The following is a 54,801-nucleotide window of genomic DNA, read 5'->3' on the forward strand; positions in this document are numbered from 1 at the left end:
AACGACGACTTTGTTTAAGGAAATTCCAGTAGGTTGCTTCAAATTTAAGAAAGAAATCATCAATTACGCAAAATAATTCGGTACTATTAAACATCGGGACTAGAGTTTTAAGTTTTGTGTGGTAACTTAACTGATGGCTCTAGTCCTCTTATTTTTCAAGTCAATTTTTTATCCGCGATTCGGGTTATCAATATTCTTATTAACCACCTTATATAAGTTTTATCTTTTAATGGGTGATATTGAGTAAAACGAGTAATGATCATTAACTGAATTGAATCGCTACAAAATATGTAACGATTCTAGTTTAAAACCAAATAAAAAATATTTTAATAATAATTATTAAATTTAAAAACAATAATTTATGTCAGTAAAAGTATATATTTTACTTTAAAATCTTCTCAAATATCCCCCCTCTTTTCCTGCTTGCAATTAAAGCTTTTCAGTCACATGATTAAGTGATCAAGGCTGTATATCAAGTGAGTAAAATCATGACGCCTGAACAACGCTTCCAAGCCATTTTGGCCCAATCCAAGCAGCATGATGAAGAAAAATCCCAGCGCTCAAAGCTGGAAAATAACCTGATCGTGCTCAGTCATGAACTAAAGGAACTCGCAGAACGCATTGAGGAACAAGTCACTGATCTCATCTTCGCTGAAATGGATCATTTTCTAGAGTCCCAAGGCTGGAATTCAGAATTTATTAATACCAGAAATAAAAGATATACCCTGAATGAAAAAAATATTTATCTCAGCGCGCTTAAACCAGCGATTGGAAAATTTTTATTTGTGATCAAGCATGACCTATTTGAAAGTACTGAACATCAGGTGGAAGCCTGCTTTAAGGATAGTACGACCTTGAGTCATTTTAAAACTGCCATGCAAGGTGGAGATCTTAAAAATGATATTCCGATCAAGGCGCTTGAAGAATGGTTAAAAGGCTTGCAGTTGACATTGCAGAAATTAAAAGCTGAAAGTAACCACCTTCAGGCTGATGGTCTGACCTATGAAGTAATTAAGGTCGGTCAGATCCATCATAAAAGACTGCCTAACATTATCGAAGCCTTTTTATCCATTCTGGAGCATAGATAAGTCTGTTTAAAGTTAGGGTTAGTTTTTAAACTTTATTTACAGGCGCTGTAATTCATTGACCGCACTTCCCTGTTCTGCGAGCCATCTCGCGCGTCGCTGGAACAAGGCTGGAGCAGCCTGATTGACCTGATCAATTAAGATTTGTAGATCAGCACGTACCAGTTTTCGGTTTTCTACCACCATCTGACCGTTGACCATGGTCATATGTACATCCTGTCCTTGTACTGCATGTACCAGATTGGTATGTAAATTAAATAACGGGCCTTGATTAATCAAGGGTGTCATTCTTGGGGTCGCAATATCTACTGCAATAATATCGGCAAGTTTTCCAGCTTCTAACGAACCAATCTGATCCAGCATGCCTAAGGCTTTGGCACCTGTCCGAGTTGCCATCTGACAGACAGACCATGAATCCAGTGCTGCAGCATCCAAACCGGAAAACTTCGCCAATAATGAAGCAGTTTTCATTTCTTCAAACATGTCTAAATTATTATTTTCTTTCTCGCCATCAGTACCTAATCCTACAGCAATGCCATGTTTAAGCATTTCCGTAATGGGGGCGGCGCCAGATGCCAGTTTCATATTCGATATCGGGTTATGTGCGACACCAACATTATAGTGTTTTAAGATTTCGATCTCTGCTGAATCGGCCCAGACACAATGCGCTAACAGACATTGAGGCACATCCAGCATACCCATTTGCTCCAGCGTCTGGATCGGACGCACGCCATAACGTCGAAGATTTTCTTCGACATCAAACTTGCTTTCATTGCTATGGGTATGAAAACCCGTCTGATATTCATGACACATTTTCTGGATACGTGCCAAGGCTTTTTCTTCAGCATAAAACAGATGTTCCAAGCCAACCCAGACCTGAATTCGCCCATTTGCAGCTTGATGCCATTTTTGAATTAAAGCTTCATTGCTGTTGAGGTTTTCAAAATAGTTATGATCTGGATGTTCAGCTACATATGGCACCAGCACTGCACGTATACCTAATTGCTGTGCGGCCTCGGCACTACCTTCCATATAACGCCACATATCCACAATGGTAGTCGTACCGGATAGCAGCGCTTCGGCATAACAGAGATAAGAGGCAATTTTGGCATCTTCCGGAGTCACTACCCGATGCATCGGGTCAATAAACTGTTGCAACCAGTCCCAGACTGGCAGACCCTCAGCTGTACCGCGTAGCAGGCCTGAGTGGCAGTGGGTATTAATCAAACCCGGCATCAATAAACTTTTTGGATACTGGGTAACTGCAGCTTCAGGATATTGCTGAGTTAATTCCTGTAATGTTCCTACCTGTTTAATGAGAGCACCATCAATCAGGATGGCACCATCTTTAATACAGTCCAGGTTTGAGTTCATGGTCAGGACATAATCTGCGCTCATAATTTTCATAAAGTAATTCCTGAGATTTGTCCGATTAAGGGCTAAAGGCTTTGCCAAGTGACGCTGGTAAATTGAGTTTCAATAACTTCTTGTCGCGTGAAATGAGAACTAAGACGACAATGGTTGCGATATATGGCAATGCCGATAACAGTTCATTCGGTACTTCTAGACCTAGCGCTTGGGCATGAAACTGCAAAATCGTTACACCACCAAACAGATAGGCACCCAACATCAAACGCGTCGGTTTCCATGCAGCAAAAACCACTAATGCAATTGCAATCCAGCCACGTCCTGCAACCATATTTTCAATCCACATCGGCGTATAAACCGTAGATAAAAAAGCACCGCCAATACCTGCCATTGCACCGCCAAACATGACTGCACCATAGCGAATCGCCAGCACGTTATAGCCCATGGCATGTGCGCTTTCCGGAGACTCCCCAACAGCTTTCAGTAACAGGCCTAAACGGGTTTTACTCAGTACCCACCACACCAGCACAAAAGCAAGAATGGACAGATACACCACATAGTTTTGCTGGAACAGGACTGGCCCTATGAATGGAATATCAGCGAGTCCCGGAATTTTTAGATTTTCCAGACCCGGTAAGGCAGTACTGACATAATTCTGTCCAAGAAAGGCTGAAATCCCGATCCCAAAAATAGTGAGTGCCAGACCACAGGCGGATTGGTTGGTGCTTAAAGATAAGGTAAAAAATGCAAAAATCAGTGCCATCAATGTGCCTGCCAATCCGCCCATAAATAAGGCGCTGGCGACACTGGCATCATATTGGCTAGCAAAAGCAAATCCGGCAATGGCACCGACCAGCATCATGCCTTCTACCCCTAGATTGATGACACCGGTGCGTTCTGCTACCAGTTCACCCAGTCCGGCAAAGATTAAAGGCGTTGCCGCAGCGACAGTTCCGGCAACAATTGCGGTTAATTCAATACTCATGTTGTTATCCTTCTTCTGTCTGGATCAGGCTGCTTGCGCAGTGGTCATGGTTTTTTTGATTTTCTTTTTGGTAAAACGGTAGCGGTTTTCAATCAGGGCATCTGAAGCCAACAGGAAAAATAAAAGCAGGCCCTGGAAAATTCCGGTAATCGCGACTGGGAGTTGCAACTGCATTTGTGCCAGTTCGCCACCTAAATAGATCAGCGCCATCAGGAAACCTGAAAGTACGATTCCAATTGGATTTAGTCGGCCCAGATAAGCCACAATAATGGCTGCATAACCATAACCTGGTGAAATATTCGGATTGAGCTGGCCGATTGGACCTGCAACTTCACAGATTCCGGCAATCCCCGCCATCAGACCTGAAATTCCCAAACTTAACCAGATGGCTTTTTTTGCTGAAAATCCTGCATATTGAGCTGCCAAAGGTGCCTGACCACTGACTTCCAGTTTATAAGCCATCAGACTCTTACGGATAAAAACCCAGAACAGCACCACTGCGATGATCGTGATAAAAATTGAGGCGTTAATCCGTGTGCCTTCCATAATCAGCGGCAGGGTCGCGCTTTCCGAGAACATTAAGGATTGTGGAAAGTTCATGCCATCTGGATCACGCCATGGACCATTGACCAGATACATCAGCAGGAAAAATGCCACATAGTTCATCATTAAGGTGGTCAAGGTTTCTTGCGCATTAAAATGGGTTTTTAGCAGCGCTGGAATCAGGCCCCAAATTGCACCACCAATCGCACCCATAATCACCATCAAAGGTAAAATCCACCAGCCGATCTGCTCATGAAACAGGATGGCAATACCACCGCCAAAGATGGCCCCCATAGCCAACTGCCCCTCAGCACCAATATTAAACAGACGGGCACGAAACCCAACAGCCAGACCCAAGGCAATTAAAATCAGCGGACTGGCTTTAATTATCAGTTCACTCAGATTATAGACTGAAGTCAATGGCTCAATAAAAAAGATATATAAAGCCTGAGCAGGATTCACTCCAAGCATTAAAAACAATAGGCTACCTACCGCCAGCATGGCGAGTAATGCAAGCACAGGTGAGAGCCATTTCATTAATTGAGAAGGATGTTCTCTAGGTTCTAATAAATGCATATTTACACCTCTTCTCTACGCATGCGCTTCATGGACAGGCTCGGATTCAGCCAATATTGCTGGATCTGCCTGAATACCTGACATGAGCAGGCCAATCTGTTCTGCATTGGTATTTTTAGCCGGGACAGGTGCAGACAGCTTTCCACCAGCCAGAACACAAATCTGGTCACTAATTTCAAACAGTTCTTCCAGCTCTTCTGAAATCACTAAAATCGCAACGCCTTGGCGGGAAAGATCAATCAGGGTTTGACGGATAAACATCGATGCGCCGACATCAACGCCCCAGGTTGGCTGGGAAATAATTAATACTTTCGGCTGTTGCAGGATTTCACGCCCTACAATAAATTTTTGCAGATTCCCGCCCGAAAGGCTGCGCGCTTCCGCTTGTGGCCCTGCGGCTTTTACTCCGAATTTTTCGATACATTGCTGGGCAAAAGCGACAGTTTTCTCAAACTGGATAAAGCCCCATTTGTTTAAACCCTGACGAAAAGCAGTCAATAAAGTGTTTTGTGCCAATGTCATATTCGGCACAGCACCACGACCTAAACGCTCTTCCGGAACAAAGCCCAAGCCTAGATCACGTCGCTGACCTGCACTGAGTTCAGAAATGTCATGATCTAATAGAAAGACTTGACCTTTTTTCGCCGTTTGCTCACCGGAAAGCAGAGCCAGTAATTCAGATTGACCATTACCCGAAATACCAGCAATGCCCAGAATTTCACCGGAATTTAGGTTGAGTTGAATATTGGATAAGGACACACCAAACGGATCATCAGTTTCGTAATTCAGGTTTTTTACCTGAAACAGCGTGCGATGTTCGCCTGTATATTCAACATGCGCATACGTCGGCAATTCTCGGCCAATCATTAATTTGGCCAATTCACTGGTACTATTTTCAGAAGGCAATACATAGCCGGTGACTTTGCCATTACGCAGAATCGTTGCTTCATCACAGAGTTCTTTGATTTCATGCAATTTATGGCTGATATAAAGAATTGAGACACCTTGCGAAGCCACCAGTCGCAAAGTTTTAAATAACTGACGTACCGCTTGTGGAGTTAAGACTGAAGTTGGTTCATCTAAAATGAGTAAGGAAGGATTTTGGAGTAGACAGCGGATAATTTCGACCCGTTGTCGCTCACCAACCGATAAAGAAAAAACTTCACGCCGTGGATCTACCGGTAAGCCATATTGTTCTGATACTTCGGTGATTTTAGCCGCTAAGCTTTTCAGGTCTATTTTCTCATCCAGACCTAATAAAATGTTTTCAGCTACGGTCATGGTTTCAAATAGGGAGAAATGCTGGTACACCATGCCAATCCCCAGTTTCCTGGCCATCGATGGACTTTCTATCTGTACTTCTTTGCCATTCCAGACGATATGACCGCTATCTGCTTTGGTCGCGCCGTAGATGATTTTCATCAAGGTACTTTTACCAGCACCGTTTTCACCCAGGATGGCATGAATTTGCCCAGGTTGGACTTTTAAATTAATACTGTCATTTGCTTTCAATGAGTTATAGCTTTTGCTGATATTGATCAGCTCCAGTCGTGGAATTTGCTGCTCATTGAGCGATGACGTTTCGATGTCATTTGACATGTGAGGCAGATCGCTCATAACTCAGTCTCCACTCATTTTGGCCCAGTCCATAAAGTGATTCATGGACTGGGGGATGATTTTTCAGGATTTACTTTCTTTTATTTTTAAGTCATACACATAGTGAAAGGATTATTTAGGTAATGAACCTTCAACTCCTTTCACATAGAAGTTCATTTTTCCAAGCGCTTCATCTGTCATTTTGCCGCCTTTGGCAATCACCAAAGTTCCATCCTGTTTATAGATTGGGCCCTGGAATGGATGTAATGTGCCTTTATGAATCGCACTTTGTGCATTTAAAGCAGACTGTTTCACCTTGGCAGGAACAGCAGGTCCGAAGTTTTCAATTTTCACTGCATCCTGTTTTACGCCATACCAGAGAGCGGCAGGTTTCCAGGTTTTATTAGCCACTTGCTGCATTGCTGGCGTATAAATTTTTTCCCAGTGCAGTACTGAAGCAGCCAGATGCGCTTTAGGACCAAATTTGCTCATGTCTGAATCCCAACCAAAGGCATAAACGCCTTTTTGCTGGGCAGCTTGCACAACTGCTGGCGAATCTGTGTTTTGCATCAGCACATCAGCTTTTTGAGAAATCAGCGCCAAAGCCGCATCACGTTCTTTACCCGGGTTAAACCATGAGTTCACCCAGATCACTTTGGTTTTGACTTTAGGATTGACGCTTTGTGCACCTAATGTATAGGCATTAATATTACGAACCACTTCCGGGATCGGGAATGAGGCTACGACACCCAAGGTATTAGTTTTGGTGGTTTGCCCTGCCACTACACCCAGCATGTAAGCACCTTCATAGGTACGCACATCATAGATGCCTAAGTTTTTCCCTTGCTTATAACCGGTCGCGTGCATGAATACGGTATTTGGGAACTGTTTCGCGACTTTTTCCATCTGGTTCATATAACCAAAAGAGGTCGCAAAAATTACTTTATTGCCCTGCTGTGCCAGATTACGAATCACACGTTCAGCATCGGCCGTTTCAGGTACATTTTCGATATAAGTCGTTTTGAATTTTCCGCCCAGAGCTTTTTCAGCTTTAATACGCCCCTGATCATGAGAATACGTCCAGCCATGGTCACTGGTTGGTCCAATATAGACAAATGCAGCTTTATCGACTGCAAAGCTCTGACTACTGATCCCCAAACCCATAATTGCAGCCGCAATTACAGGCAGTGAAAATTTTTTCATTATCTTTTTATGTTTGGACATATTCAGCATAAATTGCCTCCGTGAATGCCATTTGAGTTTTATAAATAGCGGCTTTAAAAGATCTGAATCGAAATCAAAAATTTTACTGATTGCTATATTTCTATTAATTAGCAACTTCTATTCCAATTCAGTTCAAAAAATAGAACAGGCGGATTGCAAGACACTTATAATTTTTAGAATGATCTGTTCTTTTATTTATTTTTATTAATTACAGAGGTTTAGAGAAAATTATTGGTATAAAAAAGTTTAATAGTTAAGAAATTAAGCCGAAAAATATAGATATCAATCTAAGTCAATGAGCAAAGTTGCTAGAAAACCAGACTCAGCTCAAGATTGAGAAATTAATAAGATTAAATATTCAAGAATTCTTGTAATTTTCTTTTGTTCTGCGCTAGATAAGTGCGTTAGGTCTAAATCGTGTGCGCCAATAAATGGCTTATAGTTAGCAATGTACTGAATGGATAAAAATAGGTTTTTAAAAATAGAAAATTAAGGAAAGTATTTTTAGAAAATAGAGACTGGATTGCAGGGTTTTAAATTGAGCCTACAATCCGGAAAATCTGTTTTTATGGTCTTATAAATAATATAAATAAAATGAAGTAGAATTATAAAAAGAATAATTTCAAATCTTCACCGAGATGACCAGAAGTCTTTTTGCAATTGAACCGTTTCCTGTTCAAGTTCCATGATTGGTCCAATCAGCTCAATATTCTTCTGACCATGAGCAAAAACATACTCAGCAGAAACACTCATAGTCGGATTCTCATTGTGGTTTCCAGTACATTGCAATAATTTTTCTTCGGTCATGGCATAGACCACCCGCCCGATATTGGCCCAATAAATCGTTCCAGAACACATGCAGCAAGGTTCAACTGCCGTATATAAGGTGCATTCAGCCAGATAATCCGGCGTAAAATTGCTGGCTGCGATCCGGGCTAAAGTACTTTCTGCATGGTTGACCGTATCAATATTACATTGGGTCAGTAAAACCGTTTCATGATCAGGTGCAACCAGCACCGAACCAAAAGGATGATGGCCTAAAGACATTGCCCGCTTGGCAACCTTATTGGATAATCTTAAAAAAGATAGCATTTGCTCATGGCTAGGCTGTGGCATAAATTACTCTAAAATTAGTAGTTCAATGGTCATAGCTCCTCTAAAAAGAGGATTTTCGACATATATGGAATAAAAAAGCACCCCAACAGACCAGGGTGCATAAAGGAGGAAATTTAATTTAAACAATATAGCGTTTGCTTAGGCCCCATTCCCCCAGAATGCGGCGATAAGTTGTCGAAGAACGGTCAGCTTCAAAATGTGCTTCCATAGTGATATCCAAAGGTAATTCTTCTGGTTTCTGGCTTTCGACCATGTCCTGATCTTCAGCAAAAATCTGCGCATTAAAGTCATAAACCGCTTGCAGATCACCAGTCGTATCAAAATTACGGGTCAATGGCACAAATAAACGGGTTTGATTATGAGATACCGGACAGCAGGCATTCAGAATTTTCAGGATGCCATTTTCCGGAAAATGCACTGTTAAAATCGCTGAAAATGGTGGATAGACATCAAACACACGTTTCCACAAGAATCCTTCTGGGGCCAGATGCTGCAGGCCATGCGGATAATTGCTGACATCGCTGACATATTCCGTATGCAAGCCATAAGGGGTGCGTACAGTTGAATACTTTTGCACGATCGGGTTATCACGAGAAGCAAACGATTCATGATGCACCCAGGCAAAATGCGCCACATCAATAAAGCCTTCCAGCTGCCGGCCACTTGAACCACCGATATCAACAAATGGCGGTAAGATCGATTGGTGCTCTTCGCTCTCCCAGGTATCCAGATCAGGGAAATTAGCTTCTGATTCATCCCGGCTAAACAGGCTTGTCCAGACCAGACCGTATTTCAAGACTACTGGAAACTTGGTTAAGGTAAAACGATCCGAAATGTTAGTCAGTTCTGGTTGAGCCGGTATTTTGGTGCATTTTCCTTGAGTGTTGTAATGCAGACCGTGATAAGGACAAATGATTTCTTCACCCTTTACCCAGCCTTTGGTTAATGGCACACCACGATGCGGACAGATATCACGAACCAGATGAATGCTGCCACTCTCAGTTTGATATAGGGCCATCTTCACATCCAGAAGTTGTACCTGCTGTGGCGTAGTACTCACATCCTGAATACGGGCAACTGGATACCAATGCTGAGCCAGGATATTCCAGTCTGATGGGTCAAAGCCGCTACAGTGCGGTTGACTGAATAAATTAAGCACCGGGATCGCATTCATAGTTCACTCACAAATATTTATTGCATGACAACGGCTTAAATTTTTATTTCATTAAGCTGCCTTGTTGTTCTTTTATAAAATTAGCCAAATGCCTGTTCTACTGTCTATTAGAATGTTTCGTAGCCCGTGTTCCAAAAAATAGAACACAAAACTTTTACTGTTCCATTTCTTTGAAAATTGGCACAGAAATCGCTTATCCACTTACATAGAACCAGAATCACTTAGTTTCTAGCTGAAAATTATGTGATTAAAACGATGTGCAGGTGGATTGACGTGATTTTATGAATATTACTTTTTCAAGATTTTCAGAATATTTTATTGCCGTAGCCAAAACAGGCAGCCTCAGAAAAGCAGCTGATCAGCTTTATATTTCCGTCTCCGCGATTCATCGTCAGATCGCTCTGGCAGAAGAAGAATTTGGCATCGTGCTGTTTGAACGGTTGCCGAGTGGCCTGAAGCTGACATTAGCGGGTGAATTGCTCTATGCCGACCTACTCAAATGGCAAAAAGAATTCCAACAGACCTGCGTACGTTTTGATGAAATTCAGGGTTTATCGCGCGGCAGCATTGAACTCGGACTCATTGCGGCACTCAGTGACGGTTTCGTTTTAGATTCCCTGCAATACATGTATGAAAACTATCCCTGGATCAATTTCAATATCCAGATTCAGGAAAGTGATACCGTCTCTAAAATGATTATGGATGCTGAAGTTGATTTTGGCATTCTGCTCAATCCTAAAAGTCATAATCAGCTCGAAGTCATGTCTTTTGTGGAAATCCCGGTTGGATTTGTGATGGCCAAATCTCATCCTTTGGCTCAGGCAGAAAAAATCTATTTTTCCGACACTTTAAACTTTAAGCATCTCATTCCCTGTGCTCCTTTAATCATTCATGACTATGTTTATAGCCTGTATAAACATCATCAATTTATGCCGCAGCAAAAGCTGGAGTGTAATGACATTCGCATGATTACTTCTCTGGCAGAGCGCAACTTAGGGATTGGAGTATTGTCCTACATTGATGCCTTACCTTATTTAGAACGTGATGAACTGGTATTTAAACCGATTATTGAAAAAGGGATGCATCCGCTGACCCTTGCTCTTTGTGTGGCACCGAAACGGCAAATTTCCCGAATCTCACAAATTATGATGAACCATCTGATCGACCAGATGGAAGATTTGAAAATCAAATTACAACAGCTCAATGCCTCATGTGCTGCCTGATTCATGTGCAGTACAAATAAAACTTATTGGAAATAAGATATGACAACCTTATGGATTAAAAATCCTCTTGCTGTATTTACCGCAAATGATCTGGATGCCCGTGGTGGCTTGGTCATCCGCGATGGCAAAATTATTGAACTGGTGGCTTTGGGACAAACCCCAGCATCGCCTTATGACCAGTTCTTTGATGCCCAGAATTTGGTGATTACACCGGGACTGATTAATAGCCATCATCATTTTTATCAGACCTTGACCCGTGCTTGGGCTCCCGTGGTCAATGCGCCGCTATTTCCATGGCTAAAAACCTTATATCCGGTCTGGGCCAAATTGAATACTGAACAGCATTATCTAGCCACTCAAATTGCATTGTCTGAATTACTGCTTTCCGGTTGTACCTTTGCTGCGGATCACCATTATCTGTTTCCACAGCAGCTGTCCGATGCCATTGATGTTCAGGTTGAAGCATCAGAACAATTAGGGATTCGGGTCATGCTGACCCGAGGTTCCATGAGTCTGGGTGAAGATTCTGGTGGCTTGCCACCGCAGCATACCGTACAGGATATGGACACTATTCTGCTGGACTCAGAACGGTTGGTGCAGAAATATCACCAGCGTAGTGCTGATGCGATGGTCAATATTGCGCTTGCACCATGTTCACCATTTTCAGTCACCCAAGAAATTATGCGAGAAAGTGCTGCACTGGCAGAAAAACTGGATGTACGTCTGCATACCCATCTGGCCGAAACACTGGATGAAGAAGAATTTTGTCTGTTTAAATTTGGCATGCGCACCGTCGATTATCTGGAAAGTGTAGGCTGGCTTAATTCCAGAACCTGGCTGGCGCATGGCATTCATTTTGATGCCGATGAGATCCAACGCTTAGGACAGGCTCAAGTCGGTATCTGTCATTGTCCGCATTCCAATATGCGTCTGGCTTCAGGGATTTGTCCAACCATGGATCTACTGGAAGCAGGAGCAGTCATTGGTCTAGGTGTGGATGGCTCTGCTTCGGGTGATGCGTCTAACCTGATTCTGGAAGCTCGGCAGGCGATGTATTTACAACGTTTAAAATATGGTGCAGAAGTGATTACGCCTGAACGTGCTTTAACCTGGGCCACACAAGGCTCGGCACAGGTACTGGGACGTGAAAAGCACCTAGGACAAATCGCAGCAGATTTTCAGGCAGATTTAGCTTTTTATAGTCTGGATGATGTGCGTTTTTCAGGGATTCATGATCCGATTGCCGGCCTGTTACTGTGCGGTGCAGACCGTGCCGAACATGTCATGGTGAATGGACAATGGGTCGTTAAAGACCGGGAAATCCTGAATCTGGATCTTGAAGCGGTTCAGGCTGCACATCGTCAGGCAGCGAAAGCTTTACTTGCGGCCTAAAAAATCTATTAGTGAATTCCTGTTATCTAAATAAAAAAAGCCCTTCGATATGAAGGGCTTTTTGCCAAGAGTGTAAATGCAGAATTAATCTAAAGGATTACCAATAATATTGCTGATAATCCCTTTCATGATATGCGGTCCCTGCTCTTTACGCAGTTCCTCATACCATTCTTTGGTCACGGCTTCATCTTTCATATGCGTCACATCACAACGTTTACGTGCGCGTAATACCAGCTCATTGGCGCGTTCATTGCGTTTGTTCTGATAGCGTTTTAAGGCATCTTCCAGACCCAGCGTATTAATCTGTAAAGACCGAGCCAGATAGATCGCATCTTCCATAGCCTGACAACCACCCTGACCAATATCTGGTGTGGTGCTATGTGCGGCATCACCGACGATCACAACACGACCTTTATAGAACTGGGCAAACGGTTCAATATCATGAATTTCAACCCGATTGGTTTTCTGTTCATCCAGCGCATCAATCAGATGCTGAACCGGCGCACACCAACCTTCAAAATACTGTTTCAATAAGGTTTTATATTCTGCCCGATTATTCTCTAAACCGACCGGCAACGGTACATCAAAGAAGAAATAGAATTTTCCGTCTGCCACAGGCATCAGCGAAACGCGCTTACCTTGTCCGACAAATGTGGTCCATTGATCTGCCGGAGTAAGCTTTTCTGAAATTTCTACCAGACCATTCCAGTTGACATAACCGGCATAGCGACGAGAAAACTGTTCGCCCAGTACATAGGCACGGGTAATGGAATGGGTTCCATCTGCGCCAATCAGTAGGTCTGTTTTAATTTCTGTACCATCCGCAAATTTAACCAGAACACCGTCTTTCTGTTCTTGCAGCTCAACCATCTTCTTGCCCAGCTGAATATCTTCACGGCCAAACTCGTCCATCAACATGTTCTGTAAATCAGCACGTGCCACCGGATATGGACGTTGTCCCACTTCTTCAATTAACGGCAATAAACTGAACTGGGTCATGGTGTCGCCCGTCAAGCCATCAATATAGGCCAGCTGATCCATCTGGCCGCCAAGCTTGGCGACCTGTTCAGTTAAGCCCAGATAATTCAAACATTTTACCCCATTTGACCAAAGTGAGATTGCCGCGCCCACCGGTAAAATCTTTTCTGCCTGTTCATAGATGGTGACTTTATGCCCAAACTTTTTTAGTGCAATTCCTGTGGTCAATCCCCCCATCCCTGCACCAATAATTGTAATCTCCATCTATATGCTCCTCTCAAAATTGTGTTTCTTCCTCCCTGTGTAGCTAAAAGCGTGCCATTTCGAAAATAATGCACTGATTTTTCTCAAAAGTTGGCACAAGCCGTGCATTCATCTATTCATTAAAAACCTGTTTTTATAAGGTCTTTCAGCAGAATTACAGACTTTTATAAAAAATTAGATTCACGTTAAACATAATTTGAATGGAAGATAGTTATGGCAACATTATTTGCACCCATTTTCGAGATCCCTGCCCATATCCAGCAGCTTACCAACTTGGCTGATAGCCGGATTGGTGCAGAAATTCTTGAATGTTCAGATGATTTTTTTGCTGAAGCAAAACGAATGTTGCAATTTGATGCACCAATTTTTGTTGAAGATAAATTTGATAATCATGGCAAATGGATGGACGGCTGGGAAACCCGCCGCAAGCGTCATGCCGGCTATGACTGGGCGATTGTCAAACTGGGGGTAGCTGGAACCATCAAAGCACTAGATATTGATACCACATTCTTTACCGGAAACTATCCAGCTTCTGCTGCAGTTGAAGCCTGCTATGCACCAAATGGTGACTTAAGCACCGCAACCTGGCACTCAATTTTACCAAACAGTATATTAGGTCCGAGCCAGCATCATATTTTTAATATTGATTCAGACGAAGTCTTTACACATGTACGCCTAAATATTTTCCCTGACGGGGGTGTAGCTCGCTTTAAAGTCTATGGTGAAGTAAAAATTCAGGTTCAGGACAGCAATCAGGTGATTGATCTGGTCGCTCTGGAAAATGGCGGTCGTGTCATTGCCTATAGTGATGCGCACTTTGGTCATCCACGTAATCTGATTAATCCGGGGCGTGGCATCAATATGGGTGATGGCTGGGAAACCAAGCGCCGTCGTGCACCCGGCTTTGACTGGTGTATCTTGGCTCTGGGTCAGAGTGGTCAGATTGAAAAAATTGAGATTGATACCGCGCATTTTAAAGGTAACTTTCCTGCTCAAGTCTCTATCCAAGCGATTTATATTGAAGATGCGACTGACCAGCAGTTAATTCCGCAAAGTATGTTCTGGCCATTCCTGCTTGAAGCACAAGAGATGCAGATGGATCATATTCATAGCTTTGTTGAGGAAATCTTAAAACAGGGAAAAATTTCTCATATTCGGGTGAACATGATTCCGGATGGTGGCATTAGCCGGATTCGACTGTGGGGAAAAGTTGCCTGAGTAATTATATCTATGAGCATGCAAACCATAAAAATACAGCCCTTAACTGCTGAAAGTTTCTTGCCTTATGGCGAGGTCATTGCCTGCGAAGGCAATGATTTTTTCCATATTAATGATCAGCAGACCGAGCGTTATCATGCTCTGGCGGTTGCTGAAACAGATGCTAAAGTTGGTCTAAGTATTTTTAGAAATATTCAGACTACAGCCATTCCCTTTGCAATCGAAATGCTGGAACGTCACCCTGTCGGTTCACAAGCGTTCATCCCGATGCAGGGCCAGAAATTTCTAATTGTGGTTGCGCCTAATCTGGATCATGAAAAGCCTGATCTCAGTCAAATTCAGGCTTTTATCAGTAATGGTACACAAAGTGTAAATTACCGTGCCGGTACCTGGCATCATCCTTTGCTGACCTTTGAAGCTCCGAGTGATTTTGTGGTGATCGATCGGATCGGCACTGGTCCAAACTGTGATGTTTATACTTTTCCTGAAAAGATTTTTATCGAAAATTAAGCCCATTAAAAAAGCCCTTATCAATAAGGGCTTTTAAATTTCTTATTTATTGTATTTAGAAATGATATTTCACTAAAGCACTCACGTTATTTTCATCCGCATCCGCAATACCGTATTTGTTATTCCAAACCGAATGCTCAATACCGAGATATAAATTGGTATCAGGAGAAATATGCTTACCGACATTCCATTTCCACTGAGTCGTCCAGTTCATCTCGCTCGCATGATCATCTTCAGCAGTTGACCAGTCCAGGAAGCCATCTACCAGGAATTCTTCTGTACCCAGTTTAAATGGCACACCATAAGTCAAGGTAAGCTGATAGTCATCTTCCATATTTTCATTATTTACACGATAAAGATTCACGCTGGCATAATTGAATTTTGGAATAGCCAGGTCGAAACCTACACCGTACAGGAAGTTATCAAAACCTTCACCACCTTCCCAAGTCGTTGCGACCAGCACATCTTTCACTGGACCGAATGCCAGCTTTTGACCTGAAACTTCACCCAGACTTAAACGTGGTGAAAATTCAAAATAGCTTGATTTAATATCATCGGAACCACGCATACGGTCAATGAAAAAGAAGACATCTGCATATTTAACTTTTGCAGCGTATTCAACAGTTAGGGTTGCCTGTTTTTTATCTACAACTTCATAGTTTTCCCCATAAAGCCCAGTAACGCTAAAATCCTGCCAGACTGGTTTTGCCTGTGCAGATGCTGCACCCAATGCAAGTAATGTTGCAGCAGCAACTTGAGTAAATTTCATAAATAAGGTTCCCCAATGGAATTAAAAATCTCATTCTGGATTAAGCAAGAACAAAGCCAACTTTTTTAATTTTTGATAAAAAAGCCCATGACTGGCATGGGCATATGGAGGAAATCATACTTTAATGCAGCGTTTCTGCAATCTTTTCCGGAACCTCTGTTTTCGACTTGAACATTTGCAGATGATTAAACAGAATGTTTAAAAGGATCGCCATTAAACAGGTTGAACTGATGCCAGAATGAAATAGGGTTTGAAACCATTTTGGAAAATTAGCATAGAAAGAATAGTCAATAATCGGGATCATGCCGGCTGCAATTGAAGTTGCAACAATAATCAAATTCTTTTGCTCGTTATAATCAATTTTTGCCAGAGTTCGGATGCCGCTTGCAGCCACTGTACCAAATAGCACCAATCCTGCACCACCAAGTACCGGAACCGGAATTGCGGCGATTAGTCGGCCCATAATTGGAAGTAATCCCAAAACCACTAAAATCATACCGCCAGCAGCGACCACAAAACGGCTTTTAATCCCGGTAATGGCTACCAGCCCGACGTTCTGTGCAAAAGCACTTTGCATGAATGAACCAAAAATCGGTGCAACTGCACTTGAGAACATATCTGCACGCAGACCATTGGAAATACGTTCTGAATCTACTTTGGTTCCAACAATTTCACCCACAGCAATAATATCGGCCGTCGTTTCAGTCATAATCACCAGCGTGACGATCAGCATGGAAATGATTGCACTGAGTTCAAAAGTTGGCATGCCGAAAGCAAAGAAACTCGGAAATTGTACCCATGCACCATGGCCGACTTTACTGAAATCGCCAAAACCAAACAGATAAGCCAGCACTGAACCCAATACGATCGCTAATAAAATAGACAGGCGACGAGTCGAGGCATTTCTGCTCAAATTTAGACAGATCACAATAGCCAAGGTCATCACGGCCAGACTGATATTTTCTACACTTCCCCATTCAGGTGCATTTTTATTGCCCCCCATCATCCAGCGAACGGCTACGGGTAAAAGTGATAAACCGATAATCGTGATCACACAGCCGGTCACGACTGGCGGGAAAAAACGGATAATTCTAGAAAAATAAGGTGCAAGGAAGAGACCAATTAATGAAGCTACGATGACTGCACCATAAACAGCTGATAGGCCTCCACCTGTAGTTACGATCGCCACCATCGTCGCCACGCCCGCAAAGGAAACCCCTTGTACCAGTGGCAATTTGGCCCCGATATATTTCACTCCAATGGTTTGTAAAATTGTAGCCAGACCGCCAACAAACAATGCAGCCGCAATCAATAAACCGATTTGTGTAGCTTCCAAACCTGCGGCAGTACCCACAATGAGTGGTGGTGCGATAATACCACCGTACATGGTCAATACATGTTGCAAGCCATAGGCTGCACTTTTGCCTGCGCCCAGATATTCATGTTCTGGTGAAATGTTTGTGCTTTGTTCTGTCATTCTTTTTCTCTCCCTGAAAGCTTGAATAAAAAAATCAGCTTCCGCGATATGTGGAGTACGCGAATGGGCTGATCAGTAAAGGAATATGAAAGTGCTGAGAGGCATCTTTCACCTGAAAATGAATGACTGCTTTAGGAAAGAAAGTTTCTAGACCTAAGCCTTCAAAATAATCAGAAGTAGCAAATTCAAGACTGTATTTACCTTCCTCAAATTCGGTTAAACCAAAATCTGTGACTCGACCATCTGCATTGGTAAATGCTTTTCCGAGTAATTCACCTTCTTCATCAAAGAGTTTGATTAAAACATGTGCTGCAGGTTTGCCGAGATGCGTATCTAAGATATGAGTGCTGATCATGCTTGCAGCTCCTGTGACAGTCTTAATAAAGCGATTTCCGCCAGTTGCGTATGAACAATACCTTTTTCAGTTTCCGGATCATTAGCTAAACGATCTTTCAAGGCATTCAGCACTTCTTGGCTATTTAGACCAGCCGCTTTAATCAGGAAGATATAACCGTATTTTTTTTCATAAGCGATATTGCCTTCTAGCAAAGCTTGCTGAGTTGCTTCGTCCTGAGTTATCGCAGCCTGTTCACGATTGGAAAAGTTTTTTTCAACTTCGCTTAATTCAGCCTGTGCCTTTTTTTCACCAATACGTGGATGATTATCCAAAGCTGCTTTGATTTCGTCCCAGGTCCAGGTTGCAGCCTGTTGTCTGGCTATATTCAATACATCTTCAACAGATGCATAAGGACGCTTTGCTTCAATCTGGGTCGACCAGCTCGGTATTTGCACACAGTGCTTTAAAAACGTAATGGCCTCTTCTGGAGATGCCTGATTAAATTCAACGAGTTGCACTATTAAATCGCCTGATGATATTCATTTTTTGTTCAGTACAGGTTTTGCAATAACAGTGCCAAATCTTTTTGATCTTGTATTTTTATATAATATATAAAGCAGAAAAGAGAACTCAAGGTTCTCTTTTTTAATATATTTTTCTCATTTTGGTGCGTGATATTTATACCAATGCGTTGCAATATCACCCCGTCGGCAAATCCAGACTTTTTTATGACCTTGCACATAATCGAGGAACTTTTGTAGGGCTTTAAAGCGTCCTGGCCGCCCTAAAATACGACAATGCATCCCGATCGATAGCATTTTTGGTTCAGTTTCACCTTCAGCATAGAGCACATCGAAGGCATCTTTTAAATATTGATAGAATTGTTCCCCGCTATTAAAGCCGCCCGGTGAACTAAATTTCATATCGTTGCTTTCTAAAGTATAGGGGATGATCAAATGAGGGCGTGTTTCACCTGCCTGATTGGTCAATGTACTCCAAAATGGCAAGTCATCTCCATAGTTGTCGCAATCATATTGAATCTGAGGAAATTCAGCCAGTAACTGACGGGTATTTGGACTATCACGACCGGTATACCAGCCAGTCGGTGCTTTGCCCAACAGGGTTTCCAGTACGCTAATCGCCTGATCCATATATTGGCGTTCAAGCTCAATTGGCATGTCCTGATAATGCACCCAGCGCTGACCATGTGACACTACATCATAATTGGCTTCTTTAATCGCTTCGACTATATAAGGGTTGCGGATTAAAGCCATCCCAACCCCAAAAATAGTCATCGGCAGATTACGCTTTTTAAACTCGTTATGAATGCGCCAGAAACCTGCACGTGAGCCATATTCATACATGGAATCCATCGACATGTGTTTGTCTGGAAAGCTAGCCGCGCCGATAATGTCAGATAAAAATTGTTCTGAACCGGCATCACCATGTTCAATGTGGTTTTCACCACCTTCTTCATAATTCAGTACAAACTGAACTGCGACACGGGCCTGATTGGGCCATTCTACTTTAGGTACATCACCATGATAGCCAATCAAGTCACGTGAATAAGGCTGGTTTCGAATTTGATCTATGAGTTCTTGTCCGCGTAGATAGGTACTGGTCACGTTTAATCCCTGATGTGTTATATCAAACAGTAAAATTGAATAAGCGTGACAAGCAATTTATGCGCCAAAAAGGATCATTAAATTTTCATGAAGTTTCACTAATAGTTCGATCTAATCTAGGATGATTAGGAACTGTAAGACCATAATTATTGAATATTCTTTCTACTCTAAAATAGGGAATTTTATTTTTACTACATATCTTTTTAAGTTTTTCCTCATCTTTGGATGAAATTTTAATTCCACCAATTACAGTACAAATTAAATCTGTATAAGGAATTTTTTGGATCGGTTCATTTGTATAAGGTCTTAAAATTCTGAACTCTTTTTCATAGCTCCATTCTTCAGATTTCGTTGTATAGATCTCTAATATTTTTTCTTCTGATTTTAAACGATCTTTTAATGTAACTAATGGCATTTTATTTGAATAACTTACAGGAATAGGAAAAAACTTCGCATAAACTGAATTCGATTTTAGTAAATCTCTTTTCAGAAATTTAAATTCTGTTAAAAAGCCTTTATGAAAATCTGCATAATGAGACCACATAAGAATATTAAGTGGGTTGTGGTTTAAGCAGCAGATTCCCATGCGATCATTCATTTCTTTGAAATAGCTTAGATCATGTATCTTTCTTTTTTCAGAATCCTTATATTTCTTAGCTTTTTTTTCTGCCTTTTTTCGACTTATCTTTGCCCCCCTATCTTTAAATATTTTCTTTATTTCTTCTGCTGAATAATGATGACTCTCATCAATATTTCCTACACAGTCTAAAGGATCATTAAATTTTTCAGGCTTTGTAAAACTTATAGTCCCTTCTGTTAGAAGCTTTAATCGACTATCAGTAATAGGCTGATGTTTATATAAATATATGTAGTTTTCATCTTGATAAACGAATGGATATTCTAAAATATTGAGCAAATTAGCAAACTCTATCTAATCTATTGAATTAGTAATCTATATACTTTTTAAACATACTCATCAAGATCAAAAATAAGAAAATACCCCTCATCCTAACCTTCTCCCAAAGGGAGAAGAAACTTTCCAAGAATTTATTTAAATAGTGGAAATTCCCTCTCCTTTAAGGAGAGGGTCAGGGAGAGGTAATTAAAACAAGAAATACCTTTGCGCCATCGGCAACACTTCCGCTGGCTCACAAGTCAAATGCACACCATCAGCACGAACTTCATAAGTTTCTGGATGCACTTCCATCACAGGACAGTAACTATTATGTTTCATATCCTGTTTAGTTACCTGGCGTGTCGCCTTACATGGTGAAATCAACTTTTTCAGACCTAATTTTTCATGTACGCCATTATCAATTGCGACTTGCGACAAGAATGTAATACAGGTGTTATGCACTCCACGTGGATAAGCCCCAAACATCGGACGATAATGCACGGGCTGTGGTGTTGGAATAGAAGCATTAATATCACCCATTGGTGCTGCTGCAATCATGCCACCTTTAATAATCATGGATGGTTTCACCCCAAAGAATGCAGGTTTCCACAGTACCAGATCGGCTAACTTACCTTCTTCAACAGAGCCGATTTCATGGCTTAAACCGTGAGTAATTGCAGGATTAATCGTATATTTGGCGATATAACGTTTGACCCGGTTATTGTCCCTATAGGCTGTATCACCTTCCAAAGGCCCACGTTGCACTTTCATTTTATGCGCCGTTTGCCAAGTCCGTAAAATTACTTCACCCACACGACCCATCGCCTGAGAGTCTGATGACATCATGGCAATCGCACCCATATCCTGCAATATATCTTCTGCAGCAATGGTTTCGCGTCGGATACGGCTTTCTGCAAAGGCCACATCTTCTGCAATCGCTGGATCTAAATGGTGACAGACCATCAACATGTCTAAATGTTCATCGATGGTATTGACGGTATATGGACGAGTTGGATTAGTTGAAGATGGCAATACATTCGGTTGACCAATGGCTTTTAGAATGTCCGGTGCATGTCCGCCACCTGCACCTTCAGTATGGTAAGTATGAATGGTTCGATTTTTAAAAGCTGCCAAAGTTTCTTCCAGAAAGCCACTTTCGTTTAGTGTGTCAGTGTGGATGGCGACCTGCACATCATACTGGTCGGCTACAGTCAGACAGTTATCAATCGCTGCTGGTGTCGAGCCCCAATCTTCATGCAATTTTAAACCCACTACACCAGCTTTAATTTGTTCTGCAATTGGCTCTGGCTGGCTCAAGTTACCTTTACCCAATAAACCAATATTCATTGGTAAATCATCAATCGCTTGTAGCATTGTGGCAATATGCCAAGGCCCTGGAGTCACGGTTGTCGCAGAAGTTCCAGCTGCCGGACCTGTACCGCCGCCGACCATCGTGGTTGTGCCAGACATCAGTGCCGTTTCAACTTGCTGCGGACAGATCCAGTGAATATGGGTATCAATTCCGCCAGCTGTTAATATTTGTCCTTCGCCAGCAATGACTTCTGTAGCCGCGCCAAGTGGAATAGTAATATTTGGCTGAATATCCGGATTACCGGCTTTACCGATTTTCCAGATTCGACCATTTTTTAAGCCTATATCTGCTTTAACAATGCCCCACCAGTCGACAATCAGCGCATTTGTAATGACAGTGTCAGCCACTTCAGATGACAAAAGTTGTGATTGACCCATACCATCACGAATGACCTTGCCACCACCAAATTTAACTTCTTCACCATAAGTGGTGAAATCCTGTTCGACTTCAATGAATAATTCAGTATCAGCTAGACGAACACGATCCCCGACTGTTGGTCCAAACATTTCGGCATAAGCACGACGTGACATTTTCATGATTTATAAACCTTTATAATTCTGCTGCAATTTTTATGAATCGAGCTTGCCCATGACCCGCCCGGCGAAACCATAAACTTCACGTTTTCCAGTCAATGCGACCAGTTCCACATCGCGTTTTTGCCCAGGCTCAAAACGAATCGCCGTACCGGCAGCAATATTTAAGCGAAAGCCTTTGGCCAGCTCACGATCAAACTGCAAGGCATCATTTGCTTCGGCAAAATGGAAATGTGATCCGACCTGAATCGGTCGATCACCGATATTAGCAACAGTCACCTTCAAAATTTCCCGACCAACATTCATTTCAATATCGCTCTCAGGTGTAAAAATTTCCCCTGGAATCATATGCTGCTCCTATACGATCGGTTGATGGACAGTGACCAGCTTTGATCCATCTGGAAAGGTTGCCTCGACCTGCACTTCTGCAATCATTTCCGGAATGCCTTCCATGACATCATCACGTGTCAATAAGGTCGTACCGTAATGCATTAATTCACTGACCGTCATGCCATCACGCGCACCTTCAAGCAATGCTGCAGAAATATAGGCAATGGCTTCCGGATAATTCAGCTTTAAACCTCGGGCTTTACGACGCTCTGCTACCAGACCCGCAGTAAAAATCAGCAGTTTATCTTTTTCTGTAGGATTGAGTTCCATAACTGGTTCCTCATTGATATATATGTATTTCTAAGCAAAATATGTGCAAGATTCGATATTTGGTGTTCTCTCCCTTTGGGAGGGAGTTAGAGGGAGGGTTTTAATAAATGTTTAATCACCTCTCCCTAACCCTCTCCTATAAGGAGAGGGAATTAAAGGATTACGTCCGCCAAATTCTCGGAAATGTCTCATCCAGATCAAACCAGTAACGTCTTAGACGGGCGCGAATTGCAGCAAAACCATCATGGCATTGACGGACATCATCTCCCAGAAAACGTGCACTAATTACATCGCCAAGCAAGGTCAAGGTAACCGGTACATCCATCCGCATAATGAGCTCACGAATTAAATCGAGATGCTGTTCCAGATAAAAACTCGCGCGGTATTTTTCAGGCGGTACAGCCCAAAAGCTGCCCATCACCGCATGTCCATTCATACCTAGACATGAACTGAGCCAGCGGTCATTGCCCTTAAAATTCAAGGTGTCTGCAACCAGCAATTTGTCTTTGCGCCAAAGCTGAAACCGGTTTTGATAAGCTCCCTGTTCAAACTGCTCATCTCTTGCCTGACGTCCGATCACCAGCATATCCCAACCGATAAAACTGGCTGCTGTATCTAAGTGGACGATTGTTTCGGAACTGGCATTAGCCCCATCAAATAGCATAGTTTCTTGAGGTAGCCATTCAAAAATGGCATTGTCATTTAAACGGATATGAATGTGCTGAAAAGCCTGCTTGCCATTGGTTCTGTACCATTTCCCGGCACCCGGTGTAGTCACTAAGGCATGGGCATTGGCATCCACCTGCATATCAAAAGTGAGATGATCTCCACCGGCGATCCCTGCTGGCGGATGCACGATAATGGCATGGCAAATCCCATTGGCTTCTGGCCATAACATTTTCTGGATGCGTACCGGTCCATGATGCTTGCGATGTTGCAAAATGGTTCGCACAGTCTGTTGCTGCGCCTGAAATCCCATTTCCAGACGTGCATACCATAAGTTCTGCTGCGTGCTTTTTTCTGCCAGTTCGTGCATCAACAAATCAACTCAATTTCATCTGCAAATGATTTACCAAGTATTAAGCCAAGCCAATGACAGCAACAACTGCAGCTAAACCACCAACGATCTGCTTGCCATAAGGCACATATTTTTTCACGAATGCACCCAGAGCCAAGCCTGCACCATAAATCAAAGCCATTGCTGAAACCATGCCAACAATTAATAGCGATACATGACCACCTTGACCCAACTCACTTCCATGCGCTACGCCGTGGAAGCTGGCCAATAAGATTGCAGCGACAGGCAAAACCTTATTCGATTTAGTCCACAGCGCAACAGCTAAAATGACCAGTGAAGCGATGATGCCTGACTCAGCCATTGAAGTTGAAAGCAGACCTTCGCTACCGAACACAAAGCCTGCAACCATCGCTACTGCCAGACCGATGAGACCCGAGATTTTCCAGCGTTGATTTGCAGTCCACATCAATACACCAAAAGCAATTGCCATCATCAGGTGATCTAAACCGGTAAAAGGATGGACAAAGCCAGACCAGAATCCACTGTGATGGTCATGTCCCGCGTGAGCCATTGCCAACATAGGTAAAGCAGCAATACCTGCGACCAGTAACTGTTTGAATAGACGCATGATGAATTTCCCCTTAAGACTTAAATAAACCTTGTTTTTCGATAAAGCTGATAATCTCGTTCAAGCCATCTTGTGTTTTCATATTAGAAAATAAAAATGGTTTATCGCCACGCATCCGCTTTGCATCCTGATCCATCACCTCCAGGCTGGCACCGACCATTGGCGCTAAATCTGTTTTATTGATAATCAGCAGATCCGACTTGGTAATTCCCGGACCACCTTTACGTGGAATCTTCTCGCCACCGGCAACATCGATTACATAGAGAGTTAAATCGGACAATTCAGGACTAAAGGTTGCCGCAAGGTTATCGCCACCACTTTCAATAATGATCAGCTCCAGTCCATCAAACTTTTCACACAAATCATCAATCGCAGCCAGGTTAATGGACGCATCTTCACGAATTGCAGTATGAGGACAGCCGCCTGTTTCTACACCGACAATACGGTCTGGCGACATCGCTTCATGTCGGGTTAAAAAGTTCGAGTCTTCTTTGGTGTAGATGTCATTGGTCACCACTGCCATATTGTATTTTTCACGCAGTGCAAGACATAAATTCAGGGTTAAAGCGGTTTTACCTGATCCAACCGGACCACCAATTCCAACGCGTAATGGACTACGTTCTGACATGTTGATTTCCTTTATTACATTTTCTAGGCACCAGTTTTAATGATGCTTTTCAATTTTTTTACTGCTAATCTAATCTGAAAATTAAGACCGAAATAAGCGTGAATACTGGGTTTCGTGCGACATGCTTAACATGGCATATTGCGGTAATGCGCTGCTGATTTCATGATCGTCCAAAGCTAATGCAACCTGTACAGCTTCAGGAATTTCCTGATGTAATTGCCAGATAATCCGCTGCCCGCTCATTTGCCCGAGTGGAATGGTTTTTACTGCTGCCAGCACCTGATTTTCCAAAACTGTAAAGCTATAAGCAGTTAAGACATCGGCAAGATCTAAGCCTAGCTCACCACATAAATGTGCATACACCGGCACAAACCCTAATTGCTTTTTTACGCTCGGCGGCTGCTTTAACACATCTCTAATCCATGCATTCAAGGAAAATGCCAACTGCTGTGATTCAGCCAGTAATTCTTTGGATTCTCGGCTCGCGCGGTATAGCTCTGCCCAATACTGAAACTGTTCAGGATCATTAAAAGACTCCACCAGACGCTTGAGTACGGGAAGCTCAAAACGCACCAGCAGCATTTCCAATACTTCTTGGAAATAGCTCACACAAGAGGCTTCATCATGCACCATGCCTTTTTCAATCGCGCTTTCCACCCCTTGTGAATAACAGTACGCTCCAATCGGCAACGCCGTTGAAGATAGAGTCAGCAAGCTGAGCAGCTGAGACGCATTAGTGATGGACATGATGTAACGCCTTGATTGGGCTTAAACGGTGGTCATGCTGATGCTGTGCATAAGCCCCACTTTCAGGTTCAAATGGGTGCATGACTTCATTAACTTCAAGACCTAAACCTTGCACCATTTCAGCCAGTACATGATCTGGTTCAAAGTACAATGCAGTAGGTGTGAGCATTAGAGGAACATGACGATTCCCCAGATGATAGGCTGCTTTCAATAAGTCAAAGCTATTGTCCGTAGTCACCTGAATCAATTTTTCAGGCTTCGCATCGACCCGAAGAATGTCACCCTGTTCAGTTGCTATAAAAGAACCACTACGCAAGATTCCAGTACGTGGTAAATCTGCACCAATATCGACACCATTTTTTAAAGTTGCACGAAAACGGCTCTTTTGTCGTGTATCGAATGTGAGTTCAAGAGACTCAAAATCACTTTCTGGTGCAAGGTTTTCCAAACGTTGCGTATAAATTTTCATAACTACCCTACTGATGCTGATAAATCCTGTATTTGTTCCAAATTGAAACCAAATAATTTTTAGCATTTAAAATTTGCATCAAAATAAAGCAGTTATCGTGCCAACTTGGATTTTTAAAGATTCTAAAATTGAATGAAAGATAAAATCTCAAATTTTTTTGTTGAGCTAATACGTAAGTTAAATTATTTTCTTGATTCAAAAATTTAAGCTAATATCTCTACAATGATTAAATAAGAATATGAGAAATAAATGGCAAAATTTTTAAACACAAGCGGAACAAATTTCTTTCTAGAAGAACTTATTAAAAATGCCAAAGAGCGTTTAATTTTAATTAGTCCATATTTGCGTCTCAATGATCGTATTAAAGAGCTATTGGAAGACAAAGATCGGCTAAAAATTGATATCCGTATTGTTTACGGTAAAAGTGATCTGCATCCTGATGAAATTAAATGGATGCAAAAACTGGATTATGTGCGTCTAAGTTTTTGTAAAAATCTACATGCAAAATGCTATTTGAATGAATCAGAGTGCATCATTTCAAGCTTGAATCTCTATGAATTTAGCCAAGTGAATAACAATGAAATGGGGATTCTAATCCGCAAGTACGAAGATAATGATGTATTTAAAGAAGCTTATGAAGAAGCACAACGGATTATTCGAATTAGTGATGAAGTCCGTATTACTTTAGATGAGGTAAAAGCAGAGACCATCCCAACTGAAGAGAATAAATCAGAAGAAAATACAGCGTTCACGAAGCTGACCACAGCGAAGCTTGCAGCAAAACTAGGCTTAAAAACAGCAGACACTTTTGAGAAATTGATTGCCAAAGGTTATCTAACACTCAATGAAAATGGAAAGCATTTTTTAACAGATGAAGGTAAATCTGCAGGTGGAGAATTCCGAACTGGACAATATGGCATGTATTTTTTATGGAGTGAGAATACAGAGATTTAATTATATTTATAAATCCCTCCAAACCTCCCTTTGTAAAAGGGAGGCTTTAAAAGCAGTATGACTAAATTGCTACCAGATCCCGAATACCTTTTTCCGGCATTTCGCTTCCAATACCTTGAGCAATCACTTGCCCACGTGCCATGACGGTATAACCATCTGCCAGTTCTTCAGCAAAGTCATAGAACTGTTCCACCAGAACAATTGCCATTTCACCGCCATCAGCCAGCTTACGAATTACCCGACCAATATCTTTAATGATAGATGGCTGAATTCCCTCAGTCGGTTCATCCAAAATGAGCACACGCGGTTCAGATGCCAATGCGCGAGCAATCGCCAGTTGTTGTTGCTGGCCACCGGATAAGTCACCGCCGCGTCGATACTTCATTTCTTCTAATACCGGAAAAATCTCATAAAGATGTTCCGGAACTTTACGGGTTTTGGCTCCTTTAAATTTCGCCATGCCAATCAAAATATTTTCTTCTACTGTTAGGGTTGAAAAGATATCTCGTCCTTGTGGCACATAAGCCAAACCTGCCCGTACTCGCTGTTCAGGACTCAGTTTGGCAATATCTTTGCCATCTAAAAGGATCTGACCTGATTTGATGGGCAATATCCCCATCAGACATTTCAGTAATGTCGTTTTACCAACACCGTTACGACCCAAAACCACTGAGCACTCACCGACAGGCGCATTGAAAGACACATCACGTAAAATGTGACTACCGCCATAAAACTGATTTACATCTTTAACTTCTAGCATCAGTCAGCCCCTTAACGTCCAAGATACTTTTCAATGACCTCTTCATTGGCCTGTACTTCTGCCAATGTGCCCTCAGCCAGAATCGCCCCTTGTGCCAGCACCGTTACTTTTTCACTAATGGTATCGATGAAGCTCATATCGTGTTCGATGACCACCAGCGTATGATTCTTTTTCAGTTCCAGACACAGTTCAGCAGTCCGTTCGGTTTCGGCATCGGTCATCCCTGCCACTGGCTCATCCAGTAAAATGAGTTTTGGACGTTGCATCAGCAGCATACCAATTTCCAGCCATTGCTTCTGACCGTGCGATAAAAGCCCTGCAGGTTTGTGAATAAATTCCTGCAAGCGGATTTGCTGTAAGGATTCATCCAAGGCATTTTGTGCATCCGGATCGAGCTTGCTGAAAAAGCTTTTTTTAACACGTTTATCTTTAGGTGCAGCCAAGAGCAAATTTTCCATCACGGTGAAATTTTCAAACACCGTTGGTTTCTGGAATTTACGCCCGATGCCAGCTTCTGCAATTTCTTCAGTACTCATTTTCGCCAGATTATAGGTTTGGCCAAAAAATGCAGAACCTTCAGTAGGACGGGTTTTCCCGGTAATGACATCCATCAACGTGGTTTTACCCGCGCCGTTTGGCCCAATGATGCAGCGCAATTCACCTTCTTCGATATACAGCGATAAATCATTTAAGGCACGGAAAGCCTCAAACCAGACACTGACTTTTTCCAGATAAAGTGCGATCCCATGGCTAAAATCTGGCCCTTGCTCTTTTGGTCGGCCATAGCCTTCAGAAGCATGGCCGCCATGAGGTTGTAAAATTTCACTCATTCGCTACGCTCCTTTTTAAAACGGTCAAATAATCCAATCACGCCTTTAGGCAGGAAGATGGTGACCACAATAAATAATGCCCCCAGAATTAATAACCAGGCTTCTGGATAGGCCACAGTAAAGTAAGTTTTAACTGCATTAATTAAGCCTGCACCCAGGATCGGACCGATCAAGGTACCGCGACCGCCAGCCGCTACCCAGACTGCCATTTCAATCGAGTTCACCGGATTCATTTCGCTCGGATTAATAATCCCGGCTTGTGGTACATACAGTGCACCAGCGATACCTGCAATCACAGCAGATAATACCCAGGCTGAAAGCTTGTACCATAAGGTGCGGTAACCTAAATATTGCAGACGGTTTTCACTATCACGAATCGCGCCAAGCACACGACCATAAGGTTTATTCATTAAATGGCGTAGACCAACAAAGCACAGCAATAACACCAGAGCCGTGATAAAACATAGGCTGGCACGCATCGGTGCTGATGTGATGTCCATGCCTAAAATGGTTTTGAAACCGGTAAAACCGTTATTCCCGCCAAAGCCTGTTTCATTGCGGAAGAATAAAAGTGCTGCCGCAAAAGTCATCGCCTGAGTAATAATCGAGAAGTAAACGCCTTTGATTTTTGAGCGGAAAGCAAAGAAGCCGAAAATAAAGGCAATTAGTCCTGGTACCAAGACCACAAGTATCATGGCCCACCAGAAATGATTAGTCCCCACCCAAAACCAGGGTAATTCAGTCCAGCTCAGAAAACGCATAAAGTCAGGCAAACCATCACCTGCTGATTGACGCATTAGATACATCCCAAAGGCATAACCACCCAAGGCAAAGTACAGGCCATGACCTAAACTTAAAATACCGGCATAGCCCCAGACCAGATCAAGTGCTAAAGCCACCAACGCCAGGCACATGATCTTGCCGATCAAAGTGACCCAATAAGCAGACAGATGCAGGCTTGAATCCGCTGGCAATAAATGCAGCCATGGCAAGGCCAGTAAAATAACAAAACAGATCGCAATTGCGAGTGCGCTATAAGGTTTATCTGAAAGTAATGATGTGATTTTCATAGGCTTACTCCACAAAGCGTCCTTTAATGGCAAACAAACCTTGTGGGCGTTTCTGAATAAACAAAATCACAAGAACCAAGAGAATAATTTTCGCCAATACTGCACCCATACCAATTTCCAGTACGGTTCCACTGACACCTAGTCCCAAAGCGGCAAGAACTGCACCCCATACTTGACCAACACCACCGACAACAACCACAAGGAAAGCATCGATAATGTAGTTCTGGCCCAAATCTGGCCCAACATTACCCACTTGAGCCAAGGCACAGCCGGCAAGACCGGCAAGACCTGAACCCAGACCAAATGCCATCATGTCAATCCGGCTGGATCGGATACCGACAGCACGAGCCATTTGACGGTTTTGCGTTACGGCACGGACAAATAAACCAAAACGGGTTTTATTCAGTAGATAAACAAGTAGCAGCAAGACAGCTACAGTAAAGACAATAATTGCAATACGGTTATAAGGCAGCATCAGGCTTGGAGTAATCGAGATCCCGCCTGAAAGCCATGAAATGTTAGAAACTTCGACATTTTGTGCCCCAAAGATCATCCGCACCACTTGCATCAGGATCAGGCTCACCCCAAAGGTTGCCAATAAGGTTTCCAGTTGACGGCCATATAAAGGACGAATCACGGTACGTTCGATCAGCATGCCAATCGCTGCACTGACAATAAATGCCGCAGGAATCGCTGCGATCAGATACCAATCTACCAAACCACTAAAATGCGATTTAAAGAAACTTTGCACTACATAAGTGGTATACGCCCCGATCATGATCAGCTCGCCATGCGCCATATTAATGACACCAAGCAAGCCATATGTAATGGCTAATCCTAAAGCCGCAAGCAATAAAATACTGGCAGTACTTAAACCGGAAAATACATGTCCAGCCCATTCACTGGCCTGAATTCGGGTTTTGATACTACTTCTGGCATCGACCAGCGCTGCTTTTAAATCAGGATGTAGATTTGGCTGAGCCAGTTCATTTTGAACCAGTGCAAGAACGTCTGGTCTGTTGGAATCTTTTAAAACTTTTGCCGCTTCTATTTTGGTCAGGACATTTTCAGATTGATAATCCAGACGTGCTTTTAACTGGGCAAAACGTGATTTAACCGTATTGTTTTTTTCATTTAAATACATCTGATTGATGGCTTTAGCATCAAGTTCGGACAAGTTATTTTCCAGAATATCAATCGCCTCAAGTCGCTGAGAGGCTTCTTCTGAATTTAATTTCTTTTTTGCTAAACCAAAGGTCAGTGCTTTATTTAAGGTATTTACCAGCGTAATTTGCGATAAATCAGATGGCCAGGTTTCCACGGTTTTTCCGTCAGGATAGCTAACCAGTTTGTCTTCTGCTTCCAGAATATAAGTATTGCCTGAACTGTCAGTATAAAGCTGATCTTTTTCAACAAACTCTGCCAGCTGATCAAGTTGTTCAACACTGGCAGGCCACTGGTTTAATAAAGCACGACGAGTGGCAAAGTCCCCACGAACAAACTGCTGAATAGCATCAAGTGACTGTTGAGATGATTGCGATACGGTTGTTTCGCTAGATTGAGTTTCCGCATGCACCATATTGAGACACAAACACTGACTCAAAATTAAAAAAATGGCCGCGAGATTTAGGCGAGTGGACATGAGTGCCCTCCCTATTTATATATTTAACGCTGTCCCGTCCGGGAGATGAAAAACCAGAAAGGCCTACTGCCGGAGCAGCAGGCTTTGGAGGAAATTATTTAGGAATGTATGGGCTCCATGGCTCAGCAGCGATGGTTTTCGGAGTCTTATAAACCACGTCAAACTGACCATCACCACGGATCTGACCAATCATCACTGGTTTATGTAAATGATGGTTGTTAGCATCCATTTGTAACTGATAGCCAGATGGTGCATCAAAAGTCTGACCTGCCATTGCTTCACGAACTTTATCCACCTCAGTAGAACCGGCTTTTTCTACCGCCTGTTTCCACATATTAATACCGACATAAGTCGCTTCCATCGGGTCATTGGTTACGAACTTATCTGCATTAGGCAATTTGTATTCCACAGCATACTGTTTCATCTTGCCGCTGAATTCGGTATTTTTCGGATTTTTCACGGACATGAAGTAGTTCCATGCCGCTAAATGACCGACCAAAGGCTTGGTATCAATACCGCGAAGCTCTTCTTCACCTACAGAGAATGCCATAACCGGAATATCAGAAGCTTTAATGCCCTGGTTACCCAATTCACGATAGAACGGTACGTTTGAATCGCCGTTGATGGTTGAGATCACCGCAGTCTTTTTACCTGCAGCAAATTTTTTCACGTTACCGACAATGGTTTGATAATTACTATGACCAAATGGTGTGTACTCTTCCATGATGTCAGCATCAGCAACGCCTTTAGATTTCAGGAAAGCACGAAGAATTTTGTTGGTGGTACGCGGATAAACATAGTCTGTACCCAATAACACAAAGCGTTCTGCTTTACCGCCTTCTTCACTCATCAGATATTCAACAGCAGGAATCGCTTGCTGGTTAGGTGCAGCACCGGTATAGAAAATATTTTTAGACTGTTCCTGACCTTCGTATTGGACTGGATAGAACAATAAGCCGTTTAACTCTTCAACCACTGGCAATACCGATTTACGTGATACCGAAGTCCAGCAACCAAAGATGACCGCAACTTTATCCTGAGTGATGAGCTGACGTGCTTTTTCAGCAAATAGTGGCCAGTCAGATGCTGGATCAACGATAACCGGTTCAAGCTTTTTACCTAAGACCCCCCCATTGGCATTGATTTCATTAATCGCCATCAATGCTGTGTCTTTTAATGAAGTTTCAGAAATGGCCATCGTGCCAGATAAAGAATGTAAAATACCAACCTTAATCGTTTCCCCACTAGTTGCAGCTGCTTTCGGCTCAGAGGTAGCGGCCGTTTTATCTTCAGGCGACTTTGAACAACCTGTTAAAGTCAGTATTCCCAACATTGCAGCAACAATTAAATTTTTAGAAAACTTTTTCTGTTCGACTTTCATGTACTTCTCTCCAACCTTAGTTAGGCTTTTTTAGAAAATTTGAGAGAAGCTATTCAAATACTGTGCCACTTTTAATTTATAATTTTAACCCACTGAATTTCATTATGATTATCTATTTAAAATAAAAATAGAGATTAATTTTTGCACCAATAAATACATGTTGCCCTAAAATAGAAAATAAATTCTGAGGCGAAAAATCAATTAATTATCCTAAAAACACATCAAAATAGCGCAGCCTTTTAAATCAAAATATTAAAATGCTTACTAATGATGCATAAATAAAATGAGCAGAAAATACATCTGCTCATCAATATAATTTATTTTTCATCAATAAAATTTTGCATATGCTGCAAAACTTCCGCCGTCTTTTCACCATGTAGCCAGTGCCCTGCACTTTCAATCACTTCAACCTGTGCATGAGCAAACTGCTGATTGATGGCTTCAAAATGTTCAGGTGTAGAGATATACGATGAATTTCCACCTCTTAAGAATAATGCTGGAAGTTCATTTTTTTCTATCTTATTCCAAGCAGTAATATCTTCATAATGATCAAACAGTGCTTGCACATTAAACAACCACTGCTCTTTATTAAATGATTTTAAAAGAAACTGGATGACTATTTCCTCTTGAATATATTCACGCATAATTTTTGCTGCTTCATTTCGTGAAGCGACTTGCGCCTGTTGGACTGCAAACAAGGCTTTAAATATTTCAGAATGATGATTTTCTTGATATTGAATTGGCGTGATATCTAATACAACCAGTTTTTCAATCAGATCAGACGCCAGGTCTGCCAGCTTCATGGCAATTTTTCCGCCCATTGAATGCCCGACTGCAATAAATTTTTTAATATTTAAACTGGCTAAAGTTTCTAAAATATCTTCGGCCATGATTTGATAATTCACTTCATCAGAATGGCCAGATAAACCATGATTTCTGACATCAATTTGAATCGTAGTTGCCTGCTCTGAAAAATGTCGGGCTAACATACCTAAATTACTTAAACTACCAAATAAACCGTGAATAAATACCATTGGGGCTAAAGTTGATGTTTCATGGGTTTGTATTTGATAATTCAGGATCATTTGAGAATTCCGTGATTTCCTATGTTAGGTGTTAATAGTGGAGTTATATTGGAAGTTAATCAATTGCCAATGACATAATTTAAAATTTTGCTTAGGCTATTTTTATGGAAATAAAATATGCTTAGGCTAAATTGCAATATCTGCTCATAATTGAGTGTCACACTAGATCATTAATAAAAAAAATATTTTAAAATTTTTAGGAAATATACGAGTTTTAGAGGTTTATTTGGTATTAAGTTTTAGTTATGGGATATGGATTTTGCGAGAATAAATATAAAGTAGAAAATTGCTTAGGCTATTTTAGCGTGCAATGATTTTACCGCCCTTCGTTTGAGTAAAAAAGAAACATATAAATATTTAATATTTCTTAATAAATTTCAAAAGTAGCTGATATTTACCCGGTAAAATTTGTATATAAATAGATTTTTATAAAGTTTATTTAATGAATAATTTAAAAAGCACTGAAATCCATATGCTACGTATCAGAGTATTTATGCATTTTATAAACAAGCTGAAAGTCGAAAAAAGGGGCTAATTTTTTGGCCCTACCCTTTTTTATCCGTCTATACCTTTATCAAGATCAACATTCCTAAATAAGATATGAATATTTAATTTCATTAGCTTCTATATGCTTCATATCTGATAGTTTAAAGTAGTGTATAAAATGTATTCTAAGGCTATCTTATGAACAATTTAGTTAAAAAAAGCATTGAATTCTTAGTGGAACAAGACGTTGTTGAATCAGCAGAATGTGTAATAGCAGAAGCGGGTTTAACTCCAGCAGAATTGATCACGATAGTTTATGGTGAAATTGTTCGAACAGGTCAAATACCTATTATCCCTCAAGTAGGAACTAAGGATTTCAATATAGCTCGATTAACAGCAGCGAGTTACTCTATTCCAACTGTCAAAGTTTCCATTCCAGAACAGAAGGATGCATTTTTAAATGATGATGGTGGCTATTAAAACTCAAGACAATGCTCTTGCTTTTATGGATTAATTACACTTCCCTACTCTTACAAAATATTGCGGTGGTCATACCTGAGTTATTCATACTCTGTGCTTGTCGATCCAAAAAGTTTTTAGCAATCATAGCCATTGTGGGCGCCATATTGAGCTCTTGATTTTCTTCAGAGACTTTTTGAATCTCTTCATAAGCCGTTAAACGCTGGCAGAATGCCTGACGTTGACTTTGTGCATCAGCATTCTGATCTGGATCATCTAAAATATGTTTGGTTTCATTGACTATTTTTGTTTGCATAGCAATAAACTGATCATAATCCGCTTGTGAAAGCTTTTCGGCAAAAGCCATATTGTTCAATTGCATGCAAATAAAGAAAGTACATATTAAAGATGAGGATTTGATCATTTCGAAGGTCTTCTTTTAGTTTTCTTCTTTCCAGACATCTTCATAATCATCTGCATCAATCATGAAGCGGTAGCCCTGCTCTAAAGCCAGATAAGGTAAAACTTCAGGGGCGACATCCTGTAACTCACGTACAGTCATGGTTTCAAAAGCATCTTCATTTGAAGCCAGTTCACCACCATAAATATACCAGCTAATATTTTCTTCTGTCTCAGGCTTTCTACGGATTCCGACAATTGGATCCTGCTTCAAGGTATGTACAGCCACTGCAACAACATCATCACCACTTACTTCTATATAGGCAGAACCGACCTCTTCACACAGCAATTTCTGCTCTGCAATCAGTTCCTGTAATGGTGATAATTTTTGCGTGTTTTTCGACATTCGGTTTGACTCATTAAATTCTTTAAATACCGCTTTAGTTTAGCCTAGTTTTAAAAAATCTAATGCGTATTTTTATAAACTACCTGAAGATCTGTCCTTAAAAAGGATTAAAGACAGATCGGAAATAAAGCTTATTGGAAAACTTTGAAGCGTTGATCATCTTCAAGATAATCTTTCGCACGCGCTTCGCCTTCAACTGAACCAAATACCAGTTGAGCACGAAGTTTCCAGTTTTCTGGAATATCCCACTCTGCATGAACCAGCTCATCTACAATCGGATTATAGTGTTGTAAAGATGCACCCAAGCCTTCAGTATGTAATGCAGTCCAGGTAGAGAACTGAGCTATTGCAGTTGAATGTTCTGCCCAGATTGGGAAATTCTCGGCATAAGATGGGAATTGCTGTTGCAACCCTTTTACTACATTTTGATCTTCAAAGAATAAAACTGTACCCATACCAGCAGCAAAGGTTGCCATTTTTGCAGTCGTTTTTGCAGCACTTTCTTCATCTTTGGCATAGCTTTTTAATTTATCAGCGACAAAGCCCCAGAATTTTTCATGTTCGCCATTGAATAAAATAACGGCGCGAGATGATTGCGAGTTAAAAGATGACGGACTTTGCTTGATCGCATTTTGAATCAAATCAGTTAAATATTCAGGAGACTGTTCTACATTTTTACCAATGGCATAAATAGTACGGCGTTTTGTAATTAAATCTAAAAACTGATTCGACATTCGGTTAAATCCTTGGATATATCTTCGGGAAAACTGGAACCTTCACTTATTTTTATGAAGGAATTCTAATGAATAAGAATTCTATGATTCATTTACTCACAAGTACTGATAGCTTAAAAAAATATGACTGGAATAGCTATATTATTAAAGTAATATCTTTATATATTCTTTTGATAAAGAATAGTTTTTTAATTTATTTTTTATCAAACGATAAAATAAATGCCCTTTTCTGAGCCAATTTATGTTTTAAAATAAGTCACCATGTTCAATGATGTAGCAGAAAATTGTTTTGATGATAAATATAGAAAATTGCTTAGGCTATTTATTTTCATAAGGGAAATGTCAATCCTTAGAAATCGCTATAAAAAAATCATCCCCCAATTTGGAGGATGAAATTGAATGAATCAGCTTGAATTTACTTAGAATTTGGCATTAAGCACTTGAGCAGAGACTTTATTTTTCCAAAGATCACGTAAGGTTGGTAAATAGAATTTTTCACCAAGTTCTACCAGTTCAGCATCAATCAAGCCATGCACATCATGCATAAATAGATAATCCAGATCCACACTAGAAAGCTTAAGATGTTTCTTCTGATATTCTCTGCGTTTTTGCTGTGCCTCTTTCACCAACTGATCTGCAAATGTCTTATCTTTATACTGAGTGATCGCATTTAAACGCAATTCGATAATGCCCCAGCCAGTTAATAACATCTGAAACGTTTCAAAGTCCTGAGTGGTTGATTCCCAGGTCATTTCATCAAGATTTTCATTTTCCGGGAGAACAGGTAAAAGAAGTTCCATTACACTTGGAAAAATCTTTTTAAAATTCAGAATAAATTTAACAGGATGCTCACCTGGATAATCCTTGAATTGAACCTTTTTTTGAACATCTGTTAAATAAATATCAAGCATTAAATTTTCCTTAAACAACCTGCCATTTTATGGATGTTTATTCATATGCTATAGAAACTCATGCGGAATAAACGCCAAAACAGCAGTAAAAACGAACTGCATTTTAGCAGCTATATACGCTTATTCAATGTTAATTCGGTATGAGAAGCCATGAGGATAAGCTTTAGCACTAAAAAAATTTCAATAATTATCTCTAAATATCCTTCTAATACGATTTCACCCGTAATTTTAGATTCTTTCTTTTATTTGCTCATGAATCTATAAACTTAAGAACTCCTGATGAGAAGAATAAAAAAGCCCACTCACAGAGCAGGCTTAATAAACAATTATGAGTTGAGTTAATCTATCTCACCTGTTTTGCCGGTTCCCATACATTCGATACACTGTTTAGCTTCCACAACGTTATAGCCGGTACCGCTACAGCTGCTACACTTCTTTTTTGTATAATCTGGATATAGATCCTCATCTGGATAGGATTCGTCCAAATCAAAATCATCATCAAAGTCAGTCATCACCCTTACCTCATTTTTCTAGTTATCAGGGAATTTCTATTAGTAATCCTTCATTGCATATCTGTCAAAACATGAACGATAGATGGTTCATAGCATTTAATAAGCAAGCTTAATTGAATGAGAATTTTCCAGAAAAAACATGTGCAATTGATTTTATTAAAATTTGTATGAATAATCCTTAGATATTATAAAGCCCTCATTTAGAGGGCTTTATTATTTAACCATAATTAGAAGACTTATTTTACGTTTGGAGCCACCATATTTTCAGGGCGAACCACCTGATCGAACTGTTCTGCAGTTACCAATCCGAGTTCTACTGCGACCTGTTTTAAGGTTTTACCTTCTTTATAGGCAGTCTTGGCCACTTTAGCTGCATTCTCATAACCAATGACTGGATTCAATGCAGTGACCAGCATTAATGAATCATGCAGGAAGTGCTCAATCTTGTCACGGTTAGGCTCGATTCCGACTGCACAGTTATCGTTAAAGCTGTTACATGCATCGCCAAGCAGTTGAATAGACTGCAACAGGTTATAAGCAATCACTGGCATAAAGACATTCAGCTCAAAATTCCCTGATGCACCGGCCACATTAATCGTCGTGTCATTTCCTAGAACTTGAGCAACAACCATGGTCATGGCTTCACTTTGGGTTGGATTCACCTTACCCGGCATAATACTTGAACCCGGTTCATTTTCAGGAATACGTAATTCACCAAAACCACAACGTGGTCCGCTCGCCAGCCAGCGAATATCGTTGGCGATTTTATTCAGGCTAACCGCTAAAGTCTTTAAAGCACCTGAAGCAAATACTGCTGCATCACGGCCGGCCAAAGCTTCAAACTTGTTAGGAGCAGTGACAAAAGGCAAACCTGTTAATTTAGCCAGAGTATCCGCAGCTTTAACAGCATAATCTGGATGTGCATTGAGGCCTGTACCGACGGCGGTTCCGCCTAATGGCAGTTCATATAACCCTTGCAAAGCCTGATACAGTCGAATTAAAGCATGATCCAGTTGAGAGACATATCCACTGAATTCCTGACCTAAAGTTAAAGGTGTGGCATCCTGAAGATGGGTACGACCGATTTTTACAATCTCGGTAAATTCCTGAGATTTGGCATGCAAGGTATCACGTAAACGTGTCACTGCCGGTATTAGCAGTTCATTGATCTGTAAGCTAGCTGCTACATGAATCGCAGTCGGAAAAGAGTCATTGGTCGATTGAGCGCGGTTGACATGATCATTTGGATGCACAGGCTTTTGTGCACCTAAAGGATTACCCAGCTTCTGGTTAGCAATATTGGCAATCACTTCATTACAGTTCATGTTACTTTGCGTGCCCGAACCGGTTTGCCATACCACTAGCGGGAACTGGCTATCCCATTGACCGCTGATCACTTCATCCGCAGCACCGATGATATAGGTCGATAACTCATGAGGAATCTGGTTTAACTCGGCATTGGTGATCGCAGCTGCTTTCTTGACCAAGCCCATGGCACGAATCATGGCGCGTGGCAAATGCTCATTGCCAATCTTGAAGTTCTGTAGACTACGCTGAGTTTGTGCGCCCCAAAGTGCTTCACTCGGTACAGCGACTTCTCCCATCGTGTCATGTTCAATACGTGTTTGCATGCTCAACCTCAATTGTTATTCCATGTTTTACTCATTTAGACAGCAGCTTCAATGCTGTACTCTATTCATCTTAATGAGTTTGATTAATTTTGCAAATGATAATTATTATCAATAATTAACTTATAGGATTCTTAATCACTGCCCTCTTAACGTATTCTGATAGAACAGCCATTCATCCTCTAACATTTTCCTTAAGGTATAGCGTGGCTGCCAATGTAACAACTGTTGGGCTTTATCCGTATTAGCACCCAGTTGATCCATTTCAGCATGCGGATATGGCAAAGCATCTACTGTAGGAACAGCGGATTGGGTGACTTCTGCAACCTGATCCAGCAAAGTCTGCATTGAGATCAGCTCTCCAGCGATATTAAAGGCTTCGCAAGTCCATTGTTGCTGTTGAGACAGCCAATGTAGCGACTTGAATACCGCATCACAGACATCCATCACATGTAGAAAACTACGTTCTACTGTATAGTCTTCGGTCTTGGCCTGACGGCGCAATTCCAGATATTCACGCTGCTTCGCACCCACCTGCATGGCCAGAGGCACAATATTCTTTGGTAAAGGTGGCACCCATTCACCTAAAATGCCATTTTCAAAAGCACCCGCGACATTGGAAAGACGTAACATCGCAATACGCCATTCATTATCCGTCTTGGCAGTATCCCGGATGATTTCTTCCACCATCTGCTGTGATTTAATATAAGGATTTGGATAAGTGTAATTGAAAGCCTGATCTTCTTTTAAATCCGTTCCGGAATGGCCATATACAGCCAATGAAGACAAATGCACCAGATTGCGTACTCCAGTACGCTGCATGGCACGCATCAAGCTCATGATACAGCTGACATTATCATTATAATATTCAAGTGGTTTTAAAACTGATTCTTCTAATGATTTAAAGCTGGCAGTATGAATGACAGCCTGTACTGAATTCTGTTCAAAAACTTTATTTAATGCTGGAGTGTTACGGATATCAATTTTGACAAAAGGCACATAGCGGCCGGAAATAAATTCAAGGCGTTCTAAGGTCTGTAGACTGGCATTGGCCAGATTATCGACCACAATGACCTCTAGTCCTTGTGCCATCAGACTTAAAGCAATATGTGAGCCTAAAAAGCCTAAACCACCCGTCACTAAAATCATTGTTTATTAACTCCGCTTTAGAATCAGTATCTTAAATTGATATGGTGTTTATTTGGTGCTTTCTCCGACTTATCCACAGGATCAAAAACGCAAAAACCGACCCAAAATTTCTTCTGAGCCGGCTAATCTGCTCAATAAGTATATTTTATTTTACAGGTCGAACAAAAGTTGATTGTTATGTAATGTATGGAATTCATGACAATGAATTAAGCCTCATCTTGAGAGCTTTTATTAAATTATAATCTTCAGTTATAAAGCTGAAAGGTAAGAGTATGAGCTACAACTATCCTCACTATATAAAGAAGAATGGAAGATATTTGGCCTACCGAATCCAGACTGATGAGTATGATTTCTTGGAAGTGTCAGACGTTGATGCTATGTATTCTGCTGGCTGGTATTGGGATAAGGATTTTGAGAAGGCTAAACGGTTCTACAGTAAGTATGAAGCTGAGAAGTTTTTGAGGGATAAGAAGGGAGAATTTTGGGAAGGTGTGGAGGTTGTTAGACAATGATTAATTATAAAATTTTTTCTTCTTATGCAGATCAGATTAAAGATGCAAATCAATTTAAAGGGTTGCCTTTATATCGATTTTTCAGAACATCAGAACATGCTCAGACCCTGCTTGATGGGAAGGTTTGGATTAGCACATTACAAAAGTGTAGAGAATTTGAATGCGCTCAACAAGGTGATCCAGATGAGGGATCTTCTACATTTGAGCAAGAACTTTTGGTTATTGAAAATAGATATATTACTGAGGAAGATTATCAAACTGCCTTGCATGCTGGCATTCGTATTTCTCCCCCTGGCACCTTCCATCCTGGTAGAATAGTATTACAAAACAATAAGAGAGTTACTAGACTCCCAAATGGCTTCTTGCTATGCACGACAAACACACCTTCGAGTTTACAGGCTCAATCCAATGAATGGAAATATGGGGTTGAAATAGGACTCCGTCCATCAAAATTTTTTGAGCTATTAACAGATGCAATTCATGAACATAATATCCCTATTATGAGTCGTTCTCACGCTTGGGCTGATTATGATACTAGTCGTATTTATCGTGATTATCGACAACCACCACAAAACTTAGCCTTTATAAAACCAGATCTTCATAGGGCGCAATCAGAATACAGATTTTTTTGGGAAGCGCCTTATGGGTATGAATATCCTGATGGCTTATTGATTGAATGCCCAGAAATTAAACCATTTTTAAAAAAGATATATTAAATATTGAAAGCCCTCACTTAGAGGGCTTTTCTAATTAAAAAATTGCTTTTTTAAGTAGATTAAATGCAGCCTTGGCCGCGTTAGTGAATCGAAGAATAATTGGTATCCAATAATCAAGATTCGTGAATACTTCCACAATTTCCTTCTTGGCAAATTCAATTACCCAGTTCCGTTTTTCTTCACCAGTTAAAGTGCTGTTTTTCAGCTTTTCAGCTGCATCCATATACTTTGCAATCTGACTTAGAATTGGGCCGCCTGATTCAGCTACTTCTAATGTTGATTTTGATACTTGTTCAATTGTTAATGCTGTCATGCTTCAGTCACTCCTGTAGCAGTTACGCCAGACATAACTGGAAGGTTATAACGGTGATCGGCTGGCCGATTAGTCATGCCATACCAACGGAACTCCTGAAATTCAGACTCTGCATATAAGGCATAACACACCATATTAGACTGGTTACCACCTAAGCAAACCAGTTTACCTGTTTTACTATCACGACCTACTACAAAGCAGACGTGACCACCACCCTTACGTGACTTAATCGCTACACAGCCATACGCTGGCTTAGATAACTTCGCTCCATAATTCACATAATCTAATGCCCGATACCAATGCTTTGGATATTTCACACCGGCTACTTTAAGACAGTGAGCAATAAAGGTTCCACACCAGGCTGTTTCATCCTCTGACCACCATGCACCAAGTGATTTAAGCCACTTCAGGATGGTTGGATTATGCTTGGTCTTACTGGTATCCTCGCGTAATCCAATATGTTTTTTGGCCTCAATCATCCATGCCAGATCACTGGTTGGCTGTTGTACTGTTAAAAGGCTATTTATCCCAGACAGGCTTGGCTCATGTAGTTCTGGCTGAGCTTTTTTGCGTCCAACATATGTAGCCAAGAATACCAAAACGATAGATGCAATGCTTTGATATGGCTCAGGCAAGACATTGGCGTTATACACTTCCTGCAGAATTAAGTGCACACAGGATAAAAAAAGCGCCATATAGGCGCCGTATTTTACTGAGTCAAACTTCCATACATTTTCATTAATTAATTTCATCATTTCCTCTCACATAGTTTCTTTCATAAAGTTTGTTGCGGATTTCTTCAACCGTTCTTAAAAGTTGATCAGATTGTTTTTCAAGGACTTGGATTTTTTGACTATTCGCCATTGCTTGTGCATTCACTGTGTCAGTTTTGGCAGTTTGATTGTTCCAGGCGGCAGCAAAGACACCTATGATTGCAATCCCACCCCAGCGGACCAGATTGGTCACACTATCTATTTTGGTTTTACTTTCATGCAGCACCCGGATCTGCATATCGACTTCTTTGTGCTTGACCTCGGCATCCACTCGAATTTGCTTCATTTCATCTCGAAGGCTTGATTTTGTTCTATCTAGATCATCCTCAAGATTTTTCTGGATCTTTTGCACATTGCTATCAAGGTTTTGTTGTTTCTCTTGAAGTTGATCGAACTGCATACTCATACGGTCAATTTTTTGCGGCACATCTTCGAGTTTTCGCATTTCCTGACGCATCTCTTGGCGCAGTTGGCTGATACTTTCTGATATCGCAAGTAGTTGTCCGGATGTGGCTGCAGGTGGATCAGTCAAATAGTCATTCGACATTGCGCCCCCTAAATTTTGGTAATAAAAAAGCACCTAAAAAAGGTGCTATCGTTTGGTTAAGTTTAGACTTCTATTTCTGAATGCTGACCAGTTGGTGCTGGCCTTAAAATCACCTGGTTTGAGATAAATACTCTGGCACCTAAGTTATAAGCTGTACCGGATGTGCAAAGCACTGGACCAGATCCACCATCGATCTGCACCCGATACTCTGGATGCTTCACTGATGTGATGGTGCCAATGTATTCGGCATGGGTTGGATTCAAGAGCTTACGCAGTTCAAATAAAGGATTACTCACGGCTAACGCGCTCCACGATAATGGTTTCATTCACCTTTTCATGCGAGAAACTGCCACTCACCCCATCAATCACGCCCCACCACTGGCCATTAAATGCAATCGATTTACCGGGTAGCATCTCGCCAATTTCTTGACTGACCGGAATATCCGAGAAAGTATGCAGCTCTTGAATATTAGCTTTCACCAGTTCATTTTTGCCGTAACTGGCACCAGACACCACGTTAAACAATGGCCCTGTGACTGACTCAAGCGGCACATCACCCGAAGTACCACGTTGCTGTACTTTCAGACTTTCGCCACTTCGACTATTCACTACGGTGATGGCATTAAAGTCAGCAATGTATTCATCGTTCTTCTTGATGTTTTGCTGCATCACCAGGCTTTCAGATAACAGAATATCGTAATCATCTACAGACATCACGTCCCAATAGCCTTTCTGGTACCGGGGTAAAATGGTCAGTGTATTACCTGCTTTCTGGCTATAGATAAAGCCACCACCTGCATCAACCACCTGCTTTATTGCATCGATTGGCGCCAGTTCTGCATAACTCAGACTCTCAATCGGAACGATCCAGCCCAGTTCATCAATCAATCTCCAATCTAAGTTGGTACCGCTATTTGCCCGATCAATTTCAGCCTGAACCAGTTGAACAGAAGTACGTTCGTTGTCCTGGATAAAAGAATGCAAAGGCCCATATTTATCAGAGTTCAGAGCTGTCACACTCCGACCCGGGTAGGTATATAAAGCGCTAGCAAAACGACGGGTTTCTTCTGGATCTTCTAGCAAGACATGATGCTCAAAACCATTGATGACCAGTTTTAAAATGACCGGCTGCCCATCGATAGGCTGCAACTTGTCTTTCTCGGTATGGGCCACGGTAATGGAGTAAGTCCAGCACCATTGAGATCGACTAGTACTGTAAGTGCCATCCATGACTTTGATTTTCTCGCCGGTATCTAGCCGCTCGGCTGTTAATGTATTCACGATATACCACCAGTTCCTTTTCGGCAGTGCTGGAATACAGTCATCTGCACCAAAATTTAAAATAACATTGTGTGAATCAACGTCATGACAGAGGCAGACAAAATTTAAATCACCCGTGCCTTCGTATTTGGGTATTTCAGGCTTTGGCCAAGGTTGAACCGGATGCTTGCGGTAATGAATCGCTTTGGCCTGATCCCAAGGCAAATCCGACTTGGTGATAATCTCAAGGCTTTTATCCCACTCAAATGAAAAGCGGTGCTCAAAGACTTGCGCCACTTCATGGGAATAAGTAAAAGTCTTGCGACGACGGATCATTTCCTGCCAGACCGTTTCCCGGTTATGCCGCAGTTTGATCGTTTCTTCATGCAAGTAACACTGATGAATAAAACGCTTATCACCTTCTTCCCAGATCACATACGCGTCAGAACTTAAACCGGTTGTTTGCTCATGCAAGGATTTAATTGCACGAGTTAATGACCCTGCTTGCTCATATTGAATATCTGCCTGATTAGAAATCACCAAGCCTTGGTCATAAAAAAGAGCCTCATTCGAGACTCTTAATACTGGCTTGGCCCACGGTATTTCCGTGGTGCTTAAGGCTGCAATTGCTTTCTGATATCGCATGTCAAAGCCACAGGACACACCCACCAGATGATTGATATCGAATACCGCCTTAACCTCAAATTGAAATTCAGTATCTAAAACCGTATCAATGATGCATAAGTTTTCACTAAATACTGCTTTGACCTCAAAACTAAAGCTCGTATCTAAAACAGTATCGATCTGGCCAATGACATCAGTATTCTCATTAAATACAGCAACTACATCAAAGCTAAATCTAGTATCAAGTACTGTGTCGATGACTGCAGTATTTGCACCACTCTCCGCATACACTGCGGTGACTTCAAATGAAAACTCAGTATCAAGTGCTGTATCGATTACAGCAGAAACATCATCACCGAAATTGAGATTGGTCGATCGGTCGGCTAGATGCTCAAAATTCAGAATGATGTTATGGCTATCAGTATTATCAGGCTTAAAGTTTAGGTTTAGGTTATGCGCATCAACGGTGCCGAGCTTATTTTTAAAATCCACATGAGCACCCTTTTAAATTAAGGTCTGAGTTTTATCGAAGTGACTGACAACGTGCCGCCAAGCGCGAGATTGGTGTTGGCCAGAGAAATATCTGTACCTACTGTCAGATCGGCAGCCACTTCACCTGCACCATTATAAATACGTGCCCACGTTGCAGTGCCTGACTTGATCACTGTTGCGGTATCGGTTGGGTGAAACTCCACATAAGTTGCAGTGGTTTCTTTGATACATGGCTCAGGAAACGTGAGTGTCACCAAAGCACTGTTTGAGTCTGCTGTAACAGCAGGGCTGGCAGGCTGCACGCCTTCATAAAAAATAACGGTAGTACTTTGGCTACCGTTATCCATGAAATTTGCAAAGGCTTGAATCATGGCAAGCCGGGCATTAACTGATGTTTTACTCATTTTGGCACCACGTTATCCTGAATGACTGCGTTGAATTGTGAGGCGGGATGATGCGCGACAATAAAATGTTTAGTGTTTGTTAGTGCTGAAAATTCATAGTTTCCATAAATATCGGACACAGACTCACTAACCAGTTGACCTGAGATTTTATTGTAGAGCCTTAAGCGACATGGAAGCGGAATACCTAACTGACCAATCATCCCCTTAATTCTATACACCCCAATGTCCTGCAATGATGTCTTGCTAGCTACTGATTTTATAGGGTTTTTAATTTTCATAGATCACCAATTTTTAATGCGATTTGATTCTCGATTGAATCACTAGAGCCAACATTTAGCCCCATATAGACACCATCAGCATCATGGGTTGTTCCTCTGTTCACAAAAGGCGTTTTTTGTGCAAGCCAGTAAAAATTTGGCAAAATCCCCCTTACTGTTAGCGACTCGAGAATAGGAACTAAAAACAAGTCAATTTTACCCGAAGTCGCAGCAGCTTGAAGTAAGTCCAATCTCCCACTTTGCCACGTTGAGTAAATCGGCAAGCCTGTTGATGCGTAAGCAGGTGATGCTATTAATGATCGGCCGCGCTGCAAACAAATCTTGGCGGTTGTGGTGGCGTGCGAGCCAGATGTAGTTGCACCAATAAAATAGTTAGTTTGAGCTGTTACGTGGTTCAGAGTTGATATAAGGAAGGTATTGGCTGTGTCTGGGTTTAGATTTGATTCAAATGATCCAAAACCATAAAGTGTGCCTGCTGTGCTTTCCGTTGCGTACGGTGATGGATACGGGACAACATAAATATAAAAGTAATCACTATTCCCAGCAACCACATAAGAGCGACCACCCTCATACGTTGAGCTTGTATCTGACCCTTGCGATGTTGCGCTAATGTTTCGTCCATAATACCACTTGGCCCAACCATTGATTGCTGTTGCCCCCGACCCCGTGCCTACCCAATTTTTATCCGGATTTATACCGTCGAACGGGGACTGAACACCAAGCATTGTATTAATATCAGTCATATCTTCAACAATACCAACCTTTGCATATTTTGCATATGTTGCAGTCCATGCAGGGTCTAACTCATCAACAACACGTAAAAATGGTCGGCTTGGTAAAAGCAAATTGGTCGAACGATATGCAGCCTTACATCCGCCCGCCTCATTCGTGCTGCTGAATGGCTTCTCCCAGCCTAGAGGTGGTAAAGACGCGCTGATTGTTCCTGTAGCAATCGTTGTACTTGGCGCTTCCGCAAGTTCAAACGTGACACTTTGTGCATTCGGCACGGTTAAAATTCGATGTTCACCATTAAATTCAGGCTGATTTACTCCTGTGATTTTAATCACCTGATACTGCATTAAATTATGGGCAGAGCTGAACAAAGCAGTGACTGTTGTGTCCGATGCTGTCAGTGAAGATACCGCGCCAATATTGATACCATTTACCAAACAAGCATCCAGCACATTAATCATGCTGCCGTAAGCATTTTGCAGTTGTGGTGCATTGTTATTGGTGTGCACATAAAACTTAATATCTGTACTTGCGACCATTTCTAATACTCATAAAAAAGACCGCGTAAAGCGGCCATATCTGATTTAATTTTTAAACCACGCGGTCAATATCACCACGCAGCATGATCTGGAACTGGTCTGACAATACTGCTGGCTCTGATTGTTTCACGGTACGAATCACCCATACTGGGAAGTTTGAAGCTACAGTATTGAATCGCAGGACGTTGCCATTGGCCCAGCCTGCTCCCCAGCCTTCTTTCTTGATGATGAAGTAAGGCACACCAGTGACCGGGTTGATCGGTGCATAGTCTGCATTGGTGGTACCGGTACCAATCTGGCCAGAGTATTCACCAATACAACGAAATGATTGTGCATCGGTAAAGATTAATGCCCAGCGTTCCTGGATCGCACCTTTATTGGTGACCTGAAGCGGATACAGCGAGTCGTTGTAATTTGCTAAAATACCGCTACCCGTTGGCTCATCAACCCATACATTACTCCACGAACCTTGCACAAACTTGCGGGTATAACGCGCCTGCATATCGCCAATCACCAGCGCCGATCCGACAATGGTATCCACTGCATCATAGTTATGCGTTAAAGGCTTGGTGAATGTTAGCTGGCCATTGATCTGCACATCACGAATCAGACCCATATCCTGATAGCGGTATTTTACTGTCAGTGGTGCAACCAGATTTCCCAACACAAAGTCACCGCCCAATGTCACGCGGCCATAGTCATAATCAATAGTGTATAGATCAAACGGTACTTTAGCGCCATTGGCATCTTCCAATTCTGCCCATGAGATGCGCTGATCATTCAGGTCATATGCGGTACCTGCAATTGCACTTGGTAATTCCTGAGCCTTACTTGAACTGACAATACCAATTCCACCAACCCGAAAGATCGGCACCCGGCCATCAATCGGCAACCGAGTTGCTGATAGGCCTAAAATTTCCGAATCTAGTGGGATGTAAGTATAAGCCACTGCGTTATAACGCACTGATGAAGCATCTACCCAGACAGGGATATTAATATAAGTATCCACACCTTCCTGGTATTCCAGCAACGGGTCATACCAGTCATTCGCTTCAATCTCTGCCCGGTTGGTTTCAGTGATTTTGGTTTTGGTGTAAAAGTAAATCGAAACAAAACCATTATCCCAATTCACCTGACCATGCGCCCGGCTGGTTTCAATCACGCCATTTTCATCCGCAGTCAGTGTGAGCTGCCCATGCTCAAGCGTACCCACCACTACAGTCAAGGATTGTGGCCGGATCGGCATGATTGGCGTTCTGAAACTGATTTTATTGACTGGCAATAGATCGGTTGTGGTAGTTAAGGATTCCAGAGTAATCGTGTTATCTGCATTCGGTGTCCATGAGTCGATTTCAACAATACCGGTACCATACTGGATCACACCGGATTGAATCCCGCTGTTATTGGCTGGATTCACATTGCGATATAGCAAGCCTGTGCGATCTAGGAAAGTGTCTGCACCAACCTTAAACCGCACAGATCCTGAAAGGATTTGTTCATCGTAGCCAGATGATAGATCAAGCGTTAATTTATCTGCCGTCATCGTATGAGTGGTTGAATTTGAGCCTGAGGTATCACGATATTTAACGATCACATCGACAGCATTAAGGGCTTTCAGTTCAACCTGCTGACCTTGAATGTCTGATGTTTGTGGAGAATAAAAAGACATATTTTCCTCTCTAGGCAGCCGCATAAGTGGCCATAGGTGTAAACGTGGATTTGAAACGATGACCCACGCCCTGAGGTGTAACTTCAACCGCACCGGTAGCGTATGTAATTGAACCTTGTACTTGACCACGCTCATTAACAAGATTGCCAATCGTTGCATTTACAGGTGTGTCAATCAGCGTCACAAAGCCAGCTACCATACCATCACTACTTTTAACCGGAATTCTTAATTCCACACTATTTGGCTGAATTGCTGATCCCGTACCAATGGTAAAGGTCAGCTTTTGATTTACAGGAGTAACATCCATCTTGGTCTGCTCAAGTGAAGTGCCGTAGTTATAGATCACTGAAAAGACTGTGCCTTTCTGTGGCAACTTATTCGGAATGATTTTGCCAATCCCGGTGGCATAATTAATTTCACCGGTGGCATCACCGGTAAATTTGCCCTGGGCATTGGAGGTTGCTGTTTTCTCTTCACCTTCTAGGGCCCAGTTAATCGTGATACCCGGCAAAACACCTGGTCGACCTAAATCAAAATCAAATGCAGCTTTTTCCACACTCAAATTTGAGCGTACGAAGGTGACAATTGGTGTGCCCCAGTTCAGCAGAATCGGCGTATCCACATCAGGTAAAGCACCAGTCGTTAATAGCCATGAGCCAGTTTCATAATTGATCATGCCTGAACCAAAAGATGGACTGGCAGCCTTTAACTGGCCTGAACCATCATCTTTAAGCTCATAGAACTTGCCCTGCGACATGTATGAAATCGAAAGTGCACCAGGTGCAGGAATTGGAATTAAAACTCCGGTCCAGTTAGTGCCCTGATTATTCTGAGTCACTGGAATAGCATGACTTTGATAATACTGATTGGGTGCAGCGGCTGGCTTGAAAGTAATATTCAAACTTGAGGTGCCGACTGGCGCTGCTGCGGTCCATTGAATCAACCCACGCTGATAATCAATCGTGCCGACTTGGGTGCCTTGGGTATTTTTAAGCAGGCCGCCCTGATCGGTAATCTGCTGTCCTTGTAAAGTAAAAGACACACTGGAAGGAATCACTGCTGAGCCGATATACAGGTTTTGACTTACTCCAATAGTCATGCCGGGATAATTGACAGTGATCGTGCCTTCATTACCCGCTACCAGCACTACGCTTTCACCTGCAGCGTTCACATCAATGATGGGGGTCTCTGTCTGGGCAGATGGGATCAGCTGTGCAAAGATACTTTTGGCATTGATTGTGAACTCGCCCACATTGGCATCAGATGCCAGCGCTGTAGATGAGTAATACAGACCGGTATCGGCAACAAGTGTGTCACGGATGATAGTTTTAGATTCCTCGCCGTTGTACCACTGCCGTGCAGACAATCCTACAAAATCAATTTCCAGTGCATCATTGAGTGAGTAAGTGGCAATCTTGTACTCAACATTTTTACCATCTACCACAATGACTGCGGTACGAGTTTCAACTTTAGTAATGCGCACATACTGCTCATACTCTAAAACCTCACCTTCATCGCTAATCAGTACAATGGTATCACCCACAGATGACTCCACTTCTTGGGGGAACATGGCTACTTGTAGTAATGACATGCCTTGCCAATGGGTATCGAGTGGTGTTCCGGCAATCTGTCCGCCTTTTGCCAGATAGTTTTCCACCCGGTTCTGGGCAGACTGGCGTTCATCCGTCCAGTTTTTGGTACTGAAAAGCAATGCTGATACGTTTGGATCTTCTGGTAGCTCAGATACAAAAACCGTTGCACCCATTAATAGATCAGTGTCTTCAGTGGTAACTGCCGGAAATACCTTACGCATGGACACATCACCCATGGTTCGATCCATTTCCGATACGTCATTGAACAGGTTATTGCTGATACCATCCTGAACTACTACGCCAGAATATTTACCACCGCCATCCGAGTTATCGGTCAAGCGTTCAGACTTGTAGATTACTAAATCTTTGGTTTCAATCGCCATCGTTTAACTCCGTAAAGCGTAAGGTCACGTTGTAATAATCATCCAGTGAAACTGCTGGAATCCCTTTCACCGGTGCAGCCTCTAAAGCCCCATCCTGGTGGTTAAATTTGACTATGAATTCTCGGTTGTCATGAGGCTGTTCAAACTGCAGTCTGAAAACTTCGTTCTGCAACATAGACCACTCTCGAACAGTTCGTAGTTCACGTAGCTTGACCCAGCCCATCTCCTGATCCGCTGGTTGTAAAGTAATTGGTCGGCCAGACTTCTTTTTACCTTCCTGGATGATCAAAGCGCCATCCATTGCATAAGCCTGAGTCTGTTCGATGGGCTTCCATGAGAATTCATCAGACCATAAAAAACCGTCCTCTAATGGGACGGTTTCTGATGTTGCTAAGCGAATAAGTTTCATGTTGATTTCTTTATTACCTTTAATTTTTCAAGCATTGCCACCAATGGATCCACTTGGTTTGCATCAACCTGAGCCTCTACCTGCTGCCCATTAGACTCAAAACGGATTATGGTTGTTGGGCCTGAATTAATACTGTTGGCTGTATTAGGAACAGAAGGAATAGACGGCGCATAATCACCCAAGCTACCAGAACCAGTTGAAGCCACATTGATACTGCGAAGCAATTCATTGATCTTGTTGGTTCCGTGCTGAGTGGTTATTCCATTGGCTGCAGCTCGATCAAATTCAGCATTGATCAATGCTTTCATTGCCACGCTGCTTTCCTTTCCAAGACCTTCAGCTTTAGCATCACGATCAGCGGCCATAGCCTTGGACCAGATGGTAGAAGCCAATTTTTCGGCCTCTTTATCGTCATAGCCTTTGCTTTTCAGCTGTGAAATCACATCAGACTTGGTGTAAGAATCATATTCGTAGATCCCTTTACTCAATGCCTCGCCTTGACGCTTCATTTCCTTATTGAAATCGCTCTTAGCTTTAGAAACCGCATCAGCCCAGGCTTCGGTAGAAGATTTGGCTTCTTCACGTGCAATTTGCCCTGCATGGCGGAAACCATCACCAATACCACGTGCAGAGTCTCTGACACGGTGATTGGCTTTTTCCCAATCATCCATGGTTTTAACAACGGCTTTGCCGGTTTCGTCGACCTCAACACGCAGCCTCAGGCTGGCAGCCTTAGCTTGTACCTCGGCAATTCGAGCTTTATCACCTGTAGCAATTGCTGTATTAAGCATTTCCACATAAGCCTGCTTAATACCCTCTGCTGTTGCCTGACCACTTTTCTTTACTATATCAAAGTTTCTTTTTGCACTATCGGCAGCATCATTAAGTTGGTCTTTAGTTTTAAGCCCCAGAGCAGCGAAGGCAGCCAGTACTGGATTTAATGCAGCTGGTAATTGATTGGCTTTTTGCTCAATCTTACTCAAGCCTAATGCAACCTGATCCCCGGTAATGACACCCTGCTTTTCAAGCTCAATTAATTTAGATTTCGCATAATCCAGTTCAGCACGCGTCTGAGCGGTATCAATCGCCTTATTAAGGTTGGATGCTAAAGCTAACCCGGTATCAATACCCTTTTGCTTATATAGATCAAGGTTATTCAGGATAATTTGCACATCATTAGATGCTGACTGAAAAGCAAGCGAAAATTTACCTTGTAGCTGCTCGGTGCTTAAACCTGTGCGCTCCAAGGCCGCCTTCATTACAGCTTCGGTAATTTGAGCATTCTTTTCCGCTTCTTTTGAAGTTCCAGCAAAGGCTGCACGTGCATTGGCTTCAAACACAAGCAGGTCTTTGCCATCCAGTGCTTTTCCTAGACTTACCTGCAGCTCATCAGCTGTAATTTTGCCCTGATCCTTCAATGCAATCAGAGCTGTAATGGAGTCATTAATACCTTTAGTTGAATCAAACTTCATGGCATTGGAAATTTTTTCCAATGCCTCTTTGGTTGGCTCACCCTTTTTGATTAACTCATCAAATTCAGTGATTAGTTTTTTTGACTCTTCTGTGAGTTGGTAGGTTTTGTCGCGTGCCTTTTCAGCGGCAGCTGCCTGCTCTGCCTTAATTTCAGCTGCAACTTTGGCTTGTGCTGCCTCAAGAAGTTGTTGCTTCTCAAGTTTCTCAATAGCCTCACCATAACCCATGGCTTTTGCTGCAGCCTCACCCATCCACTCACCAAGTGGAGTAAGCATGCCGACTGTTGCTGCGCCCATCACACCAAGCGAGGTAATAGCAATACCTAATGTACCTAGACGACCTACCAAGCCCATCAAGCTTGTACCGGCAGAAGCGGTCGCTGTAGCTGTTGATGTTGCTAACTGCCCTTTAGCCACTGCTGTGGCTCTAGTTGCGTTAGCGTTAGCTATTTGCGCCTGTGTATTGGCTACAACCGAAGTTGTTTCTTGGGTAATGGCTAATGATGCAGCCTTAACGCTATTCGCTTTATCCAAGAACATTAGACCGATGTTTAAAGCTTTGTAAGCCACAAATGCCTGACCAGCCAGCATTAATGTAGAAACAATAGTATCTAGGTTTTCAGCAACAAATTTAATTGCCTCAGCAACTTTTGCACTTGCTCCAGTTGCTGCATCAGCCTCACCAATGTAGATAGTCCAAGCTGTTTTTAAGTTTTCAATAGATGCGCCAATAGTTGTAGGGAACTTATTAAATTCTTCAGTGATTTTTTCAGACTGACTTAATAAAGCCTTGGTTACCACATCAGTAGTAAGTTTGCCTTCTCCAGCCATTTCACGCAGTTTGCCAGTGGTTACATCCAAACCGTCTGCCAATGCTTGAGCCAAACGTGGTGACTGCTCCATCATGGAGTTGAATTCATCACCGCGAAGTACACCAGAACCTAATGCTTGGTTTAACTGGGTAATTGCTGCTTCATTAGATGCAGCAGATCCACCTCCAACCTGAATAGCTTTGTTAATTGTTTCTGTTAATGCCAATGCCTGTTCTTGAGGCCACTTCATCTCTTGGCCAATCTTGGTTAGGCGGCTAAACAGATCCCCAGTTGCTGTTAAATTTGAGTTGGTTGCTATAGAGACATTTTTGGTGGTGTTTCAAAAAGTATGCTGAAACAAAGCAGGTTGAATTTTGATAAAATAGAGAAATGCGAATAACTCTAGAAATCAAATGTCCAACCTGCCTCAGTGACAGTATAAAGAAAAATGGCATCAA

The 54,801-nt window shown here is 42.0% G+C and carries 56 protein-coding genes and 1 pseudogene; 9 read left to right on the forward strand and 48 right to left on the reverse strand.

The window, feature by feature from the left end; translation table 11 throughout:
• Positions 1-94 (reverse strand): annotated as a pseudogene (locus FTU19_RS10640) (IS982 family transposase); the annotation flags it as partial.
• A gap of 394 nt (positions 95-488) precedes the next feature.
• Between FTU19_RS10640 and FTU19_RS10645 the strand changes: the two are divergent.
• Positions 489-1,088 carry a hypothetical protein gene (locus tag FTU19_RS10645; protein ID WP_180131088.1) on the forward strand — a complete coding sequence of 200 codons (600 nt, stop codon included), beginning with the start codon at positions 489-491 and terminating at the stop codon, positions 1,086-1,088.
• 36 nt (positions 1,089-1,124) lie between these two features.
• Here FTU19_RS10645 and FTU19_RS10650 read toward each other — a convergent pair whose 3' ends face one another.
• The 7 genes from FTU19_RS10650 to FTU19_RS10680 form a co-directional block, all read right to left on the reverse strand.
• Positions 1,125-2,492: an amidohydrolase family protein gene (locus FTU19_RS10650; RefSeq protein WP_180131091.1), complete on the reverse strand. Its 1,368-nt coding sequence runs from the start codon at positions 2,490-2,492 to the stop codon at positions 1,125-1,127.
• A 25-nt stretch (positions 2,493-2,517) separates the two neighbouring features.
• A complete protein-coding gene (locus FTU19_RS10655; protein WP_180131094.1) occupies positions 2,518-3,438 on the reverse strand; it encodes an ABC transporter permease in 921 nt (306 codons plus the stop codon).
• A 24-nt stretch (positions 3,439-3,462) separates the two neighbouring features.
• Complete coding sequence (locus tag FTU19_RS10660; protein ID WP_180053302.1) at positions 3,463-4,557, reverse strand: ABC transporter permease; 1,095 nt, start codon at positions 4,555-4,557, stop codon at positions 3,463-3,465.
• Positions 4,558-4,572: 15 nt separating this feature from the next.
• On the reverse strand, positions 4,573-6,174 hold the full coding sequence (locus tag FTU19_RS10665; RefSeq protein ID WP_180131096.1) for an ABC transporter ATP-binding protein: 1,602 nt from the start codon (positions 6,172-6,174) through the stop codon (positions 4,573-4,575).
• A 111-nt stretch (positions 6,175-6,285) separates the two neighbouring features.
• The gene (locus FTU19_RS10670) at positions 6,286-7,317 is read right to left on the reverse strand and encodes a BMP family ABC transporter substrate-binding protein (protein ID WP_249365091.1); all 1,032 of its coding nucleotides are present in this window, start codon (positions 7,315-7,317) and stop codon (positions 6,286-6,288) included.
• 690 nt (positions 7,318-8,007) lie between these two features.
• Positions 8,008-8,493 (reverse strand): nucleoside deaminase, encoded by a 486-nt coding sequence (locus tag FTU19_RS10675; protein ID WP_180053305.1) that lies wholly within the window; start codon positions 8,491-8,493, stop codon positions 8,008-8,010.
• 118 nt (positions 8,494-8,611) lie between these two features.
• Complete coding sequence (locus FTU19_RS10680) at positions 8,612-9,667, reverse strand: aromatic ring-hydroxylating dioxygenase subunit alpha (protein WP_180053306.1); 1,056 nt, start codon at positions 9,665-9,667, stop codon at positions 8,612-8,614.
• 281 nt (positions 9,668-9,948) lie between these two features.
• Between FTU19_RS10680 and FTU19_RS10685 the strand changes: the two genes are divergently transcribed.
• Both FTU19_RS10685 and FTU19_RS10690 read left to right on the forward strand, forming a co-directional pair.
• Positions 9,949-10,890 carry a LysR family transcriptional regulator gene (locus FTU19_RS10685; RefSeq protein ID WP_005235603.1) on the forward strand — a complete coding sequence of 314 codons (942 nt, stop codon included), beginning with the start codon at positions 9,949-9,951 and terminating at the stop codon, positions 10,888-10,890.
• Positions 10,891-10,929: 39 nt separating this feature from the next.
• Positions 10,930-12,282: an 8-oxoguanine deaminase gene (locus tag FTU19_RS10690; RefSeq protein ID WP_180131099.1), complete on the forward strand. Its 1,353-nt coding sequence runs from the start codon at positions 10,930-10,932 to the stop codon at positions 12,280-12,282.
• Positions 12,283-12,366: 84 nt separating this feature from the next.
• Here the strand turns inward: FTU19_RS10690 and hpxO are convergent, their stop codons facing one another.
• The gene (hpxO, locus tag FTU19_RS10695) at positions 12,367-13,524 is read right to left on the reverse strand and encodes an FAD-dependent urate hydroxylase HpxO (protein ID WP_180131102.1); all 1,158 of its coding nucleotides are present in this window, start codon (positions 13,522-13,524) and stop codon (positions 12,367-12,369) included.
• Between the two features lie 213 nt (positions 13,525-13,737).
• Here hpxO and alc point away from each other — a divergent pair, with 213 nt between their 5' ends.
• Together alc and FTU19_RS10705 are read left to right on the forward strand one after the other, a co-directional pair.
• Positions 13,738-14,742 carry an allantoicase gene (gene alc, locus FTU19_RS10700; RefSeq protein ID WP_125278689.1) on the forward strand — a complete coding sequence of 335 codons (1,005 nt, stop codon included), beginning with the start codon at positions 13,738-13,740 and terminating at the stop codon, positions 14,740-14,742.
• A 12-nt stretch (positions 14,743-14,754) separates the two neighbouring features.
• Positions 14,755-15,252, forward strand: coding sequence for an ureidoglycolate lyase (locus FTU19_RS10705; RefSeq protein ID WP_175967571.1), 498 nt, complete (start codon positions 14,755-14,757; stop codon positions 15,250-15,252).
• Between the two features lie 55 nt (positions 15,253-15,307).
• On the opposite strand, the gene FTU19_RS10710 is transcribed toward FTU19_RS10705, so the two are convergent.
• From FTU19_RS10710 to ureE, 14 genes are all read right to left on the reverse strand, one after another.
• Positions 15,308-16,021, reverse strand: a complete 714-nt coding sequence (locus tag FTU19_RS10710; RefSeq protein ID WP_180131104.1) for an outer membrane protein OmpK — start codon at positions 16,019-16,021, stop codon at positions 15,308-15,310.
• A gap of 121 nt (positions 16,022-16,142) precedes the next feature.
• Positions 16,143-17,498, reverse strand: coding sequence for a nucleobase:cation symporter-2 family protein (locus tag FTU19_RS10715; protein WP_180131106.1), 1,356 nt, complete (start codon positions 17,496-17,498; stop codon positions 16,143-16,145).
• A gap of 34 nt (positions 17,499-17,532) precedes the next feature.
• Positions 17,533-17,853 carry a hydroxyisourate hydrolase gene (gene uraH, locus FTU19_RS10720; protein WP_005235589.1) on the reverse strand — a complete coding sequence of 107 codons (321 nt, stop codon included), beginning with the start codon at positions 17,851-17,853 and terminating at the stop codon, positions 17,533-17,535.
• Positions 17,850-18,353, reverse strand: a complete 504-nt coding sequence (gene uraD, locus FTU19_RS10725) for a 2-oxo-4-hydroxy-4-carboxy-5-ureidoimidazoline decarboxylase (RefSeq protein WP_125278694.1) — start codon at positions 18,351-18,353, stop codon at positions 17,850-17,852. The genes uraH and uraD overlap by 4 nt, the downstream gene beginning before the upstream one ends.
• A 141-nt stretch (positions 18,354-18,494) precedes the next feature.
• Positions 18,495-19,460 (reverse strand): allantoinase PuuE, encoded by a 966-nt coding sequence (gene puuE, locus FTU19_RS10730; protein WP_180131109.1) that lies wholly within the window; start codon positions 19,458-19,460, stop codon positions 18,495-18,497.
• A gap of 85 nt (positions 19,461-19,545) precedes the next feature.
• Positions 19,546-20,376, reverse strand: a complete 831-nt coding sequence (locus FTU19_RS10735; RefSeq protein ID WP_180131112.1) for a DUF2971 domain-containing protein — start codon at positions 20,374-20,376, stop codon at positions 19,546-19,548.
• A 186-nt stretch (positions 20,377-20,562) separates the two neighbouring features.
• A complete protein-coding gene (gene ureC / locus FTU19_RS10740; protein WP_180131115.1) occupies positions 20,563-22,263 on the reverse strand; it encodes an urease subunit alpha in 1,701 nt (566 codons plus the stop codon).
• A gap of 33 nt (positions 22,264-22,296) precedes the next feature.
• Positions 22,297-22,608, reverse strand: a complete 312-nt coding sequence (locus FTU19_RS10745; protein ID WP_180131118.1) for an urease subunit beta — start codon at positions 22,606-22,608, stop codon at positions 22,297-22,299.
• 9 nt (positions 22,609-22,617) lie between these two features.
• Positions 22,618-22,920, reverse strand: coding sequence for an urease subunit gamma (ureA, locus tag FTU19_RS10750; protein WP_004785859.1), 303 nt, complete (start codon positions 22,918-22,920; stop codon positions 22,618-22,620).
• A 160-nt stretch (positions 22,921-23,080) separates the two neighbouring features.
• Positions 23,081-23,956 (reverse strand): urease accessory protein UreD, encoded by an 876-nt coding sequence (locus tag FTU19_RS10755; protein WP_218955205.1) that lies wholly within the window; start codon positions 23,954-23,956, stop codon positions 23,081-23,083.
• Positions 23,957-23,999: 43 nt separating this feature from the next.
• Complete coding sequence (locus tag FTU19_RS10760) at positions 24,000-24,566, reverse strand: HupE/UreJ family protein (protein ID WP_180131121.1); 567 nt, start codon at positions 24,564-24,566, stop codon at positions 24,000-24,002.
• A gap of 13 nt (positions 24,567-24,579) precedes the next feature.
• Entirely contained in the window at positions 24,580-25,194 is a 615-nt protein-coding gene (gene ureG / locus FTU19_RS10765; RefSeq protein ID WP_004785864.1) for an urease accessory protein UreG, read from the reverse strand.
• 81 nt (positions 25,195-25,275) lie between these two features.
• Positions 25,276-25,941, reverse strand: a complete 666-nt coding sequence (locus FTU19_RS10770) for an urease accessory protein UreF (protein WP_180012336.1) — start codon at positions 25,939-25,941, stop codon at positions 25,276-25,278.
• Positions 25,928-26,410, reverse strand: coding sequence for an urease accessory protein UreE (gene ureE, locus FTU19_RS10775; protein ID WP_180131124.1), 483 nt, complete (start codon positions 26,408-26,410; stop codon positions 25,928-25,930). The genes FTU19_RS10770 and ureE overlap by 14 nt, the downstream gene beginning before the upstream one ends.
• A 249-nt stretch (positions 26,411-26,659) precedes the next feature.
• On the opposite strand from ureE, the gene FTU19_RS10780 reads away from it, so the two are divergent.
• The gene (locus FTU19_RS10780) at positions 26,660-27,364 is read left to right on the forward strand and encodes a phospholipase D family protein (protein ID WP_004785869.1); all 705 of its coding nucleotides are present in this window, start codon (positions 26,660-26,662) and stop codon (positions 27,362-27,364) included.
• 61 nt (positions 27,365-27,425) lie between these two features.
• On the opposite strand, the gene urtE is transcribed toward FTU19_RS10780, so the two are convergent.
• The 6 genes from urtE to FTU19_RS10810 form a co-directional block, all read right to left on the reverse strand.
• A complete protein-coding gene (urtE, locus tag FTU19_RS10785) occupies positions 27,426-28,124 on the reverse strand; it encodes an urea ABC transporter ATP-binding subunit UrtE (protein WP_034705325.1) in 699 nt (232 codons plus the stop codon).
• Between the two features lie 11 nt (positions 28,125-28,135).
• On the reverse strand, positions 28,136-28,954 hold the full coding sequence (gene urtD, locus FTU19_RS10790) for an urea ABC transporter ATP-binding protein UrtD (protein ID WP_180131126.1): 819 nt from the start codon (positions 28,952-28,954) through the stop codon (positions 28,136-28,138).
• Positions 28,951-30,024 carry an urea ABC transporter permease subunit UrtC gene (urtC, locus tag FTU19_RS10795; RefSeq protein WP_034705328.1) on the reverse strand — a complete coding sequence of 358 codons (1,074 nt, stop codon included), beginning with the start codon at positions 30,022-30,024 and terminating at the stop codon, positions 28,951-28,953. Before urtC ends, urtD begins: the two co-directional genes overlap by 4 nt.
• 4 nt (positions 30,025-30,028) lie before the next feature.
• The gene (urtB, locus tag FTU19_RS10800) at positions 30,029-31,666 is read right to left on the reverse strand and encodes an urea ABC transporter permease subunit UrtB (protein ID WP_005235555.1); all 1,638 of its coding nucleotides are present in this window, start codon (positions 31,664-31,666) and stop codon (positions 30,029-30,031) included.
• Positions 31,667-31,760: 94 nt separating this feature from the next.
• The gene (urtA, locus tag FTU19_RS10805) at positions 31,761-33,047 is read right to left on the reverse strand and encodes an urea ABC transporter substrate-binding protein (protein ID WP_159123013.1); all 1,287 of its coding nucleotides are present in this window, start codon (positions 33,045-33,047) and stop codon (positions 31,761-31,763) included.
• Between the two features lie 317 nt (positions 33,048-33,364).
• On the reverse strand, positions 33,365-34,132 hold the full coding sequence (locus FTU19_RS10810; RefSeq protein WP_180131128.1) for an alpha/beta fold hydrolase: 768 nt from the start codon (positions 34,130-34,132) through the stop codon (positions 33,365-33,367).
• Positions 34,133-34,816: 684 nt separating this feature from the next.
• On the opposite strand from FTU19_RS10810, the gene FTU19_RS10815 reads away from it, so the two are divergent.
• Positions 34,817-35,098 (forward strand): damage-inducible protein J, encoded by a 282-nt coding sequence (locus FTU19_RS10815; RefSeq protein WP_180131130.1) that lies wholly within the window; start codon positions 34,817-34,819, stop codon positions 35,096-35,098.
• Between the two features lie 34 nt (positions 35,099-35,132).
• Here FTU19_RS10815 and FTU19_RS10820 read toward each other — a convergent pair whose 3' ends face one another.
• From FTU19_RS10820 to FTU19_RS10850, 7 genes are all read right to left on the reverse strand, one after another.
• The gene (locus FTU19_RS10820; RefSeq protein ID WP_180131133.1) at positions 35,133-35,501 is read right to left on the reverse strand and encodes a hypothetical protein; all 369 of its coding nucleotides are present in this window, start codon (positions 35,499-35,501) and stop codon (positions 35,133-35,135) included.
• A gap of 15 nt (positions 35,502-35,516) precedes the next feature.
• Positions 35,517-35,882: a hypothetical protein gene (locus tag FTU19_RS10825; RefSeq protein WP_180131136.1), complete on the reverse strand. Its 366-nt coding sequence runs from the start codon at positions 35,880-35,882 to the stop codon at positions 35,517-35,519.
• Positions 35,883-36,013: 131 nt separating this feature from the next.
• The gene (locus tag FTU19_RS10830; protein ID WP_180131139.1) at positions 36,014-36,616 is read right to left on the reverse strand and encodes a nitroreductase family protein; all 603 of its coding nucleotides are present in this window, start codon (positions 36,614-36,616) and stop codon (positions 36,014-36,016) included.
• A gap of 419 nt (positions 36,617-37,035) precedes the next feature.
• The gene (locus tag FTU19_RS10835) at positions 37,036-37,527 is read right to left on the reverse strand and encodes a hypothetical protein (protein ID WP_005235543.1); all 492 of its coding nucleotides are present in this window, start codon (positions 37,525-37,527) and stop codon (positions 37,036-37,038) included.
• A 338-nt stretch (positions 37,528-37,865) separates the two neighbouring features.
• On the reverse strand, positions 37,866-38,039 hold the full coding sequence (locus FTU19_RS10840; RefSeq protein WP_166135486.1) for a hypothetical protein: 174 nt from the start codon (positions 38,037-38,039) through the stop codon (positions 37,866-37,868).
• Positions 38,040-38,275: 236 nt separating this feature from the next.
• Entirely contained in the window at positions 38,276-39,670 is a 1,395-nt protein-coding gene (gene fumC, locus FTU19_RS10845) for a class II fumarate hydratase (protein WP_180053664.1), read from the reverse strand.
• A gap of 135 nt (positions 39,671-39,805) precedes the next feature.
• A complete protein-coding gene (locus tag FTU19_RS10850) occupies positions 39,806-40,816 on the reverse strand; it encodes an NAD-dependent epimerase/dehydratase family protein (RefSeq protein ID WP_034706304.1) in 1,011 nt (336 codons plus the stop codon).
• 272 nt (positions 40,817-41,088) lie between these two features.
• Here FTU19_RS10850 and FTU19_RS10855 point away from each other — a divergent pair, with 272 nt between their 5' ends.
• A complete protein-coding gene (locus FTU19_RS10855; RefSeq protein WP_180131142.1) occupies positions 41,089-41,328 on the forward strand; it encodes a hypothetical protein in 240 nt (79 codons plus the stop codon).
• Positions 41,325-42,044: a hypothetical protein gene (locus FTU19_RS10860; protein WP_180131145.1), complete on the forward strand. Its 720-nt coding sequence runs from the start codon at positions 41,325-41,327 to the stop codon at positions 42,042-42,044. The genes FTU19_RS10855 and FTU19_RS10860 overlap by 4 nt, the downstream gene beginning before the upstream one ends.
• A 34-nt stretch (positions 42,045-42,078) precedes the next feature.
• On the opposite strand, the gene FTU19_RS10865 is transcribed toward FTU19_RS10860, so the two are convergent.
• The 12 genes from FTU19_RS10865 to FTU19_RS10920 all read right to left on the reverse strand — a co-directional run bounded on the left by FTU19_RS10865 (position 42,079) and on the right by FTU19_RS10920 (position 54,662).
• Positions 42,079-42,357, reverse strand: coding sequence for a hypothetical protein (locus FTU19_RS10865; RefSeq protein ID WP_180131147.1), 279 nt, complete (start codon positions 42,355-42,357; stop codon positions 42,079-42,081).
• A complete protein-coding gene (locus tag FTU19_RS10870) occupies positions 42,354-43,109 on the reverse strand; it encodes a TIGR02594 family protein (protein ID WP_180131150.1) in 756 nt (251 codons plus the stop codon). Before FTU19_RS10870 ends, FTU19_RS10865 begins: the two co-directional genes overlap by 4 nt.
• Entirely contained in the window at positions 43,096-43,677 is a 582-nt protein-coding gene (locus FTU19_RS10875) for a hypothetical protein (protein ID WP_180131152.1), read from the reverse strand. The genes FTU19_RS10870 and FTU19_RS10875 overlap by 14 nt, the downstream gene beginning before the upstream one ends.
• A gap of 62 nt (positions 43,678-43,739) precedes the next feature.
• Positions 43,740-43,973 carry a hypothetical protein gene (locus FTU19_RS10880; RefSeq protein ID WP_064095939.1) on the reverse strand — a complete coding sequence of 78 codons (234 nt, stop codon included), beginning with the start codon at positions 43,971-43,973 and terminating at the stop codon, positions 43,740-43,742.
• Positions 43,966-46,053 carry a hypothetical protein gene (locus FTU19_RS10885; RefSeq protein ID WP_180131155.1) on the reverse strand — a complete coding sequence of 696 codons (2,088 nt, stop codon included), beginning with the start codon at positions 46,051-46,053 and terminating at the stop codon, positions 43,966-43,968. The genes FTU19_RS10880 and FTU19_RS10885 overlap by 8 nt, the downstream gene beginning before the upstream one ends.
• Positions 46,054-46,070: 17 nt before the next feature.
• A complete protein-coding gene (locus FTU19_RS10890; RefSeq protein WP_180131157.1) occupies positions 46,071-46,457 on the reverse strand; it encodes a hypothetical protein in 387 nt (128 codons plus the stop codon).
• On the reverse strand, positions 46,454-46,675 hold the full coding sequence (locus FTU19_RS10895; RefSeq protein ID WP_180131159.1) for a carboxypeptidase regulatory-like domain-containing protein: 222 nt from the start codon (positions 46,673-46,675) through the stop codon (positions 46,454-46,456). Before FTU19_RS10895 ends, FTU19_RS10890 begins: the two co-directional genes overlap by 4 nt.
• Positions 46,676-46,731: 56 nt before the next feature.
• On the reverse strand, positions 46,732-48,006 hold the full coding sequence (locus FTU19_RS10900; protein ID WP_180131162.1) for a hypothetical protein: 1,275 nt from the start codon (positions 48,004-48,006) through the stop codon (positions 46,732-46,734).
• Positions 48,007-48,058: 52 nt separating this feature from the next.
• Positions 48,059-49,675, reverse strand: a complete 1,617-nt coding sequence (locus FTU19_RS10905) for a hypothetical protein (RefSeq protein ID WP_180131164.1) — start codon at positions 49,673-49,675, stop codon at positions 48,059-48,061.
• Positions 49,676-49,685: 10 nt separating this feature from the next.
• A complete protein-coding gene (locus FTU19_RS10910; protein WP_180131166.1) occupies positions 49,686-51,650 on the reverse strand; it encodes a hypothetical protein in 1,965 nt (654 codons plus the stop codon).
• Positions 51,640-52,059 (reverse strand): hypothetical protein, encoded by a 420-nt coding sequence (locus tag FTU19_RS10915; protein ID WP_180131169.1) that lies wholly within the window; start codon positions 52,057-52,059, stop codon positions 51,640-51,642. Before FTU19_RS10915 ends, FTU19_RS10910 begins: the two co-directional genes overlap by 11 nt.
• The gene (locus FTU19_RS10920) at positions 52,056-54,662 is read right to left on the reverse strand and encodes a tape measure protein (RefSeq protein WP_373684960.1); all 2,607 of its coding nucleotides are present in this window, start codon (positions 54,660-54,662) and stop codon (positions 52,056-52,058) included. The genes FTU19_RS10915 and FTU19_RS10920 overlap by 4 nt, the downstream gene beginning before the upstream one ends.
• Positions 54,663-54,801: the final 139 nt, after the last annotated feature.

The sequence above is a fragment of the Acinetobacter sp. YH12072 genome, assembly GCF_013419565.1.
Classification (GTDB): domain Bacteria; phylum Pseudomonadota; class Gammaproteobacteria; order Pseudomonadales; family Moraxellaceae; genus Acinetobacter.

What these genes read in the sequence shown, in the direction of transcription:
- FTU19_RS10705 (WP_175967571.1), top strand. Translation starts at nt 14,755, where the DNA reads ATGAGCATGCAAACCATAAAAATACAGCCCTTAACTGCTGAAAGTTTC.
- fumC (WP_180053664.1), bottom strand. Translation starts at nt 39,670, where the DNA reads ATGCAAACACGTATTGAACATGACACGATGGGAGAAGTCGCTGTACCG.
- FTU19_RS10670 (WP_249365091.1), bottom strand. Translation starts at nt 7,317, where the DNA reads ATGGGTTTGGGGATCAGTAGTCAGAGCTTTGCAGTCGATAAAGCTGCA.
- FTU19_RS10770 (WP_180012336.1), bottom strand. Translation starts at nt 25,941, where the DNA reads ATGTCCATCACTAATGCGTCTCAGCTGCTCAGCTTGCTGACTCTATCT.
- FTU19_RS10680 (WP_180053306.1), bottom strand. Translation starts at nt 9,667, where the DNA reads ATGAATGCGATCCCGGTGCTTAATTTATTCAGTCAACCGCACTGTAGC.
- FTU19_RS10915 (WP_180131169.1), bottom strand. Translation starts at nt 52,059, where the DNA reads ATGAAACTTATTCGCTTAGCAACATCAGAAACCGTCCCATTAGAGGAC.
- FTU19_RS10655 (WP_180131094.1), bottom strand. Translation starts at nt 3,438, where the DNA reads ATGAGTATTGAATTAACCGCAATTGTTGCCGGAACTGTCGCTGCGGCA.
- FTU19_RS10690 (WP_180131099.1), top strand. Translation starts at nt 10,930, where the DNA reads ATGACAACCTTATGGATTAAAAATCCTCTTGCTGTATTTACCGCAAAT.
- FTU19_RS10685 (WP_005235603.1), top strand. Translation starts at nt 9,949, where the DNA reads ATGAATATTACTTTTTCAAGATTTTCAGAATATTTTATTGCCGTAGCC.
- FTU19_RS10710 (WP_180131104.1), bottom strand. Translation starts at nt 16,021, where the DNA reads ATGAAATTTACTCAAGTTGCTGCTGCAACATTACTTGCATTGGGTGCA.
- urtB (WP_005235555.1), bottom strand. Translation starts at nt 31,666, where the DNA reads ATGTCCACTCGCCTAAATCTCGCGGCCATTTTTTTAATTTTGAGTCAG.
- uraH (WP_005235589.1), bottom strand. Translation starts at nt 17,853, where the DNA reads ATGATCAGCACTCATATCTTAGATACGCATCTCGGCAAACCTGCAGCA.
- FTU19_RS10660 (WP_180053302.1), bottom strand. Translation starts at nt 4,557, where the DNA reads ATGCATTTATTAGAACCTAGAGAACATCCTTCTCAATTAATGAAATGG.
- FTU19_RS10650 (WP_180131091.1), bottom strand. Translation starts at nt 2,492, where the DNA reads ATGAAAATTATGAGCGCAGATTATGTCCTGACCATGAACTCAAACCTG.
- FTU19_RS10905 (WP_180131164.1), bottom strand. Translation starts at nt 49,675, where the DNA reads ATGTCTTTTTATTCTCCACAAACATCAGACATTCAAGGTCAGCAGGTT.
- FTU19_RS10850 (WP_034706304.1), bottom strand. Translation starts at nt 40,816, where the DNA reads ATGATTTTAGTGACGGGTGGTTTAGGCTTTTTAGGCTCACATATTGCT.
- FTU19_RS10815 (WP_180131130.1), top strand. Translation starts at nt 34,817, where the DNA reads ATGAACAATTTAGTTAAAAAAAGCATTGAATTCTTAGTGGAACAAGAC.
- FTU19_RS10825 (WP_180131136.1), bottom strand. Translation starts at nt 35,882, where the DNA reads ATGTCGAAAAACACGCAAAAATTATCACCATTACAGGAACTGATTGCA.
- FTU19_RS10665 (WP_180131096.1), bottom strand. Translation starts at nt 6,174, where the DNA reads ATGAGCGATCTGCCTCACATGTCAAATGACATCGAAACGTCATCGCTC.
- urtD (WP_180131126.1), bottom strand. Translation starts at nt 28,954, where the DNA reads ATGAGTGAAATTTTACAACCTCATGGCGGCCATGCTTCTGAAGGCTAT.
- FTU19_RS10830 (WP_180131139.1), bottom strand. Translation starts at nt 36,616, where the DNA reads ATGTCGAATCAGTTTTTAGATTTAATTACAAAACGCCGTACTATTTAT.
- FTU19_RS10840 (WP_166135486.1), bottom strand. Translation starts at nt 38,039, where the DNA reads ATGACTGACTTTGATGATGATTTTGATTTGGACGAATCCTATCCAGAT.
- ureA (WP_004785859.1), bottom strand. Translation starts at nt 22,920, where the DNA reads ATGGAACTCAATCCTACAGAAAAAGATAAACTGCTGATTTTTACTGCG.
- FTU19_RS10870 (WP_180131150.1), bottom strand. Translation starts at nt 43,109, where the DNA reads ATGAAATTAATTAATGAAAATGTATGGAAGTTTGACTCAGTAAAATAC.
- ureC (WP_180131115.1), bottom strand. Translation starts at nt 22,263, where the DNA reads ATGAAAATGTCACGTCGTGCTTATGCCGAAATGTTTGGACCAACAGTC.
- ureE (WP_180131124.1), bottom strand. Translation starts at nt 26,410, where the DNA reads ATGAAAATTTATACGCAACGTTTGGAAAACCTTGCACCAGAAAGTGAT.
- urtA (WP_159123013.1), bottom strand. Translation starts at nt 33,047, where the DNA reads ATGAAAGTCGAACAGAAAAAGTTTTCTAAAAATTTAATTGTTGCTGCA.
- hpxO (WP_180131102.1), bottom strand. Translation starts at nt 13,524, where the DNA reads ATGGAGATTACAATTATTGGTGCAGGGATGGGGGGATTGACCACAGGA.
- FTU19_RS10715 (WP_180131106.1), bottom strand. Translation starts at nt 17,498, where the DNA reads ATGACAGAACAAAGCACAAACATTTCACCAGAACATGAATATCTGGGC.
- FTU19_RS10645 (WP_180131088.1), top strand. Translation starts at nt 489, where the DNA reads ATGACGCCTGAACAACGCTTCCAAGCCATTTTGGCCCAATCCAAGCAG.
- FTU19_RS10745 (WP_180131118.1), bottom strand. Translation starts at nt 22,608, where the DNA reads ATGATTCCAGGGGAAATTTTTACACCTGAGAGCGATATTGAAATGAAT.
- FTU19_RS10760 (WP_180131121.1), bottom strand. Translation starts at nt 24,566, where the DNA reads ATGCGTCTATTCAAACAGTTACTGGTCGCAGGTATTGCTGCTTTACCT.
- alc (WP_125278689.1), top strand. Translation starts at nt 13,738, where the DNA reads ATGGCAACATTATTTGCACCCATTTTCGAGATCCCTGCCCATATCCAG.
- urtE (WP_034705325.1), bottom strand. Translation starts at nt 28,124, where the DNA reads ATGCTAGAAGTTAAAGATGTAAATCAGTTTTATGGCGGTAGTCACATT.
- ureG (WP_004785864.1), bottom strand. Translation starts at nt 25,194, where the DNA reads ATGTCAGAACGTAGTCCATTACGCGTTGGAATTGGTGGTCCGGTTGGA.
- FTU19_RS10910 (WP_180131166.1), bottom strand. Translation starts at nt 51,650, where the DNA reads ATGGCGATTGAAACCAAAGATTTAGTAATCTACAAGTCTGAACGCTTG.
- FTU19_RS10890 (WP_180131157.1), bottom strand. Translation starts at nt 46,457, where the DNA reads ATGAGTAAAACATCAGTTAATGCCCGGCTTGCCATGATTCAAGCCTTT.
- FTU19_RS10860 (WP_180131145.1), top strand. Translation starts at nt 41,325, where the DNA reads ATGATTAATTATAAAATTTTTTCTTCTTATGCAGATCAGATTAAAGAT.
- urtC (WP_034705328.1), bottom strand. Translation starts at nt 30,024, where the DNA reads ATGAAAATCACATCATTACTTTCAGATAAACCTTATAGCGCACTCGCA.
- FTU19_RS10865 (WP_180131147.1), bottom strand. Translation starts at nt 42,357, where the DNA reads ATGACAGCATTAACAATTGAACAAGTATCAAAATCAACATTAGAAGTA.
- FTU19_RS10810 (WP_180131128.1), bottom strand. Translation starts at nt 34,132, where the DNA reads ATGATCCTGAATTATCAAATACAAACCCATGAAACATCAACTTTAGCC.
- FTU19_RS10820 (WP_180131133.1), bottom strand. Translation starts at nt 35,501, where the DNA reads ATGATCAAATCCTCATCTTTAATATGTACTTTCTTTATTTGCATGCAA.
- FTU19_RS10675 (WP_180053305.1), bottom strand. Translation starts at nt 8,493, where the DNA reads ATGCCACAGCCTAGCCATGAGCAAATGCTATCTTTTTTAAGATTATCC.
- FTU19_RS10780 (WP_004785869.1), top strand. Translation starts at nt 26,660, where the DNA reads ATGGCAAAATTTTTAAACACAAGCGGAACAAATTTCTTTCTAGAAGAA.
- FTU19_RS10835 (WP_005235543.1), bottom strand. Translation starts at nt 37,527, where the DNA reads ATGCTTGATATTTATTTAACAGATGTTCAAAAAAAGGTTCAATTCAAG.
- FTU19_RS10900 (WP_180131162.1), bottom strand. Translation starts at nt 48,006, where the DNA reads ATGGTCGCAAGTACAGATATTAAGTTTTATGTGCACACCAATAACAAT.
- FTU19_RS10875 (WP_180131152.1), bottom strand. Translation starts at nt 43,677, where the DNA reads ATGTCGAATGACTATTTGACTGATCCACCTGCAGCCACATCCGGACAA.
- FTU19_RS10855 (WP_180131142.1), top strand. Translation starts at nt 41,089, where the DNA reads ATGAGCTACAACTATCCTCACTATATAAAGAAGAATGGAAGATATTTG.
- FTU19_RS10755 (WP_218955205.1), bottom strand. Translation starts at nt 23,956, where the DNA reads ATGCACGAACTGGCAGAAAAAAGCACGCAGCAGAACTTATGGTATGCA.